This window comes from Saccharothrix sp. NRRL B-16314, from assembly GCF_000716595.1.
GTDB lineage: Bacteria > Actinomycetota > Actinomycetes > Mycobacteriales > Pseudonocardiaceae > Actinosynnema.
The window spans coordinates 56,604-114,274 of the sequence record NZ_JNXC01000001.1 but is presented as its reverse complement, the minus strand read 5'-3'; the positions used below and the strand labels follow the sequence as shown (position 1 = coordinate 114,274).

Genomic DNA, 57,671 nt, shown 5'->3' with positions numbered 1-57,671 from the left:
GCCGAGCAGCCCGGACGCCAGTTCGTCGGCCGTGATCGTGCCGTCGCCGAAGTGCCCCGCCAACGCCATGCCGCTGGTCACGACCGAGATCGCCTCGGCCGTCGACAGGCTGCCACTGGGCTTCTTCAACTGCGTGCGACCGTCCACAGTGGACCCGTTGCGCAGCTCGCGGAAGATCCGCACCACCCGGCGCACCTCCTCCAGCGCGGGCGGCTCGGCGGGCAGCTGCAACGCGCGGCCGAGTTGTGCGGAGCGGGCCGACACGATCTCCACCTCGGCGTCCTCCGTCGCGGGCGGCGGCAGCACGACCGTGTTGAACCGACGGGCCAGTGCCGACGACATCTGGTTCACGCCCCGGTCGCGGTCGTTCGCGGTGGCGATCACCGTGAACCCCGGCACGGCCTGCACCTGGATGCCCAGCTCCGGCACCGGCAGCGTCTTCTCGGACAGAATCGTGATGAACGAGTCCTGCACCTCGGCGGGCATCCGGGTCAGCTCCTCGATGCGGGCCACCGCGCCGGTGCGCATCGCCTTCATCACCGGGCTCGCCACCAACGCCGCCTCGGACGGGCCCTCGGCGATCAGCCGGGCGTAGTTCCAGCCGTAGCGGACCTGGTCCTCGCCCGTGCCGGCGGTGCCCTGCACGACCAGCGTCGAGTCGCCGCTCACCGCCGCCGCGATGTGCTCCGACAGCCACGACTTGGCCGTGCCCGGCACGCCGACCAGCAGCAACGCCCGGTCGGTGACGAGCGTGCCGACAGCCACCTCGACCAGCCGCCGGTCGCCGACGTACTTCGGCGTGATCACCGTGCCGTCCGCGAGCCTGCCGCCGAGCACGTACGTGACCACCGCCTGCGGCGACATCCGCCACTGCGGCGGGCGCGGTCGGTCGTCCGCCGCCGCCAGGGCCGCGAGTTCCGCGGCGTACTGCTGTTCCGCGGCGGGCCGCAGCACGGATTCGGTGGTCACTGGCTCTCCTCCTGGTGGTTGAACGCCTCGCGCAGCTGCATGCGCAGGCGCAGGACGTCGAGTTCGGCGGTGTGCTCGGGCCAGCGCTCGGTGATGCGGGCCCAGTTCGCGCCGAGCACCTCGGCGTCACCCCTGGCCAGCAGCACCGCGGGCGGCCGACCGGCGCGCCACCTCGGGTCGCGCATCCCGGCGTAGCGGTCGAGCAGGTCGGCGGTGGCGTCCGCGCTCCACGGTCCGGGCAGCTGCGAGCAGGCGTGGTCGAGCAGGTCGTAGTTCCACTGCCGGGACACCTCGACCACGGTGCGCGCGGCCAGTTCGGCGGGCAGGCCGCTGAGCATCTCCAGCTGCTCCATGCCCGTCAGCGACCGCGTCGCCGCGACCGCCCACGGCCGGGCGTCGTCGGCCAGCTTCAGGTTCTGCGCCACGCCGCGCAACAACGCGCTCGCCCACGGACCGCGGGCCAGTTCGGCGGCGGCGCCCTCGTCGTCGGTGTCGAGGCGGCTGGTCCAGTGCTGCGGGGCGACGCTCGCCGCCGCGCCCCGGATGCGACCCGCGACGCCCGCTTCGGAACCGTCTCTCAGCAGGTCGCGGGCCTCTTCCGGCTCCGGTGCGGCATCGGACCACAGCTCGTCGCTCTGCACGTCGAACCCGTCCGCGGTGAGCCACAGGCCCCGGTGCAGGCGTTCGGCGGCCCGTTCGGCGAGGGCGGAGGTGGGGAGGGTGCGGAGGAGGCGCAGCGCTTCGTCGTGGACGCCGATCGCGCGGTCGTCCAAGGCGCGTTCGAGGAGCGGTTCGTCGTCCGGGCCGAGGTTCGCCTCCAGGGCGCTGACCAGCACCTGGCGGTCGGTGGCACGGCGCTGCACGTCGAACTGGGCGGCCAGGAACTCCCGGGTCTTCACCGGGTCCTGGTTGCGGGCGCGGCGCAGGGCGGCGAGGCGGGACGTGCCGGGCAGGTCGAGCGCCTGGTCGAGGTCGACCTCGTCGGCGACGGCGCCGGTCGCGGCCCAGGACCAGGCGGGCCGGATCTTCGCCAGCCACCGGCCGCGAGTGCCGAGGACCGCGGTGACGGCGGGGCGCAGGCCGGGGTGCGCGGTGCCCAAGCCCAGCAGGGCGGGTAGTTCGCGGTGGTCCGCGACCACGCGCGCGGCCCTCGCCATGCCGCACCACTCCGTGAGCAGGATCTGGTCGTCGAGGGCGAGGACCTGGACGAGGACGGATCTGGCGGCGGGGTCGGCTCGCACGTCGTCGGATTCCGGAGCGGCGGGCAGCAGCGGCGCGTCGACGGTCGGTGGGAGCTGCGCGCCGTGTGCGGCCACGCCCAGCACTGCGATGCGGTCCAGCAGGTCGGTGGGGGTCGTGCCCGCCCGGTGCGCGCCGACCAGGGCGGCCTGCACGGCTTCGTCCCATTCGCGGTGGAGGGTCATCCGACGACCTCCGGGGCGCTGCCCGGTGCGGCGACGGCGCCGAGGCGCAGCTCACGGCCGTTCCACAGGCCCCACGCGTCGAACGGCGCACCGCCGGTCACCGCCAGCGCCTGGTCCAGTGCCAAGTCCGACCGGACCCGGACCGCGCGGCCCGTCGCGTCCGCCAGGTACGCGGTGTCCTCGGTGACCCGCACCGAAGCACAGCCCAACGGGTGCAGGCGCGCCCACGGATCGGCCTTCAAGAACTCCTCCAGCCCCGCCAACGCCGCGCGCCACGACTCCGGCGCGGGCACCGGTTCCGGCCGGCGCTCCACCAGCGGCTCGCCCACCGCCACCCGGTGCGGCGGCACGCCGGGGTACGGGTGCAACACCCCCTCCACCTGCACCCCGTGCGCCAGCGGGAGCACCGGCCGCGCCCCGCCACCGGCGTGCCGCACCGCCACGACCCAGCCGTGCGAACGCCCCCACGTCCACTGCCGCACGGTCCGCACCAAGCCGTCGTCGGACTCCAGCTTCAGCAGCGGCACCCAGTGGTCGGACCACCCCGAACCGGCCCGGACCTCTTCCTCGGCCACCGCGAAACCCAGCCGTCGGCGCACCACGGGCGAAGGCGACCCGGCCGACCGCGCCAACAGGTGCAGGCCGCCCAACCGGTCGGCCGCGTCGTGCGCCCACCGCGCACCGCCCCCCACGACGATGCCGCGCACCTCGTCCACCGCCGACGCCAGCCCCTTGGCCTGCGCGTCGACCATCCGCGCCCCGATCGAGTGCCACCACGCCGCGTCCCGAGCGGGCAGCCCGGCGAGACCGGCGCCGGCCACGTCGGCCAGCCAGTCGGTCAACCCCGCCACCCCGGCCCGCACCGCGTTCTCCCGGGCCAGGGCCGTCTTCTCCTTGGCCTTGGCCCGCCGCTCCACCGCTTCGGGCGAAGGCGCGTCACCGGCCACCGCGGCCCGGTTGCGGCGGGCCAGCCACTCGGTCACCCAGTCGGGTGTCGCGGAGGCGGGCAGCGGTTCGCGCACGTCGCGCAGTTGCAGCGCCAACGCGTGCTTGCAGGGGAACTTGCGCGACGGGCACGAGCACTTCGTCGCCCGGTCACCCAGGTCGACGCACACCTGGTACGGGTTCTTGCCGCTGCCCTTGCACAGCCCCCACAGGGCCGTGTCACTGCGACCCGTCCCCTGCCACCCGGAGGACCCCGCCAGCCGGGTGGCGCTGCTCGCCACCTGACCGTCCGGGGCCTGCTCCAGAAGCGCTTGTGCGTCCATGCCGGCAGACGTTAGAGGCACCCACCGACAACGAGTCGATCACGCCGGCCGAGAGCGGGGGTCAGTCCAGGTCAGGGCCGCGCCGTGCCCAGGACCAGGCGTACTTCGGGTCCTCCGACGCGACCGCCGCCTCGCCCAGCTCCAACGGCCGGAACGTGTCCACCATGACGGCCGTCTCGTCGAAGTAGTCCACCCCGAGCGACGCCTCGACCGCGCCGGGCTGCGGCCCGTGGGTGCAGCCGGCCGGGTGCAGGGACAGCGAGCCGATGCCGATGCCGGACCCCTTGCGCGCCTCGTAGTCACCGCCGACGTAGAACATCAGCTCATCGGAGTCCACGTTCGCGTGGTTGTACGGCACCGGGATCGACAGCGGGTGGTAGTCGACCTTGCGCGGCACGAACGAGCACACGACGAAGTTCGGCCCCTCGAACGTCTGGTGCACCGGCGGCGGCTGGTGCACGCGGCCCGTGATCGGCTCGAAGTCGCGGATGTTGAACGCCCACGGGTACAGGCAGCCGTCCCAGCCGACTACGTCGAACGGGTGGTTGGCGTAGGTGAACCGGGTGAGGCCGGCGCGGTGCCGCACGAGCACTTCCACGTCTTCGCCGTCCACGAGCAGCGGCTCCAGCGGCCCGCGGACGTCGCGCTCGCAGTACGGCGAGTGCTCCAGGAACTGACCCTTGCCGGACAGGTACCGCTTCGGTGGTCCGATGTGTCCGCCGGCCTCCAGCACGAGCAGGTTCATCGGCCGGCCCGGCACCACCCGGTAGGTGCACGACGTCGGCAGCACCACGTAGTCACCCTCGGCGACCGGCAGCGCGCCGTAGATCGTCTCCACGACCCCCTCACCCGACTGCACGTACAGCAGCTCGTCGCCGGCCGCGTTGCGGTACAGCGGACTGGGCGCGGTGGCGGTCACGAAGCCGATCACGACGTCCGCGTTCCCGAACAGGGTGCGGCGGCCCGTGACCGCGTCCACGTCCGGGGAGTCCCAGGTCAGGGCGGGTGTGCGGAAGTGCCGCGGCTTGAGCGGGAGGTTCGGCGCCAGCGCGCCGCGCGCCTCCTCGACGGTGACCGCGTCGACGATCGCGGTGGGCAGGTGGCGGTGGTAGAGCAGGGCCGAATCGGCGGAGAAGCCCTCCACTCCCATCAGCTCTTCCGCGTACAGCCCGCCGTCCGGCGTGCGGAACTGCGTGTGGCGCTTGCGGGGGATCTCACCCACCTGGCGGTAGTACGCCATGGCTCACTCCGGGCGTTCGATAGTCGGACATCTTTGTTCATTGACCGGTACGCCACTAGCGTGTCAGCCGTGTCAAGCGCCTTCGAACTCCGTGCGCCCGGTCCACGCGGCACTCCGCCCCTGCTCGCGCGGCTTGTCGACGACGCCGCGCTGTTCCCGCCGGGCAGCGCTGCCATGCCCGACGCGATCCGCGGCCACCTCGACGCACGTGCCGGTGAATGGGCGGGTGCGGTGGGGTTGTTCCTCTGCCCCGCGTCGCGGCTGGCCGAGCTGATCACCGAGTTGATCAAGGTCAAACCGGTGAAGCCGATCGCCCTGTCCCTGGTCATCGACACGGGCCTGGGCGGTGTGCCCAAGGCCGTGTCGATCGTCGAGTCCCGCAGCGAGCTGCTGGCGCTGCGGATGGTCGAGATGCCCGCGCCGTCCGACGTGGACGAGGTGTGGCTGGAACGCGTCTCCGAGTTCGTGCCCGAGGACGTCATCAGAGTGGTCGAGCCGAGGCGGGGTGGCGCCGAGTGGCTGGACGGCGTGCGCCGCGTCATCGAGCACGGCAGCTGGCCCAAGTTGCGGTGCGGAGGGGTCAGCAAGGAGAACTTCCCCAGCGTGGACGAGGTCGCCGACTTCCTGGCGGTGGTCAGCGGCGGCGGCGTGGCCTTCAAGGCGACGGCCGGGCTGCACCACGCCGTGCGGCGAACGGACGACCAGACCGGGTTCACCCACCACGGGTTCCTCAACCTGCTCGTCGCAACCGCGCGTTCGCTGTCCGGTGGTGACGTGCGCGAGGCGCTGTCCAGCACCGACGCGGTCGCGCTCGGCGAGGAGGCCAACGCGCTGTCCGACCAGGCCGCGCACGCCGTCCGCGGTGTGTTCGCCTCGTACGGGTCGTGCTCGCTGGACGAGCCGATCGCCGATCTCGAAGAGCTGGGTCTGCTGTGAGCTGGATCGACGACCCGGCGTTCACCGCCGACGCGCCGTTCGGGCCGCAGACGCTGCCGTACGGCGTGCTGCCCGGCGGTGTCGCCGTGCGGGTGGGCGACCGGGCCCTGTTGCTGCGCGGGCTGGCCCTGGGTGAGCGCCTGGAGCCCCTGGTGGCCACAGGCACCCTGGACGCCCTGCTGGCGGCCGGACGGCCCGCGTGGAGTGAACTGCGGGCGCGGCTGGTCGAGATCGCCTCGGCCTCCTCCGCGCCCCGCGGGGCGGAGCTGGTGGGGTTGGACGGCGCTTCGCTGCCGTTCACCGTGGCCGACTACGTGGACTTCTACTCGTCGCGGCACCACGCGGAGAACGTCGGGCGGATCTTCCGGCCCGACGGCGAGGCGTTGCTGCCGAACTGGACGCACCTGCCCATCGGCTACCACGGCCGGGCCGGGACGGTCGTCGTGTCCGGCACGCCCGTCGTCCGGCCGCACGGGCAGCGGCGGTCGTCGGCTGGACCGGTGTTCGGGCCTTCCGGCCGGCTCGACATCGAGGCCGAGGTCGGGTTCGTGTGCGGCGGGCCGGTCGCGTCGCGGCTGACCCCCTCGCAGGCGGCCGACCACGTGTTCGGCGTGGCGCTGGTCAACGACTGGTCCGCGCGGGACATCCAGGCCTGGGAGTACCAGCCGCTCGGTCCGTTCCTGGCGAAGTCCTTCGCCACGTCGATCTCGGCGTGGATCACGCCGCTGGAGGCGTTCGCGGTGGCCCGCGTGTCGCCGCCGCCGATGGGCCACGACCTGCTGCCGTACCTGGTCGAGGAACGGTCGTGGGGCCTGGACATCGACCTGCGGGTCGAGTGGAACGGGACGGTCGTGTCCCGGCCGCCGTTCCGCGAGATGTCGTGGACGTTCGCGCAGCAACTCGCGCACCTGTCGGTGAACGGCGCTACGGTTCGGCCGGGCGACCTGATCGCGTCGGGCACCGTGTCCGGTCCCGCCCGCGACCAGCGCGGCTCGTTCCTGGAGCTGAGCTGGGGCGGGAAGGAACCGGTGGCGCTCGGCGACGGCGAGCGGACGTTCCTGGAGGACGGCGACACGGTGCGGATCACCGCGACGGCTCCGGGTGAGAACGGTTCGGTCGTCGGGCTGGCCGAGGTGGTCGGCACGATCGCGCCCGCCGACGAGAGGTAGAGCGCGTGGTCAGACCTGATCCCCGCGGCCGGCTGCCGGCACCCGCTTCCAAGGAGAGCTCGCTGACCCTGGAGCGGGGCCTGGCGCTGCTCCAGGCGGTGGCGGACGCGGAGTCGGAAGCGCCGTCGATCAGCGAGCTGGCGGCGGCCATCGGCGCTTCACGGGCCGCGGTGTACCGGCTGCTGGTGCCGTTGCAGTCGCGCGGGCTCGTGCGGCGCGAGGGGTCGAAGGTGCGGCTCGGGCTCGGGGTGCTGCGGCTGGCCGCGAACGTGCTGCCGCAGCTGCGGATGGCCGCGCAGCCCGCGCTGCGGACGTTGGCGGAGGCGGTGGGCGCGACCGCGCACCTGACCGTGGCCGACGGGACCGAGGCGCAGGCGGTGGCGGTGGTCGAGCCGTCGTGGACGGCGTACCACGTGGCGTACCGGGTCGGGTCGCGTCATCCCGTGCACCGGGGTGCGGCGGGCAAGGCCATCGGGCTGCCGCCGGAGGGGCGCCAGTGGGTGCACTCGACGGGTGAGTTGCAGCCGGGGGCGTTCGGGGTGGCGGCGCCGGTGCGCGGGGTGCCCGGGTTGCGGGCCAGCGTGGGCGTGGTGGCCCTGGAGAAGCTGGACGGTGACGTCGTCGGGCCGCACGTGGTGCGGGCGGCTCAGGAGGTCGCTGACGCGTTGCGTTGACGCGCATGCAGTGGTGGTTGCGCTGACGCACACTCGCCCTGTGCCGGACCGGGGGGAGACGAAGGAGAGCGAAGCGACCGTTCTGCTCGGGGAGTCAGCCGGTCGGCCGCGCCTTTTCACCGTCGCCGACTACGCCGGGCTCGGAGAATTCGAGCGCGGCGACTACGCGGATGCCGGTGACGTGGTCGGCGAATTCACCACGTCCGTGCCGTTCCCGGTGACGTTGGACCTCGACGCGCTCGTCCGAGGCTAGCCCGCGACCGCCTGCCACAGCGCGAACGCGGCGAAAGCGGCGAAGACGCAGCCGCTCACCCGCTGGATCAGGTGCGTGGGAATGCGGGTGGCGAGCTTGCGACCCACCAGGACCGCGATGGCGGCGACGGTGGTCAGCGCCAGGAACGCGCCCAGGCCCACGAACACCGGGCTCGCGTACCGGGCGGACAGGGCGGCGGTGGCCAGCTGGGACGCGTCGCCCCACTCGGCCGCGAACAGCACGCCGAACGACGTCAGCGCGGCCCGCCAGAACGTGACCTGGCCCGGCCCGTTGGAGGCGCCGTCGACCTCGTCGGAGTCCTGGGAGAAACCTTCCTTCAACAGCAGGAACGCGCCGACGCCGAACAGGGCCGCCACGATGCCCGCGACCACGCGATCGGGGAGCAGCGTCAGCACGCCGCCGAACGTGGCGGCGACCACGCACTGGATCGCGAACGCCGCCGTGACGCCCGCGAACACCGGCCACGCCCGGTAGCGGGTGGTCAGCACGAGGGTGGCGACCATGGTCTTGTCCGGCAGCTCGGCCAGGAAGACGATGGCGAAAGCGGTCGCCAACGCGATGAGTTCAGGTGCCACGGAAACCTCCGACGTCCGATACGAACCCGGACGGAGGCAGCACGACCCCGACCGGGCGTGGTGCACTGCCCGGCCGGAGGTCTCGTTCGCCCGCTGGTGAAAGCGGGTGAGGGACCGGATCCGCGGTGAAGCGGATCAGTATGTCGATCCTCTCGCCCCGGTCGTCGTGACCCGGGGGAACTACTCCCCTCTGGCACGTCCATCGTACCCCGTGCCGCCGTTTGCGCTGGACGTGACGGTGCGCACCGGTGGGTGATCCGGGACCTTGGTCCTGGTGCGAGGGGGACCCTCGTACCTGAGGACGGGCCCCGCCCCGGACCTACGTTCGACCCGTGGACGTCCTAGACCTGGCGCGGTGGCAGTTCGGCATCACCACCGTCTACCACTTCCTGATGGTGCCGCTGACCATCGGGCTCTCCCTGCTCGTGGCCGGGATGCAGACCGCGTGGGTGCGCACGGGCGACCGCAAGTACCTGGCGATGACCAAGTTCTGGGGCAAGCTGCTGCTGATCAACTTCGCCATGGGCGTGGTGACCGGCATCGTCCAGGAGTTCCAGTTCGGCATGACGTGGAGCGCCTACTCCCGCTTCGTCGGCGACGTGTTCGGCGCGCCGCTCGCGATGGAGGGCCTGGTCGCGTTCTTCGTCGAGTCGACCTTCCTCGGCCTGTGGATCTTCGGCTGGGACCGGCTGCCGAAGAAGGTCCACCTGGCCTGCGTGTGGGCGTTCTCGCTGGCCACGATCGCGTCGGCGTACTTCATCCTGGCCGCGAACTCGTGGATGCAGCACCCCGTCGGCGTCGAACTGGTCGACGGACGGGCGCGGCTCACGTCGATCTGGGCGGTGCTGGGCAACAACACCGTGCTGGCCGCGTTCCCGCACACGATCTTCGGCGCGTTCGCGGTCGCCGCGTCGTTCCTGGTGGGCATCGCGGCGTGGCACCTGTGGCGGCACAGCGACGACGGGCCGGTGTGGCGCGCGTCGGTCAAGTTCGGCACGTGGGTGGGCGTTGTGGCGTTCGCCGGGCTCGCGATCAGCGGTGACCAGCAGGCGAAGCTGATGTTCGAGCAGCAGCCGATGAAGATGGCGGCGGCCGAGGCGCTGTGCCACACGGAGTCGCCCGCGGCGTTCTCGGTGTTCGCGATCGGCGACGTGGCGCGGCCCGACTGCGAGAACGTCAAGAGCGTCACGGTGCCGGCGCTGCTGTCTTTGTTGGCGCACAACGACTTCACCACCGAGGTCAAGGGCATCGAGGACCTCGTCCCGGAGTACCAGGCGAAGTACGGCGCCAACTACCCGGTGGACCCGCGGCTCGGCGAGCTGTCGGGGATGCCGATCGACTACGTGCCGAACCTGCCGGTGACGTACTGGGGTTTCCGGCTGATGATCGGGTTCGGCGCGGTCGCGGTCGGCGCGGGGTTGTTGATCCAGTGGCTGATCCGGGGCGGCCGGGTGCCGCGGGGGCGGTGGTTCGGCTGGCTGGCGCTGGGGAGCGTCGCGACGCCGTTCCTGGGCAACAGCTTCGGCTGGATCTTCACCGAGATGGGTCGGCAGCCGTTCGTGGTGGTGCCGAACCCGAGCGGGGTGGACGGGGTGTGGATGTTCACCGCGCGCGCAGTGTCGTCGTCGACACCGGGGGAGGTGTTGACGTCGCTGGTCGCCTTGACGCTGGTCTACGGGGTGCTGGCCTGCGTCGAGGTGTTCCTGATCCGGCGGTACGTCCGCGCGGGGATCGCGGGCGTGCTGCCGGGTGACGTGCCCGACGACGGGGACACCCGGCCCAAGACCGACGACGACGTCCTGTCGTTCGCTTACTGAGAGGGGGAGCCGTGGAGACGTTCTGGTTCTGCGTGATCGCCCTGCTGTGGCTGGGCTACCTGTTCCTGGAGGGCTTCGACTTCGGCGTCGGCATGCTGCTGCCCGTGCTCGGGCGGTCGGGCGCCGAACGGCGGGTGCTGATCAACACCATCGGACCGGTGTGGGACGGCAACGAGGTGTGGCTGCTGGTCGCGGTCGGCGCCACGTTCGCCGCGTTCCCCGCCTGGTACGCCGCGCTGCTCAGCTCGGTGTACCTGCCGCTGGTGCTGTTCCTGCTGGCGCTGATCGGGCGGGGGGTGGCGTTCGAGTACCGGGGGAAGGTCGACTCGGCCCGGTGGCGGCGGGCGTGGGACACCGTGATCGTCGCCGGGTCGTGGACGGCCGCGCTCGGCGTGGGGCTGCTGCTGTCGGCGACGGTGTTCGGGCTGCCGATCGACGCCGCCGGTGACCGGGTCGGCTCGCCGTTCGCCGCGATCCGGTGGGAGACGCTGCTCGGCGCGGTGGCGGTGGCCGGGTACGCGTTGGTGCACGGCGCGGTGTTCCTGTCGCTGAAGACCGAGGGCGAAGTGCGGGAACGGGCGCGGGCGCTGGCGTTGCGGGTCGCGCCGTTCGCGTTGCTGCCGCTGCTGGTCCTGCTGCTGACCGTGCAGCTGCGGTCCGGGTCGACGTGGACGTGGGGTGCGTCGATCGTGGTGGCGCTGGCGGCTCTCGGCGCCTACGGGCGGCTGGTGCTGCGCCGCGAGGGGCAGGCCTTCGCGTTGATGGGCTTGACGGTGGCGGCGGCGGTGGCGGCGTTGTTCGGCGCGCTGTACCCGGACGTGCTGCCGTCCACTTTGGACCCGGCGTGGTCGTTGACGGTGGCGGGCGCGGCTTCGAGCCCCTACACGCTGACCGTGATGACGTGGGTGGCCGCGTTCGGCACGCCCGCGGTGCTCGTCTACCAGGGGTGGACGTACTGGGTGTTCCGCAAGCGCGTGGGCACCCGGCACATCCCTCGGGTGCACGTGCCGTGAACTTCCCCGGAGCCCCTTCCGCCAAGAAGCCGGGGAACGGCCCGCTCGGCGCGCTGCCTGCGCTTTCGCGCTCGGCGCGCCGGGCGTTGGCCCTGTGCGCGGTGTCGGCGGCGCTGACGGCGGGCGCGCTGGTGTGGCAGGCCGTCGCGCTGGCGTCGGCGCTGGTGACCGGCGGGTCGTTGTGGGTCCTGGCGGGCGCGGTCGTGGTGCGGGCCGGGCTGGCCTGGGTGACCGAGTCGGTGGCGGCGCGGGCGACGGCGGGTGCGAAGGAGGAGCTGCGGGCGGCAATGCTGGACCGGGCGTTGGGCCTGGGGCCGGCGTGGATCGAGGCGCGCGGGCCGGCGTCGTTGGCGGTGGTCGCGACCAGGGGGCTGGACGCGCTGGACGCGTACTTCACCCGCTACCTGCCGGCTCTGGTGACGACGGCCGTGGTGCCGGTGGCGGTGGGCGCGTGGATCTTCGTGGCCGATCCGACGTCGGCGGTGCTGATCGCGGTGACGCTGCCGCTGATCCCGGTGTTCGCGATCCTGATCGGCCGGTTCACGTCGGCTCGGGTCGCCGCGGCGGCGTCGGCGTTGGAGCGGCTGTCGGGGCGGTTGGCGGAGCTGGTGCGGGCGCTGCCGGTGCTGACGGCGTTCGGGCGGGCGGCGGCACAGGCGTCGGCGGTGCGGGAGGTCGGTGAGCGGTACCGGCGGGCGACGATGGGGACGTTGCGGGTGGCGTTCCTGTCCGCGTTGGTGCTGGAGATCGTGGCGTCGCTGTCGGTGGCGCTGATCGCGGTGGGGATCGGGCTGCGGCTGGTGTCGGGGGAGATGACGCTGGTCACGGGGTTGGTCGTGTTGATCCTGGCGCCGGAGTGCTACCTGCCGCTGCGGGCGGCGGGTGCGGCGCACCACGCGTCGGAGGACGGTGTGGAGGCCGTGCGGCGGGTCGCGGAGATCCCGACGCCCTCCGCTCCCGCCCCTGGTCCGGTTCCGACGTCGGCGGGGGTGGAGGTTCGCGATCTGCGGGTGCGTCGGCGGGGGCGGTTCGCGCCGGACGGGGTGAGCTTCCGGGTGCGGCCCGGCGAGGTGCACCGGCTGGACGCGCCGAGCGGGGCGGGCAAGTCCACCCTGTTCGGGGTGCTGCTGGGGTTCGTGCCGGTGGACGGCGGGTCGGTCGTGGTGGACCGGTCGGCGGTCGCGTGGGTGCCGCAGCGGCCCGCGTTCGCCGGGCGGACGGTGGCCGACGAGCTGGAGCTGACCACCGGTCGGGTCGACCACGGCGTGCTGGCGTCGGTCGCGGCCGACCACCTGGTGGCGCGGCCGATCGCGGAGCTGTCGACCGGCGAGCGGCAGCGGGTCGCGGTGGCCCGTGCGCTGACGCGGGTCCGTGACGGCGCCTCCGTGCTGCTGCTGGACGAGCCGACCGCCCACCTCGACCCGGCGACGGCCGCCAAGGTCATGGCCGCCGTCCAGCAGGCCGCGGCCGGCGGTGCGGCGGTGGTGCTGGCGACCCACCGGCTGGTCGCCGAGTCGCCGTCGGAGGTGGCGGAGGGCCGTGCGGTCGCGCGGGTCGTCGACCGGCCGACCGCGCGCCGGTCGCCACGGCCGACCCGGCGGGTGCTGGCGGGGGCGTTGCTGGGCACGGCGGCGTCGTTGAGCGGTGTGGCGCTGACCGCGGTGGCGGCCTACCTGATCGCCAAGGCCGCGACCCAGCCGCCGATCCTCACGTTGTCGGTGCTGGTGGTGGGGGTACGGACGTTCGCGCTGGCCAAGGGGGTGCTGCGGTACCTGGAGCGGCTGGTGTCGCACGACGCCGCGTTCCGGTACGCCGAGTCGCTGCGGGTCCGGCTGTGGCGGAGCCTGCGACCGGGCCGGGTCGAGCTGACCCGGCTGGTGGACGACGTCGACACCGTCCGCGACCTGGTGCCGCGCGTCCTCCAGCCGCCGTTGGTGGCGTTCGGGGTGTCGGTCGCGGCGGTGGTGCTGTTCACGGTGGTCCAGCCGGTGGCCGGGTTGGCGCTGGCGGTGGCGCTGGTCGTCGGCGGCACGCTGGCGCCGGTGGTCGCGGTGCTGACCGAACGCCGGGCGACGGCGGTGCTCGCCCGAGGGCGGCGGCAGGTGTCGGAGCAGGTGTTGACGCTGCTCACGGCCGCGCCGGACCTGATCGCGTTCGGGGCGGACGACAAGGTGCGGGCCGAGTTGGCCCGGCAGGACGCCTCCCTCGCGCGGTCGGCCCGGCGGCAGGCGCTCGGTGCGGGTGCGGCGGTCTGCGTCGTGCACCTGACGACCGGGTTGGCGTCGGCGGTGTGCCTCGCCCTGGCCGGCGGCGTCGACCCGTTGCTGGTGCCGGTCCTCGGCCTGGTGCCGCTCGCGTTGGCCGAGGTGTTGAGCGCCCTGCCCACGGCCGCCCAGCACCGGGCCGCGCTGCGCGAGTCGTACGGGCGGATCACCGACCAGCCAGCCGCGGTGCCCGGGGGCCGGGTCGAGCGGGTCGCGGTCGGCGGCGCGGTCGGGCTCGAAGGGGTGACGGTGCGGTGGCCGGAGAGCGCGGAACCGGTGCTGGAACGGGTCTGCGTCGACCTGCCGGCCGGCGCCAAGGTGGCCGTGGTCGGACCGTCCGGCGCGGGCAAGTCGAGCTTGTTCGCACTGCTGCTGGGTTTCCTCGAACCGGAGCGCGGGATGGTGTGGCGGCCGGAGCGGGTGGCGTGGTGCCCGCAGGAGCCGATGCTGGTCACCACCACGGTCCGGGAGAACCTCCGACTGGGCGATCCCCGGGCGGACGACGCGCGGTTGCGGTGGGCGTTGGAGGTCGCCGGGCTGAAGATCAGCCTCGACACCGTGATCGGCCCGGCGCTGCTGTCGGGTGGCGAGGCCCAGCGGGTGGCGCTGGCGCGGGCGCTGCTGTTCGACGCGGACCTCGTGCTGCTGGACGAGCCGACCGCGCACCTGGACGAGCCGTCCGCCGGCGCGCTCCTGGCCAGGCTGGACGACGTGCTGCGGGACAAGACGGTCATCCACATCACCCACCGGCCCGCGGAGGCCGAGCGGGCGGACCTGGTGCTGGACGTCGGAGAGGGGCGGATGCGGGCGAGGGCCTACCGTTGACCACCGTGGACCCCGCCCGCGTGCTCGCCGCGTCGACCGAGATCACATCGGCCGCGCTGGCCGGTGACGACCCGGACGCCGTGCTGCCGCTGGTGGTGCGCAACGCCGTCGAACTCGCCGGCGCGGACCTCGGGTTGGCCATGGTCACGGCCGACGACGGCACGTTGACCGTCGAGGCGTCCTCCGGTGACGACGATCCGGTGGGCACCGTGCTGTCGAGCCGGTCGTCGGCCGCCCGCGCGGCGCGGACCGGTGTGCCGGTGGTCGCCGACGACTTCACCACCGACCCCCGCACGGCGCCGTTCGTGCCCAAGGCGCTGCGCGGCTACGGGCCGTTCGCCGTCGCGCCCTTCGGCACCGCGGAACGCAGGATCGGCGCGCTGGCCGTCTACCGGCGCAAGGGCGCGCGGCCGTTCAGCCCGGACACCGTCGAGGTCCTCGCCGCGTTCGCCGCGCAGGCCGGGCTGGCGGTGGTGCTGGCCGAGGGGTCGACGGCGCGCCAGCGGGTGGCGGTGTACCAGGAGCGGGAGCGGATCGCGCGCGACCTGCACGACGTGATCATCCAGCGGCTGTACGCGACGGGCGTGCAGCTGGACCTGCTCGACCGGCGGCTCAAGCTGGAGGGGCGGGAGGCGAAGCGGCTGGCGGACGCGGTCGACCAGCTCGACCAGACCATGGCGGAGGTCCGTGCGACCGTGCGGGCGCTGCGCAGCGCCGACCCCGGCAAGCCCGGTGACACCGACCTCAGGGGCTCGGTGCTGGCGGAGGCGCGGACGGCCGGTGAGCTGCTGGGCTTCGAGCCGGAGGTGCGGACCGAGGGCGACGTGGCGGACGTGCCGGGAGACCTGGCCGACCACGCCCGTGCGGCGCTCCGGGAGGCGTTGTCGAACGTGGTGCGGCACTCGGGGGCCCGGCACGTGGGCATCGCGCTGCGGCGGACACCCGGTCGGCTGGACCTGGAGGTCACCGACGACGGCTGCGGCATCCCGCGCGGAGTCGCCAAGCGGGGGCTGCGGCACCTGGAGGAGCGGGCGTTGGCGGCGGGCGGCGGCTGCGAGATCACCTCGTCACCGCGCACCGGCACGACGATCACCTGGCACGTGCCGCTGAGCCGGTGACCGGGAAGTTCTCGATCAGGTTCGGGTTCGGGGGAGAGGGGAGCCGGCAGGATGCCGTCCGTGACCGCACACCGAAAGGCCGATGCCGCGTAGCCGGCCTGGCGCGCTGCGCGCCGGACTACCCCGACCCCGGCTCTGGACGAGGCGGTTCCCCGTCAAGATCCCCGGGCTTTCCGCTCGCACCGGCCTCGCGGTCTACCGCGGGGAAGTGCTCGCCAACGACTACGACCTCTTCCCCGGCGCAACGAAGGACGCGTTGCTGCGGTACCGGGAGTTCCTGACGCCGGTGAGCCGTCGTCCTCGTCATCCCCAGCCGATCGTGTGCTCGTGCCGGCACTGCTCGTTCGACGACGTGACGCACGCCCGCGACGTCCTCGACCGGGTCCTTGGCCTGCTGCCCACCCGTGCGCGAGCCGAACTGGGACGTCGGGTCGCGCCCCTGGACGCCGCGTTCCTCAAGCGCACGCTGCCGGACCCGTTCGCCGACCGGCGCTCCGACGCCTGGTGGAACCGCCGCCTGCCCGGTGGCCCGGTGGCGTGAGGGACGACGTCAGCGCGAGCGGCGGGCCAGCCAGGCGGCGGCCTGGGTGCGGCGTTCCATGCCCAGCTTCGAGAGCACCGCCGTGACGTAGTTCTTCACCGTCTTCTCGGCAAGGAACAGGCGCTCGGCGATCTGGCGGTTGGTGAGGCCGTCCCCGATCAGGTCCAGCACCCGCCGTTCCTGCTCGGTCAACGCGTCCAGCACGTCCACCTCGACCGGCCGCCGCATGCGGTCGAGCACGCGGGCGGTGGTCTGCGGGTCCAGCAGCGACCGGCCGGCCGCCACCTCGCGGACCGCGGTCACCAGGTCCTGGCCGCGCACCTGCTTGAGCAGGTACCCCGACGCGCCGGCCATGATCGCGCCGACCAGGGCCTCCTCGTCGTCGAACGCGGTCAGCACCAGGCACCTCGGGCCGTCCGGCAGGGCGCGCAGCCCCCGGCACAGCTCCACCCCGCCGCCATCCGGCAGCCGCACGTCCACCACGGCCACGTCGGGGCGCGTCGCCGCCGCCCGGACCAGCGCCTCGTCCACGCCGCCCGCCTCGGCTACCACCGAGATGTCGTCCTCGTCCTCCAGCAGTTCGCGCAGTCCCCTGCGCACCACCTCGTGGTCGTCGACGAGCAACACTCGCACCGGCACGAACCAACCATAGGTCGAATGCCGGTACCCACCGCGCGCGGTCGCCAAGACAGTGCAGGAATGCTGATACGCGCGATCGAGGAGGCCGACCGGATCGTCGTCGGCAGGCTGGTGCTCGAACTGTGGGGCGCGCACACCGCGGTCGCCCACGGCGAGGTGTTCTTCCCGGCGAGCCTGCCCGGGTTCCTGGTCGAGCAGCAGGACCAGGTCGTCGGGCTGCTGACGTACGCCGCGGCCGACGGGCGCCTGGAGATCGTCACCATCGACGCCCTCCGAAGAGGCAGGGGCGTCGGCAGCTCGCTGGTCGAGGCGGCGGTGCACCGCGCCCGGCAGCTCGGCTGCTCACGCGTCCGGCTGACCACCACCAACGACAACCTCGACGCCCTGCGCTTCTACCAGCGACGCGGGTTCCGGCTCGCCGCCCTGCGCCCGGACGCGGTGCGGGAGGCCCGCCGCCTCAAGCCGGAGATCCCCAGCGTCGGCGACTACGGCATCCCCATGACCGACGAGCTGGACCTGGAACGTTGGGTCGGTCCGCGCTAGTTGTCCACAGGCGCCAGCCAGGCTGTCCACAAGTTGTGCACAACTTCCGCTAACGGCTGGGCAGCGGGCTGAACACCTCGTCCCACGCCGCCGCGACCTGACGCGCGCACGTGGCCGGCGCGACACCGCCGACCCCCGTGCCGAGCCCCGGCATGGCGATCGTGCGGATCACGTCGCGCAACGGGCGGCCGTCGTCCAGCCGCCCGCCCAGCCACAGCCGGAGCACGGCCCGCGCGGCCAGGTACGGGTGCACGGTGTCCTCGGGCAGCTGCTCGCCGGGCAGTCGCATGGTCGGCGCGCTGATCAGCCACTCGGGCTCGGGCTCGCCGGTCGGCACGACCAGCGCCTCGCCCACCGGCACCTCACCGCCGTGCAGGCCGAGCACGGCGCTGCGCACGTTCCCCTCGACCTGCGGGAACGCCCGCGCGTAGACCGCGTCGATGCCCCCGCGCATCCAGCCGGAGGAGTTCGCGGGGCTCACCACGGCCTCGGCGACGATGTCGAGCACCGAGCCCCGGTGCACTTCGACACCGATCCGACCCTCGGCCACCGCGAGCCAGGCACGGGCGAGCGGTTCGTCGACGGCACACAACACCAAACGGGGAACTGCTGCCGGAGCGTTGATCTCACCCTCCGTATCGGCGGACACGGACACCAGCATTCCAGGAGAACCGGTTGCTGCGGAACGGGGGAAGCCACCAGCCAGGCGGGTGATCCTCGCCTCAACGGCGATCACCGGACGTGTTCCTCGTATCGTTGCGGCCGTGCTCGCCTACTTCGGACCGCAGGGAACCTTCACCGAGCAGGCCGCACGCGGCTTCGCCTCTCCGCAGCAGGAGCTGGTGCCGTTCGACACGGTGCCCGCCGCCCTCACGGCCACCCGCCGCGGCGAAACCCAGTCGGCGTGCGTGCCGGTGGAGAGCTCGGTCGAGGGCGCGGTGCCCGCGACGATGGACGCGCTGACCGAGGGCGAGCCCCTGGTCGCGGTCGCCGAGGCGGTGCTGCCGGTGCGGTTCAGCGTGCTGGTGCGGCCCGGCGGCGGTCCGGTCCACACCGTCGCCAGCCACCCGCACGCGTTGGCGCAGGTCCGGCACTGGCTCGTCGAGCACCTGCCGGGCGCCACGGTGGTCGCCACGACGTCCACGGCCGCCGCGGCGCGCGCTGTGCTGGACGGCGAGTTCGACGCGGCGGTGAGCGCGCCGGTCGCCGTGCGGCACTACCCGCTGGAGGTGATGGCCGCCGACGTGGCCGACGTGCGGGACGCCAAGACCCGGTTCCTGCTGGTCCGCCGGCCGGGGGCGCTGCCCGAGCCGACCGGCCACGACCGGACGTCCGTGGTGTGCACGGTGCCGGACCGGGTGGGCGTGCTGTCGGACCTGCTGAGCGAACTCGCGCTGCGCCGCATCAACCTGACCCGGATCGAGTCGCGGCCCACCAAGGGCAGGCTCGGCGAGTACCGGTTCTACATCGACATGGACGGGCACGTGGCCGAGCCGCGGGTGGGCGACGCGCTCGCCGCGCTGCACCGGCACTGCCCGCAGACCCGGTTCCTCGGCTCGTACCCGAAGGCGGAACCGGGCGGCCCGGTGGCGGGCAACGAGGAGTTCGTGGCAGCGGTCGAATGGGTGAACGAGGTCCGGAGGGGGCACGGCGCGTGAGGTTGATCCTGGTCAGACACGGCGAGACGGCGGCGAACCTGAAGATGGCGCTGGACTCGCTGCCACCGGGCCCGCCGCTGACCGACGCGGGGGTCGCCCAGGCCGCCGCGCTGGCCGAGTCGCTGGCCGCCGAACCCGTGGCGGCCGTCTACGCCAGCACGGCGGTGCGCGCGCAGCAGACCGCGGCGCCGGTGGCGGCGGCGCACGGCCTGGAGGTGGAGGTCGTGGAGGGCGTGCAGGAGATCTTCTGCGGCGACCTCGAAGGACGGCACGACCGGGAGGCGTTCGAGATCTTCATCGCCACCGTGAAGCGGTGGGCGGAGGGCGACCTCGACGTGCCGCTGCCCGGCGGCGAGAGCGGACGCCAGACGCTGGACCGCTACCTGGCCGCGGTGGACAAGATCGCCGCGAAGCACGCGGACGACGAGGCGGTCGTCCTGGTCAGCCACGGTGCGTCGCTGCGGATGGCCGCCCTGGCACTGGCAGTCAACGTGGGGCCTGCGCTGGCCGAAGCGGGCCTGCTCCCCAACACCGGACGCGTGGTGCTGGAACGCGAGGCGGACGGCTGGCGCTGCACGTCGTGGACCGGCGTGGACGTCGACGCGGGCTAGACCACGAGCCGGCCGGTCCCGGCAGCCCGCCTCACGGACCGGCCGGCCCATCCGCTCGCGCGGGGCGGCCACCGGCCCCAGCCTGTCCAGCCCTGGCTCGTTCGGCCCCGATTACGTCCAGCCCGTGTCTAGCCCCAGCCCAGTTCGTGCAGCTTGTCGTCGTCGATGCCGAAGTGGTGGGCGATCTCGTGGACCACGGTCACCACGATCTCCTCCACCACCTCGTCCTCGTCGTGGCAGATGTCCAGGATCGCCTCGCGGTAGATGTCGATCCGGTCCGGCAGGACGCCGCCGTAGTCGGTGGTCCGGCTGGTCAGCGCGATCCCGTGGTAGAGCCCGAGCAGGCTCGGCTCCTGCGGGTTGCGGTCCTCGACCAGGACCACCACGTTGTTCATCGCCGCCGCGAACTCCGGTGGGATGAGGTCCAGGGCCTCGCCGACGAGTTCCTCGAACCGCTGTCGGGTCATCTCCACCGGCATGTCGTCACCTCGACGGTGTGGTCGTGATCGCGGTGGTCGACGGTTCGTCGTCGTCCGACTTCGGCGGCTTCGACTGCGACGACGACGGCGCGGAGGAGCTGGCGTTGGACTCCGAGTGCAGCGGCGCGCCGGTCGCGTCCGCCTGCTGGACGGCCGTCGTCTGCGGCGGGTTCGACGTGGTCAGCGGCGGTGCGTTCGGGTTGCGCACGCTGCCCTCCCACGCGGCCAGGACGTTGTCCACCGGTGTCGCGCCGATCTTGCAGTTCGCCAGCCGCGAGCCCGCGGCCCAGCTCTCCGGCGCCCTGGTGTCCCAGCTGACGATGAGGCCGCGGGCCTTGAGGTCGGCCCCACCGGTGTACTCGGCGGTGATCCGGTTGCACTCGGTAGCCATGAACTTGTCCTGCTGGTCCGGCGGCGGGAAGTCGCCCGGCGCCATCGCCACCACGCCGGTGATCTCGAACGTGTGCGGCTTCGCGCAGTCCACCGGGTCCGCCACCGACCTGGTCTCGGTGATGCCGAGGCACACGCCGGGGTCGTACACGTCCGACTGGTCCTTGGTCCGCGCGGTGCCGTACGCCGGGAGCAGGCCGCCCGCCGGACCGGCCACCTGGAGGCCGCAGCGCAGCGTGCGCTCACCCTCGCCCCACAGCCGCTCACCTGGGTTCAGCGGCCCGACGGTGTACTTGCCGAACGGGTCGAACTTGCCGCCCAGGTAGTCCAGCGACAGCTTCGCGCACTGCTCCGCGCTGATCTGCTGCCACTCCACGTCGTCCGGGAACGGCGCGCCCGGCCCGTGCGCGGCCGAGATGTCCGCCACCCCGGTGACCTCGAACAGGTGCTGCTGCTCGCAGTCGACCTTGGTGACGTCGGTCAGGTCCTTCTTCGTCCAGTTCAGGCAGTCACCCGCCTGAGCAGCCAGAACGGGGTTGACCGGCGCCTCGCTCGTGCCGCCGGCGACGGTCGAGCCCATCGGCCACGATGTGAAGGTGCTCAGCAGGAGGAGCAGGAACGCGCCAGCCGACGCGCCGAGCATGACCATGTGGTCACCCCGACGAAACCAGCGCGGGCTCGTGGACATCTACACCATGATGCCCGTGTCGGCCGGCGAACCGTTCGCGCGGGTGGCGTGTGTTGCTTTTGGGACACTCGTCACCCATTCGGCGGCCGATCTCTGTACCGTCCCCGCCGGGAGTGGCTGATGACTGAGAACGACAACACCGGGAACTCCGCGACGCCCGGGCCGAGCGGACCCAACGGACCCAACGGACCTGGGCAGCAGGGTGGTGGCGCGTCGCCGCCGCCCTACGTGCCGCAGGAACCGCAAGGACACCCGCAGGGACAACCGCCGGGCCAATCGCGGGGACGCGGCCAGATCCGTCGGCAGGAGCCGGGCGCGACCAAGCCCCGGCCGCCGACACTGGCCGAGCAGCGGGCGCGCGCCGCGGCGATCGAGCAGCAGCGCGAGCAGCAACTCGCGCTCGAAGCCGAGGAGGAGCGCCGCAAGAAGCTCCGCAAACGCCTGTTCATCGGCGGCGGCGTGGCCGTCGGCGTGGTCGGCGTGGTGGCCATCTGGTACGCCGTGTCCAGCCCCGACGACGTCGAGGCGCAGTGCACGCGGGACGACGTCGTGGTCGAGGACCAGTACTGCGACGACTCCTACGCGCGCTCGCACGGCGGGTACAGCAGCGGCGGCTTCATCTACATCGGCGGCAGCTCCTACCGCTACCACTACGGCGGCACGAGCACCCCGATCGGCCAGAAGGTCAGCGGCGGCAGCTACACCATGCCCAAGGGCGCGAACATCAGCACGAAGTCCGGCACCGTCGTCCAGCGCGGCGGGTTCGGGGTGTCCGGCGGAAGCAAGAGCGGGGGCAGCTGAGTGCGTCGGGAGTCCTCCACGCCCCGGCCGAACTGGCAGCGCACGGTCTCCGACCAGGGGCTCGTGTTCGGCGCGCCGGCCAAGGCCGCGGACGGCAGCCCTCGCCCGTACTGGGACGAGTCGGCGCACTACGTCTTCGACATGAGCGACGTGCTGTCGCTGGAGGCGGACGTCGAGCTGCTGCACAACATGTGCCTGGAGGCCGTCGACAACGTCGTGCTGACCGAGCGCTACCGGGACTTCGGCATCAACGAGTGGCTGTGGCCCGCGATCGCCGAGTCGTGGAAGCGCCGTGACCCGCACGTCTACGGGCGGTTCGACCTGCGCTACGACGCGCGCGGACCGGCCAAGCTGCTGGAGTACAACGCCGACACGCCCACGTCGCTGCTGGAGGCGTCGGTCGTCCAGTGGAACTGGAAGACCGACGTGTACCCCGACGACGACCAGTGGAACTCGATCCACGAGAAGCTGGTCGAGCGCTGGGCCGAGATCGGCGACCGGCTGCCGTCCAACGAGCTGCACTTCACCTGGTCCGGCGCGGACCCCTCCGGTGAGGACCACGTCACCGTGGCCTACCTCCAGGAGACCGCGGCCGAGGCGGGGATGAACACCGTCGGCCTGGCCATCGAGGAGATCGGCTGGGACGCGCTGCTGAAGCGCTTCGTCGACCTCGAAGACGCGCCCATGGGCACCGTGGTGAAGCTCTACCCGTGGGAATGGGTGGTGGACGAGCAGTTCGGCCGGTTCGCGGTGGAAAGCCTGCCCGGCACCCTGTGGGTCGAGCCGCTGTGGAAGATGCTGCTGTCCAACAAGGCGCTGCTGGCCGTGCTGTGGGAGATGTACCCGGGCCACCCGAACCTGCTGCCCGCGTTCCTCGACGACCCCGGCCTGCTCACCGAGTACGTGCGCAAGCCGCGGCTCGGCCGTGAAGGCGCGAACATCCAGATCGTCGCCCCCGGCTACGAGACCCAGACCGGTGGGGTCTACGGCAAGGAGGGCTTCGTCTACCAGCTGTTCGACCCGCTGCCCGAGTTCGACGGCTACCGGCCGGCGCTCGGCGCGTGGGTCGTCGGCGACACCGCCGCGGGTCTCGGCATCAGGGAGACCGTCGGCCTGGTGACCGACGACGGCGCGGCGTTCGTGCCGCACAGGATCGTCGAATGAGCTCCCCGGCACCCGAGAACGCACCGCACCCGTCGTCACCGGCTCCTTCACCGGCGGCACAACCGATCACATTGCACACCATGGAGGGTCAGTGATCTCCCAACTCGCGTTGGACCCCGGCTTCGGCGCCGCCATCGGCAGCGGCGTCGGCGCGATCGCGCTGTACGCCATCGTCGGCCTCGTGCTGATGGTCTTCGGCTTCTACGCCATCGACTGGACCACCCCCGGCAAGCTGAGCACGCTCGTCCGCGGCGGCGCGCCGAACGCGGTCATCGTGACCTCGGCGGGCCTCGTGAGCATGGCGCTGATCGTCGTCGTGGCGATCTGGAGCGCGGCGGGCAAGCTGGACGAGGGCCTGCTGTCGGCCCTGATCTTCGGCTTCGTCGGCATCATCGTCCAGGTGCTCGCGGTCCGGCTGCTGGAGTGGGTGACCAGGCTCGACATCGGCTCGCTGATCGAGTCCGACCGGTTCGCCCCGGCCAGCGTCGTCGTCGCCGCGGCGCACGTCGCGCTCGGCCTCGTGGTCGCCGTCGCCATCTCCTGACCGCACCACCCACCGGGCCGCCGGCGGGACGGACCACTCCGTCCCGCCGGCGTCACCCCGCCCACGGGTATGGTTGGCCGCCAGGTCGGCAGGAGCTTCCGTGGGCGTTCGCGACGCGGCGCCGCCCCCGGATTTTGGCGTGCACAACGGAACTGGACTACAGATGGGGGTCGCCGCGATGACCGAGGCCGAGGGCAAGCGCACTCACGCGCTGCTGGAGGACGTCCACCGGATAGTGGCGGACCGGTCGTGCGCGGTGCTGTCGTTCGACATCTTCGACACGATCCTCTGGCGCAGGACACCCCGCCCGGCGGACGTGTTCGGCATCCTCGGCAACAGACTCCGCGCGGCCGGGCTGGCGCCGTCCTGGATGACCGACGCCACGTTCCGGCGGATGCGGATCGAGGCAGAGGTGAAGGCCCGCAAGGACCGCGGCGACCTCGGTCCCGAGGTGTCGCTGTTCGACATCTGGCGCGCGATGCCGTCCGCCACGTTCGACCGCGGCCTGCTGGACAAGCTGGTCAAGGCCGAGGTCGAGGTGGAACGCGAGTTCACCGTCGTCGACCTGGACATGGCCGAGGTGATCCGCGAGGCGGACCGCAACGACATCCGGATCCTGCTCGTCTCGGACACGTACTTCACCGAGGACCAGCTGGCCTACCTGCTCGACCGGCCCGAGCTGGACGGGCTGCGCAAGGCGACCGTGTTCCGCTCGCACCAGCACGGCACGGACAAGACCAACGGTCTCTTCGAGATCGTCTTCAACGAGCTGAACCTCGCCCCCGAGCAGATCGTCCACATCGGGGACAACGAGGTGGCCGACATCGAGGTGCCCGCCGAGCTGGGCGTGCGGGTGGTGCACTACCGCCGCGTCGACCAGCCGCTGGCCGTGGTGCTGGAGCGCGAGGGCGAGCCGGTCGACCCGTTCGGCCCGTACGCGCCGCACCTGGACGAGCAGAACGGCGACTTCGGCATCACCAGCCTGCGCGCCAAGGTGCTCCAGGCGCACGGCGCGAACAGCGAGTCCGGCCGCGACACCGCCTGGCGCTACGGCGCCGCCGTCCTCGGCCCGGTGATGACCGGCTTCGCCGAGTGGGTCGCCTGGCGGGCGCACGAGTCCGGCACCCCCGTGCTGTGGTGCCCGATGCGCGAGGGCGAGCTGCTGTCCACGCTCGTCAACAACGCCGCGCGGGAACGCGGGTGGAACGTCGAGGCCAAGCCGATCTGGCTGTCCCGGCACGTCACCTCGGTCGCCGCGCTGGACCGCTTCGACGTCGACTCGGTGCACGAGTTCATCCGCCGCAGCTACAAGCTGTCCATCCGCGAGCTGCTGTCCGTGCTGCACCTGCGCGCGGGCGAGGTGCCCAGCCTGGCCAACGAGCTGGACACCGTGGTCGACAACGGCGACATCGCCGAGCGGGTCGGCATCGCGCTCACCGAGTCGCCGCACCTCCAGAACCGGCTCAAGGCCACCGTCACGGCGGCCCGCGAGCGGCTGATCCGGCACCTGCGCGACGTGGGCGCGCTGGAGAGCGCCGACCTGACCCTGGTCGACCTCGGTTGGGGCGGCACCATCCAGCGCCAGCTCGCCCAGGTGCTGAAGGTCGCCGACATCGACATCAAGCCCGCCGGCCTGTACCTGGCCACCGACGACCGGTCCTCGCGCGCCTACCTGGCCGGTCTGCGCGCCGAGGGCTACCTGGCGCAGGCGGGCCACCCGTTCGACATCGCCGCCACCATCGTGCGCAGCCCCGAGGTGCTGGAGCAGTGCGTCAACGCGCTGTGCGGTTCGCTGGTCGGCTTCTCCGAGGACGGCTCGCCGGTGCTGGGCCGCGTCACCGAGTCGATCACGCAGAACGCCGAGCGGCTGGCCGCGCAGGAGGGCATGCTCGCGTTCCAGAGCATGTGGAACAGCTACGTCCGGGCGTCCGGCGGCACGTGGGCCGACCTGGCCCGCCCGCAGGCCGCGAAGGACCGGCTGGCGAACATCCTGGTGTCCGCGCTGAAGGCGCCCACCCCCGGCGAGGCCGCGGTGTTCGGCAACTGGGCGCACGAGGACAACTTCGGTTCCACCATGGTCACCAAGGTGGTGCCGGACGACCTGGTGGCGGCCCTGCCGTACCTGTCCCCGCTCGACCTGGAAGACCTGGGCATGCGCGACTCGTTCTGGCCCGCGCTGCTCGCCTCGTCCGACACCGGCCTGGCCGCCGCGAGCACGGCGCTGACCACCGGGCAGCTCGACCGGAACGTGTTCGAGCCGTCCGGTGAGCCGTTCGAGACGGCCCTGCACTTCCGCACCGGGGCCGACGAGTGGGAGAGCGGCGGCAGCCGGCGCGTCCGGATCAACCGCAACGGCCTGTCGTTCGCGCGGCTCGACTTCGAGCACCACGACATCATCGACCTGTCGCTGTCCATCCCCGGCCGGCCCGCGATCGTGCGGGTCGACTGGATCGAGGTCAAGGGCAACGCCGGTCGCCGGCCGCTGGCCGAGCCGCTGCGCTGGGAGACGCCGGAGGACTTCGCCGGCCTCACCTACGCGGGCTGCCGCTGGCTCGGCGGGAACATGATCGAGTTCGGCGGCCCGGATTCGCTGATGGTGCTGCGGGTCGCCGGGCGCGCCGGCGCGCCCATGTCGTCCGGGCAGGTCACCGTCGCGTTCGCGCTGTTGCCGCAGTCGCTGTCGAACCTGTCGACCCGACCGCCTTCGGCGGCTTCCCGGGTGGCCCGGATCAGCGGCAGACTGCGCGAGGAGTACCGGGCCCGCGGGGCCACGGGTGTGGCCGCGGGCGCCGCACGGGTGGCGATCCGCAAGCTGGGAGGAACTTCGTGAACCAAGGTGTAGACGTCGTCGGCAGTCGGGAAGACCCGCACGCCCAGATCAGGGCGGCCCGCACGCTCCCGGCGATGTTGCACTCCCTGTCGGCGCTGCGCGAGCAGTTCGCGATCGTCTTCGCCAACCGGAAGATCGACACGGTGGTGGAGGTCGGCGTCGAGTCCGGCCAGGTCAGCTCCATCTACACCGAGCTGGGCGCGTCGGCCGTGCACTGCGTCGACCCGTTCCCGTCGGACGAGCTGCGCGCCACCCTGGCGAAGAACCCGGCGTTGCACCTGGTCGAGGGTCACTCCCCGGCCGTGCTCGCCGAGCTGCCGATCGCGGACCTGTACGTGCTCGACGGCGACCACAACTACGCGGTGGTGCACGCCGAGGTCACGTGGATCATGGAGAACGCGCCGGACGCCGTCGTCGTGCTCAACGACGTGCTGTGGCCGTGCGCGCGGCGTGACCTGTACTACGAGCCCTCGCCGCTGACCGGTGACGACAAGCACGAGTCGTCGGCCGACGGGCCCACGGTCTGGCACGACGAGCTGACGCCGGCGGGCCTGGTCGGGCTCGGTGCGTTCACGTGGGCGGTCAAGGCCGGTGGCGAGCGCAACGGCGTGCTGACGGCGGTCGAGGACGCGGTTGCCGAGCACAGCGACGCCGGGTGGCTGCTCGAGGTCGTGCCGGCGGTGTTCGGCATCGGGTTCCTGCTGCGCAAGACGTCGCCGGGCGCGAAGAAGATCATGGACCAGCTGCGGCCGTTCACCTCGTCGAAGCTGATCGCGACGCTGGAGGGCAACCGGATCGCGCTGTACACGCGGGTGCTCCAGATGCAGTTCGAGGCCGTCGCGCACGCCGACGACGCGGACCGCTTGGCCGAGCAGATCGCCGCGCAGCGGCACGAGATCGAGCGCCTGCGGGCCGACCTGGACCACCGGGTGGCCGAGGTAGGCGAGCTGCGGCGGTCCAACCAGCTGCTGGAGCAGCAGCTGCGCGACCCGCTCTCGGTGGCCCCGCCGAACCTGGGTTCGGCCGTCAACCACCTCGGCCGAGCCGCCGCCGCCCGACTCCGCAAGTCCCGCCGCTGACCGACGGCTGTCCGGAGGCCCGGCCCACCACCCGGGCCTCCACCACTCCGTGAGTCCTACGTTCGGAACGCGTGAGTCCTACGTTCGGAACGCGTGAGTCCTACGTTCAGAACGCCTGAATTCAACGCTCAGGATCGGCCGATGCCCGCCGGCACCGGCTCCTCCGCCACCTGAGCCCGTGCCTCCGACCCCGCGTCCGACTCCGGCACGTCCTCCGGCGCCTTCGGCAGCCGGGACGCCGTCCAGTACATGGCCAGCAGCACGACCACGGCCACCGCACCCAGCACCAGCGGCAGGACCGAGCCGTACGGCGGCTCCCAGCTGCCCTTCAACGGGTTGAGGATCGCCAGCCCCGACTGCCAGCGGGTCATCGTGTACGCCAGGCACAGCAGGTGGATCGGCACCAGCAGGAACGCCAGCAGCCGCGTCATCGACCGGAAGTGCTCGGCGGTCAGCGCCCGGTGCGCCAGGATGTGCGCGGCCAGCAGCGGGATGCCGACGGCGCCGGGCAGGAAGTACCGACCCTGGTTGAACCAGCTCGTCTGGTTGATCAGCAGGATCTCCATGCTGATGTACGGGACGAACGTACCGATGAACAGCGCCGTCATCCGCCACCGCTGCGACCGCTTGCCGACCACCAGCGCGCCGAGCACCAGCAGCCCCAGCGCGGAGAACCAGACGACGTAGACCAGGCGCGGCATGAGCGTCTCGGCCCAGCCCATCACGCCGACCATCTGGTTGGCGACGTTCGGCCACACGTCCAGGAACGCGATCTTGAGCACGTCCTTCATGGCGTACCCGTAGTCGAGCTTCGCGACCTCCGCCGCGTTGGTGTACAGCGTCCAGAACGCCGACGCGATCGTGGCCAGCACCACCACGCCGATCCAGACGCGCACGACCCGCTGCTTGACCAGGTACTTCAGCCGCTGCCACGACACCGGCACCAGCATCACGCCGAGGATCACGAACAACCACATGACGCCGCTGAACCGCGGCGTCACCAGCACGCTCGCCGACACACCCGCCAACGCCACGGCGGCCCGGTTCACGTCTTCGCGCTTCTCGTGCAGCAAGGCGATCAACGCGACCGCCAACGCGACGCCCGACGTGATCTCGATGCCGTTCGGGTTGATCGCGCCGCCCAGGTGCGCGGTCATCGGCGTCACCGCCGCGACCAGGCCCGCGAGGACCGCCCGGTGACGGGTCCAGCGGACCGCCGCCACCACCGCGAACGCCAGCATCGCGGCCATCAGCGCACCGTTGATCAGGCGCGCGAGCACGATGCCCTTCCACTCCGGCCAGAGGCCGATCGGCCAGCCGACCGTCGCGTAGTAGACCGGGTTGTACAGGGCGGCGGTGACGTACCGGCGCATGGTCGAGGTGTCGCCGCCGGGCTGCTCCGCGCAGCTCGCGGGCACCGTGACCTGCATCGGGAAGCAGCTCCGGTTGGCGCCGGTCGCGTCGTTGTTCTTGTCGAGGCTCCGGGGCACGGTGTGTCCCCGGTTCTCGGCGACGATCTCGCCGTACATGACGCCGGCCGCGCGCAGCGCGTGCTGTTCCTCGTCCGGGGGGCCGTCGAAGGGCGCGGCGAAGGCCCAGGCGGCGTGCAGCAGGCAAAAGCCGATGAAGGCGACCAGCCAAAGCCGTGCACCCGAACGTCGGTTCGTCACGGCCGCGTATCTTATGCGACTGTGGTGGACCCTCTTGCGCCAGTGTCCGGTCTCGACCTCGACGGAGCGCAGGACTGAGCCCCCGATCCCCATGTGAACGGCCCTGTCCCGACCCTACGGCCGAAAGTCGGTTGAACGTTTCGATGGGTTACCACGAGTGGCACGCCAAACCCGGCACTTACAACGATGTCGTCCGGCACTTCACGCCGGGCTCCCGGATCCTCGACGTCGGCTGCGGCACGGCCTGGGTCTCCGAGTTCTTCCCCGACTACGTCGGGCTGGACAACTTCGAGTCCACCGTGCTCAAGGCCAAGGAGCAGGGCATCGACGTCCGCCTGGCCGACCTTGAGCAGAAGCTCCCGCTGGAGGACGCCGAGTTCGACGGGGTGGTCCTGAAGGACGTCCTGGAGCACCTGCTCGACCCGGTCACCCTGGTGCGCGAGGTGCGCCGCGTGCTCAAGCCCGGCGGCCGGGTGTTCGCCTCCTCGCCGGACGCTCAGCGATGGGTGTGGAACGACTACACGCACCGCCGCCCGTGGACCCGCGCGTCGATGCGCCGGCTGTTCGAGGACCAGGGCTTCGACGTCCGCACGGTGTCCTACGAGTCCGTCATGCCCGGCACCGGCATCGTGTCCGGCATGCTGCCGGGCAAGCGCCGTCCCGCGCTGCTCCAGGCCGCCGCGTGGCTGCCCGGCTGGCGCCGCAACGTGTACGCGCTCGCGCTTCGGCCGAGGGACTGACCCGATCGCACACCGGCGTGCGTCGACAGGTGCCCCCGCCGAACGCGAACGGCGGGGGCGGCAGGTCAGCCGACCGGCGCCTGCCGGGACTTGCCGGTGCGCAGCAGCATCCGGAGCGAGCCTGACCTCGAACCGGCCTCCACGACCACCAGCGCGGTGCCGATCGCGATGCCCGAGGCCAGGATGATCTGCCACGGCGAGCCGTGGAACAGGGCCAGCAGCACCCAGTGCGCGACCGCGACGCCGACCAGGCCGACGATCATCCGCATGCTCTTGCGCGCGATGGCGAACGTCAGGTGCACCCACAGCACCGCCGCCGCCGTCATGACCAGCGCGAGTGCCGGCAGCAACGGCTTGGACGCGGCGTAGGACGGGCCGAACGTCACGGTCAGCACCCACGTCGGCATGACCCACAGGACCAGCGCCACGGCGAGCCCGGCGGCACCCGTCAGCGCCAGCGTCTTGAGCACCGCGCTCTCGGCCGACTCACCCCGCTCCAACGCCGCCGCGGCCCGTGGCAGCAGCACCATGGCCAACGCGGCGGGAGCGAACAGCGCGACCTTGCCGAGCAGCACCGCGCCCGCGTACACGGCCCGGTCGGCTTCCGCCAGCATCGCCTGCCCGACCAGCAGGTCCACGTTCGTCAGCGACGAGAACGCGAGCAGCCCGACCATCGTGGCCAGGGTGTTCGTCGCGGCGGGCGGTGTCGTGGGCGTGGGCTTCGCGGCCCGCACCACCGGCGGGAACATCACCACGAGACCGATGACGGTCGCGAGGATCATCGCCCACATGCTGCCCGACATGCCGGCGGCGAGCATGCACAGCGGCAGCAGCAGGGGCCGCAGCGCGCCCAGCGGCCCGGCCAGCGCGAACGCCACGTAGCCGAACCGCTCCATGCCCTGTGTGGCGCCGGTGAGGACGAGCAGCATGCACGTCATCCCGATCCACAGCGCCGCCAGGACCACCGGCTGCGGCGAGCCGAGGTGCAGCCGGTCGGCCAGCACCGGGCTCAAGCCCGCGATCACCGCCGCGATGACCAGGCACGCGACGCCCATCCGGCGGCCTTGCTGCCGCAGGTAGGCGGACAGCTCACCGGGGGTGCCGGACGTGCGCAGGACCGCCACGTTCCGGGTCACGGACATCTGCACGCCGTTCACCGGCATCCACGTGATCGTGCCGACCGCGATCAGCGCCGAGATCGCGGCGAAGTCCGCCGGCGTCGACACCAGGCGGGCGGCGAGCACGTAGAACAGGTAGTTGCCGCCGTGCCCGGCGAAGCTCGCGATCAGCACCAGCAGCCCGGCGCGCTTGCCGCCGTCACTCATCGCGGACACACGAGCGCACGCAAGCGCACGTCCGTGCCGGCGTGCGGCGACGGCCAGGCTCGGCTGCGCGTCAGGAACAGCAGGTCGACAGCATCGCGGGTGGGCACGCCGCTCATCGTAGGGCGGCGGCCTGGACCAGCCGTTCCAGGATCTGCCTGGCCGAGGCCCGCACGGTGTTGGTCTTGCTCACCCGCGCGTACCAGTCGTGGGTCGACTTGCGCAGCGGCTCGCCCTGCTTGACGACGTCCACGATCGCCGCGCCGATGCCCGCGGTCGTCTTGGCCACCTGCCCGTTGACGCCCGGCTCGACCAGCTCGACGGCAGCGTTGTCATCGCCCTCGACCAGGACGACCGGCGTGCCCACCGCGCACGACTCGACCACGACCAGGCCGTAGCCCTCCCGCTGGGACGGGTTGACCAGCACGGCGGCCGTGCGGATGCCCTCGTCCAGCTCCTCCTGGCTGACGAAACCGGGGGTGCGGACGACGTCGCGCAGGCCGAGGCGGTCGATCTCGGCGAGCACGGCGGCCCGGCTGGTGCCCTCGCCGAAGATCGTCGCTTCGAGGTCGGGGATGGACTCGCGGGCCTCCGCGATGGCCGCCGGCAGCGTCTCGACCCGCTTGTCCGCGATGTGCCGGCCGACGTAGACGACCCGGGGCGGTGACGTGACGGCCGGGTTCGGCACCACGTCCTCCCGCGGGTCGATCAGACCGTGGCTGACGATCGCCTTGCCGCGCAGGCCACCGGCCTCGAGGCGACGGGCGTGCAGCTGCGAGTGGCACGAGGCGAGCGGGCTGAGCTTCGCGGCGACCCACTGGAGCAGGCCGGCCACCCGGCCGACGACCGGGCCCGAGTAGGCGAGCCACTGGTCCGGGCGCCACACCTCCAGCCAGTCGACGTCGACGGCGACCTTCGAGCCGACCAGCGCGGCGCGCACGGCCAGCACGTTCGTGCTCGGCACGGCGGAGACCAGCACGGCGTCGTAGTTGCGGCGGTTCGCGCGCAGGTGCTTCGCCAAGCCGTAGGCGTACCGCAGGGCGGGACCGATGGTGCGCACGCCGTTCGCGTCGTACAGGTCGCGGTCCTGGCTCACCGCGACGATCTTGATCCCCTCGATCACCGGCTCCTCGTCCCACTGGAGGCGGGTCAGGTAGGTGACCTCGTGCCCGGCGGCGACGAATTCCTCGGCGAACTGTCGGTACAGCCGCTCGCCACCGCCTTTGGTCCACGGGAACAGGCAGTCGAAGGCAATGGCGATGCGCACTAGCGCTCCTCTGTCTGACACTCGGAGTGGTGGTTATCGTATCGGCCAGCCGTTCGACGGTCAGGCCCGGGGAATCACCCGGTTGCGGCACCCTACACAGCTACCGCAACGCCTGGGAGGCCCTGGTTACGCGGGTGGGTCGGGCAGTTATCCACAGGTGGATCCCGACGGTCGGAGCCTGTCGGTCGCGGCCGGCAGAATCAAATCAAGGGATCCCCTTGGCGGGGACCTGCGCGTGAGCACGGGTTCCGAAGGACGTCGGTCGGGATGCCGGTCGGGATGCCGAACATAACTCCGGTCACCGAGGTTTGACGGCGTGGGTCGTGGGGTGCGGCGGGGCGCGCACCACCACGAAAACGGCTGGGTGCCGGGTACTACCCTGACCTCGTGATTGACCTCAAGGCACTGCGTGAAAACCCGGAAGCCGTCCGTGCGTCGCAACGCGCCCGTGGCGAGGACGAGACCGTGGTCGACGCGCTGCTGTCCGCCGACGAGCGCCGCCGGGCCGCCATCGCCCGCGCCGACACGCTCCGCGGCGAGCAGAAGGCGTTCGGCAAGCAGGTCGGCCGGGCCAAGGGCGAGGAGCGCGACGCGCTGCTGGCCAAGGGCAAGGAGTTGGCCGCCGAGGTCAAGGCCGCCGAGGCCGAGCAGTCCGCCGCCGAGGCCGAGCTGACCGAGCTGCACCGCGCCGTCCCGAACGTCGTCCACACCGACGCCCCCGCGGGTGGCGAGGACGACTACGTCGTGCTCAAGCACGTCGGCGAGAAGCGCGAGTTCGACTTCGAGCCGGTCGACCACCTCGACCTGGGCACGAAGCTCGGCGCGATCGACATGGAACGCGGCGCGAAGGTGTCCGGCTCGCGCTTCTACTTCCTCACCGGCGTGGGCGCCCAGCTGGAACTCGCCCTGCTGAACATGGCCGTCGCCCAGGCCACCGCGGCCGGCTTCAAGCTGATGATCACGCCGACCCTGGTCCGGCCGGAGATCATGGCCGGCACCGGCTTCCTCGGCGCGCACGCGAGCGAGATCTACCGCCTCGAAGCGGACGACCTGTACCTGGTCGGCACGTCGGAGGTGCCACTCGCGGGCTACCACTCCGACGAGATCCTGGACGGGCCGAAGCGCTACGCGGGCTGGTCGTCGTGCTACCGCCGTGAAGCCGGCTCGTACGGCAAGGACACCCGCGGCATCATCCGGGTGCACCAGTTCAACAAGGTCGAGATGTTCTCCTACGTCAAGCCGGAGGACGCCGAGGCCGAGCACGCCAGGCTGCTGGCCTGGGAAGAGGAGATGCTGGCCAAGATCGAGGTCCCGTACCGGGTCATCGACACGGCGGCGGGCGACCTCGGCACGTCCGCGGCCCGCAAGTTCGACTGCGAGGCGTGGATCCCGAGCCAGCAGGCGTACCGGGAGCTGACCTCCACCTCGAACTGCACCACGTTCCAGGCCCGCCGGCTGAACGTGCGCTACCGCGACGAGAACGGCAAGCCGCAGATCGCCGCCACGCTCAACGGCACCCTGGCCACCACCCGCTGGATCGTGGCCATCCTGGAGAACCACCAGCAGGCCGACGGCTCGGTCGTCGTCCCGCAGGCGCTGCGGCCGTTCCTCGGCGTGGACGTGCTCAAGCCCAGCTGAGTCAGGCCCAGCTGAGTCAGGCCCGGCTGAATCAAGCCCGGCTGGGTCAGGCCCAGCTGAGTTCGGCTTCGCCGGCCACGTGCCGGCCGATCTCCAACGCCGACGTCGCGGCAGGTGAGGGTGCGTTGAGCACGTGCACCTGCCGCGGCGCGGTGTCGATCAGGAAGTCGTCGACCAGCGTCCCGTCGGCCCGCATCGCCTGTGCCCGGACGCCCGCCGCCGCGCGCACCAGGTCGTCCTCCCGGATCGCCGGCACCAGCCGGGCCAGGCTCGCCGCGAACCGCCGGCGGGACAACGACCGCAGCACCTCCTCGGCCCCGGTCCGCGCGAACCGCCGGGCCAGCCGCCACGTGCCGGGGAACCGCGCCACGTCGACCACGTCCGCCACCGAGAAGTCACGCCACCGGTAGCCCTCGCGGCGCAGCGCGAGCACCGCGTTCGGCCCCGCGTGCACGCTCCCGTCCAGCATCCGGGTCAGGTGCACGCCCAGGAACGGCAGTTCCGGGTCCGGCACCGGGTAGATCAACCCCCGCACCAGGTGCCGCCGGTCGCGTCGCAGCTCGAAGTACTCACCCCGGAACGGCACGATCGCCGCCGACGGCGTCACGCCCGCCAGCCGCGCGATCCGGTCGCTGTGCAGGCCCGCGCAGTTCACCAGCGCGTCCGCCCGCACCACACCGCTCGGCGTGGCCACCTCGACACCACCGCCGCTGAGGGCGCGCCGGATCGCCAACGCAGGCGTGTGCAAGCGCAAATCGTGGCCGTTCAGCTCGCGGACCATCGCCGCGCACACGGCCGGGAAGTCGATGATCCCGGTGCTCTCCACCCGCAGCGCGGCCACCGCCGCCACCTCGGGCTCGTACTCCCGGGCCTCGTCCACGCCGATCCGTCGCGCCCGCACGCCGTTCGCCGCGGCCCGCTCCGCCAACGCGTCCAGCCTGGGCAACTCGTCCGGCGAGGTGGCCACGACGAGCTTGCCGCACACCTCCACCGGCACGCCGTGCTCGCGCGCGTAGGCGACGATCGACGCGTTGCCCGCGACCGACATCCGCGCCTTCAACGACCCAGGCTTGTAGTACAAGCCGGCGTGCACCACGTTGCTGTTGTGGCCGGTCTGGTGCGCCGCCCACTGCGGCTCCTTCTCCAGCACCACCACGTCGTGCCCGCGCCGCGCCAACTCCCGCGCGGTTGCCAGCCCGACGATCCCGCCACCGATGACCACGACTCGTCGCACAGCCGCAGACACTAGTGCGGCATCACGCCGCGTACATCCACTCCAGGGTCTCCGCGAACGGGATCACCGGCTCGTCGCCGAGGGTGTCGACGAGCCGCTGCCGGCTGCCGACCAGCCGGACCACCTCGTTCGCCCGGACGAACGCCGGGTTCACCTCGACCTCGATCTCGTACCCGGCGATGCCCGCCATCATGTCCAGCACTTCGGCCAGCGAGTGCGCGACCCCCGAGCACAGGTTGAGCGTGCTGCCCGCCGGCGCGGCCTCGACCAGCCGGCGGTAGTAGCGGGCCACGTTCCGGACGTCGCCGAAGTCGCGCCAGACCTTCGTGTTGCCCAGCTCGATCTTCCGGTCGCCCCGGCGGAAGTGGTCGACGATCTTCGGGATCAGGAACTTCGGGTCCTGGCCCGCACCCGTGTAGTTGAACGGCCGGGTGATCGCGATCGGCAGCCGGTCCGCCCACAGCTTCGCCATGTGCTCCATGGCCAGCTTGCTCACCGCGTAGTCGTTCACCGGCGCGGGCGGCACGTCCTCGTGGATGGGCTCGACGGTCGTGTTGCCGTAGATGTTGGCGCTGCTCGCCAACGCCACGATCCGCGGCTGCCGCTCCGCCTCGCTCAGCGCTTCGAGCAGGTTGCGGGTGCCGACCACGTTCGACCGGTACAGGTCGTCCGCGTCGCCGTGCGCGACGAACGCGACGGCGGCCAGGTGCACCACGGCGTCCGGCCGGACCTCGGCGACCACGGCCCGCAGGCCGTCCCGGTCGAGCAGGTCGGCCCGGTGCACGACGACCCCGGGCACCGGTGCGCCCGAGCCGGTGACGTGCGCCAGGCCGACGACCTCGTGGCCGCCGCCGATCAGCTCGGCGGCGACGTGCCGACCGGTGAAGCCGGAGACGCCGGTGACCAGGACCCGCGTCGGCTCAGAAGGAGAACCCACGCCCGTTCCTCTCGATGTCGGCCTCCACCATCATCCGGGACAGGTCCTCGAGGGAGGTCTTCGCTTCCCAGCCGAGCACTTCCTTGGCCTTCGACGCGTCACCGATCAGCAGGTCGACCTCGGCCGGGCGGTAGAACTTGGGGTTGACCCGGACCAGCTCGCGGCCGGTCTCCGAGTCGAGGCCGCGCTCGGACTCGCCGGAGCCCTCCCAGCGCAGCTCGATGCCGGCGGCGGCGAACGACAGCGAGACGAAGTCGCGGACCGTCACCGTGCGGTTGGTGGAGAGCACGAACGTGTCCGGCTCGTCGGCCTGCAGCATCCGCCACATTCCGTCCACGTACTCCTTGGCGTAACCCCAGTCGCGCTTCGCGTCGAGGTTGCCGAGCTCCAGCGCGTCCAGCTTGCCGAGCTTGATCTTCGCCACCGAGTCGGTGACCTTGCGGGTCACGAACTCCTGGCCGCGCAGCGGCGACTCGTGGTTGAAGAGGATGCCGCTGGAGCCGAACAGGTTGTAAGACTCGCGGTAGTTCACCGTCGTCCAGTGCGCGAACAGCTTGGCCACGCCGTACGGGCTGCGCGGGTAGAACGACGTCGTCTCGGTCTGCGGCACCGCCTGGACCTTGCCGAACATCTCCGACGTCGACGCCTGGTAGAACCGCGCGTCCGGGCGGACCGTGCGCATCGCCTCCAGCAGGTTCAGCGCCCCGATGCCGGTGATCTGCGCGGTCGTCGTCGGCTGGTCGAAGGAGACGCTGACGAAGCTCTGCGCGGCCAGGTTGTAGATCTCGTCCGCGCCGGTGGTCTCCAGCAGCCGGATGCTGTTGCCCAGGTCGGTGAGGTCGTACTCGACCAGGTGCAGGTTCGGGTGCTGCTCGATGCCGAGCTCGGCGATCCGCCAGAAGTTGATCGAGCTCGTGCGCCGGTACGCGCCGTAGACCTGGTAGTCCTTCTCCAGCAGCAGCTGGGCGAGATAGGCGCCGTCCTGCCCGGAGATGCCGGTGACGAGTGCGGTCCGCATGACGGTGGTTGGCTCCTTGCTCTCAAATGCATCAGGCGACGCACACAAATGTTGTCCGAACATCGCGTTCGCGGGAGTGTAGTGCGGTGTGGCCGGGCCTTCATCTCGCCCGGGACATCGCCCGGTAGACGTCGGCGGTCGCGTCCGCGGTGCGCTGCCAGGTGAAGGTCTCGGCGCGCTTGCGCCCGGCGGCGGCCATCGCGGCCTGGGCGTCGGGGTCGCCGACGACCTCGCGGACGGCGGTGGCGATCGCGGCCGGGTCGCGCGGGTCGAAGTAGGCCATGTCGTCGCCGCCGACCTCGTGCAGCACCGGGATGTCCGAGCCGATCACCGGGCAGCCGCGCGCCATCGCTTCGAGCACCGGCAGCCCGAAACCCTCGAACAGGGTCGGGAACGCGTACGCGCTCGCACCGTCGTAGAGGGCGGCAAGTTCCTCGGCGGAGACCCACTCGCGCAGCTCGACGTCCCCGCCGAGCGCGAGGCGTTCCACCACCGGGCGCAACGGGTCGTCGCCGTGGCTGCCGGTGATGACGAGCTTCGGGCGTTCGGCGGCCGGGATGAGCGCCCACGCCTCGAGCAGGCCGTCGAAGTTCTTGTGCCGCATGCGGTTGCCGCCCGCCAGCACGTACGGCCGCCCGATCGGAGCGCCGGAGCGGGCCGTCACGTCGACCGGCTTGACCCCGAGGTGGATGACGTCGATGTCGGCCACCGGCCGGCCGAGCAGCTGGTGCACGTCGTCGGCGGAGGCCTGGCTGTCGGTGATGATCCGGTCGGCCGCGCGCACCGTCGCCTTGGTCAGCGCCTGCACACCGCGCGCCAGCCGGCCACCCACCCACTCGGGGTGCCGGGTGCCCAGGATGTCGTGCACCGTCACGACGGTCGGCAGCAGCCGGACGGCCGGCCCGAAGTTCGACGGGCAGTGCAGGAGGTCCGCGCCGAGGGAACGGGCCCGCGGCGCGACGGCGAGCGCCACCGCCGCCGCCCACGCCGCGCGGTTCTCGCCGGACACCGGCAGCGACACGATCTCGCCGGGGAACCAGTCCGGCGGCTGCTCGGCCAGCTCGCGGTTGCCGATGCCGACGAACCTGAAGTCGTCGTGCGCGGCGGCGAGGGCGGGGAACAGCCCGCGTGCGTAACTCTCGGTGCCGCCCTTGCGCCCCGTGTAAAAGACCAGGTCGACCGCGATGCGAAGAGGCACGGCACTCATCGTAGGCCGGCGGCCGGTACCGCCCGACGGCGTCCCCTGGCCGTGCGGAGGGCTTACCGGGGGTCGCTGCCGACCAGCTCCGGCAGCACGTCGGTCACGACCTGCTCCAGCACGGCCTCGCTGCCCGCGTACACGCCGTCCGCGCGCGGCCAGTGCACGATCAGGTCCGTGAAGCCGAGCGACCGCGCCTTGGCCGCCACGTCCCGGAAGTGCTCCACGCTGGTCAGCGAGTACACCGGGCACGAGTCGGCGTTCAGGTGGAAGTCGATCGACTCCTTGGTCCGGCCGATCCCGGCCAGCACCTCCCGGAACGTCTCCGCCATCCGGGCCACGCCCCGCCACCACTCGGTCTCGTCGTCGGTCTCCGGCCCGGTGGTGACCCAGCCGGTGCCGTACCGCGCGGCGACCGCCATCGACTTCGGCCCGTTCGCCGCCACCACGAACGGCAGCCGTGGCCGCTGCACGCAGCCCGGCGCGCTGCGGGCGTCGCGGATCTCGTAGTACTCGCCGCTGAACGTGGTGCGCTCCTGGGCCAGCAGCATGTCCAGCGAGGCGACGAACTCCTCGAACCGCCGCTGCCGGCTGCGCGGTGGGGTGGTGCCCATCACCTCTGTGTCATAACCCACACCACCGGCGCCGACGCCGAGCGTGAACCGGCCGTCGGTGAGGTCGTCCAGGGCCAGCAACTCGCGCGCGAACGGCACCGGCAGGCGGAAGTTCGGGGACGCGACGAGCGTGCCGAGCCTGATCTTCCGGGTCACCGCCGCCGCTGCTGCCAGCGTCGGAACGGCGCCGAACCACGGTCCGTCGACCAGCGAGCGCCACCCCATGTGGTCGTAGGTCCACGCGTGGTGGAAGCCGTACTCCTCGGCGGCCTTCCACTTGTGTTCGGCCATCCACCAGCGGTGTTCGGGCAGGATCACGATGCCAGTGCGCACCCGGCGACGTTAGCCGACGGGGCACGATGGGGGAGTGCAGAGACCTTCCCTTGTGGCATCCGACGTCGACGGCACCCTGCTCACCACCCTGGGCCGGGTCAGCCCGCGCACGGCGGACACGGTGCGCCGGGTGCTGGCCGCCGACGTGCCGTTCGTGCTGGCCACCGGCCGTCCGCCCCGCTGGGTGCCCGAGGTGGCGGACGCGGCCGGCCTCACCGGGTACGCGGTGTGCTCCAACGGGGCGGTGGTCTACGACATCGGCGCGGACCGGGTGCTGTCGGCCGAGCTGCTGACCCCGGTTCAGCTCGGCGACCTGGCCTCGGTGCTCGACGAGGTGCTGCCGGGCTGCTCGATGGCCTCCGAGAGCGTGGCGGAGACGGCCCGCGACAGCGGCCCGATGAACTCCGACTTCGTCGCCGACGAGTCCTACGACCACCCGTGGGACGACGGGGAGCAGCCGCTGCCCGGACACAAGCGGGCGCACGTGCTCGCCCGTCCGTCCGTGAAACTGCTGGTCAGGCACCCGAGCATGGCGTCGGCCGACATGGCGGCGGCGGTGGGGCCGCTGATCGACGGCCAGGTGGCGATGACGTACTCGACCAACGCGGGCCTGTTGGAGTTCGCCGCGCCCGGCGTGACCAAGGCGACCGGTCTGGCGGCCGTCGCGGAACGCTTCGGCGTGCCCGCGAGCGGCGTGCTGGCGTTCGGCGACATGCCCAACGACGTGCCGATGCTGCGGTGGGCCGGTCACGGCGTGGCCATGGGCAACGCGCACGCGGACGCCCTGGAGGCGGCCGACGAGGTGACCGCCGCCAACTCGGAGGACGGGGTGGCGCTGGTGCTCGAGCGCTGGTTCTAGGCTGCCGGTGACCCGCTTGTCTTGTTTGAGAGGAACGCTCTCGTGCGCGCACTAGTGACCGGCGGCGCCGGTTTCATCGGCTCCACCCTGGTCGACCGGCTGCTGAGGGACGGGCACGAGGTGCACGTCGTGGACGACCTGAGCCGCGGCAAGCGGACCGCGCCGGCGGACCCGGCCACCGCGGACCGGTTCACGATCTCGCAGGTGGACATCACGTCGCCGGAGCTGGCCGACGTGGTCGCCGGTTTCGGGCCCGAGGTGGTGTTCCACCTCGCCGCGCAGATCGACGTGCGGGTGTCGGTGGCGGAACCGCTGCTCGACGCCGACAAGAACGTGCTCGGCACGGTGAACCTCGCCGAGGCCGCCCGTCGGGCCGGCGCGCGGAAGGTCGTGTTCGCCTCGTCCGGCGGGTCGATCTACGGCACGCCCGACGTGCTGCCGGTGTCGGAGACGGTGCCGATCAACCCCAAGTCGCCGTACGCGGCGTCCAAGGTGTCGGGCGAGGTGTACCTGAACACGTACCGGCAGCTGTACGGGCTGGAGTGCACGCACCTGGCGCTGGCGAACGTGTACGGGCCGCGGCAGGACCCGCACGGCGAGGCGGGCGTGGTGGCGATCTTCGCGTCGGCGCTGCTGGCAGGGCGTCCGACCAAGGTGTTCGGCGACGGCGGCAACACGCGCGACTACGTGTTCGTGGAGGACGTCGTGGCCGCGTTCGTGGCCGCGTCCGGTGAGGCGGGCGGTGGCCGCCGGTACAACATCGGCACGGCGCACCAGGTCTCGGACCGCGAGCTGCACACGCTCGTCGCCCAGGCCGCCGGCGTGCCCGACGCACCGGAGTTCGCGCCCGCCCGCTTGGGCGACCTGCGCGCGTCGGCGATCGACGCGTCCCTGGCCCGTGCGGAGCTCGGCTGGAAGCCCGAAGTGGACATCGCCACCGGCGTCCGCCTGACCGTCGACTACTTCCGGTCGCTCCAGGGCTGAGCACACGACCGCCCGGCGCCTGCCTCGGAACCCACGGTTCGAGGCAGGCGCCGGGCGGTGACCGTTCAGGCGCTGTGGGCCTGGTCCTTGGCCTCGGCGTTCACGACCGCGTTGTCCACCGCCGCGTTGTCCACGACGGCGGTGTTGGCGACCGGCTTGTCCACCGCCGTGTTGCCCACCGCGGCGGCGTCCTCGTGCCTGGGCGCCTCGGCGTTGCGCAACGCGATGGCCCGCGCGAGCCGCGCGTACCGCAGCTCCAACTCCTTGAACCGCAGGTACGTGTTGATCGTGGCGAACCCGAACGCCACCACCAGCGCGTACAGCACCAGGTCGGTACCGCGCCCGACGCCGACGAACTCGGCCAGCATCGACACGTCCGCCGGCCGCAGCACGGCTACCGCCGCCAGCACCATGAAGAGGGCGAAACCGATCTTCACCCCGGCCGCCGTCTTCGTGGTGCCGTGGTGGCGCAGGAAGAACACCAGCAGGACGATGACCCCGCCGATGAGCAGGAACTGGATCAGCATGTCAGCGCTTGGACCCCGTCTTGAGAGCCGTGTCGAACAGGATGTTCACGCCGTTGATGAGCGACTGGCCCTTGGCCATCGAGTACTCCGTGTACAGGATCTCGACCTGCTCCTCGGTGACCCGCCAACCCCGCTGCGAGATCATGTCGACGATCTGCGACGCGTGGCCCATGCCGTTCAGCGTGATGTGGAGCTCGTCGGCCACCTTCTTGTTGAACACCCGCAGCCCGTTGTGCGCGTCCGACAGCTTCAGCTTCCGCAGCCGCGGGCTGATCGCGACCACGGTCTTCAGCACCACGCGCTTGATCAGCGGGATGTGCGAGTCGTCGCCCTTGAACCGGGTGCCGACGATGATGTCGACCGGCTCGGCGCGCAGCCGCTCCAACATCCGCAGCACGTCCGTGACCTGGTGCTGGCCGTCGGCGTCGAACGTGACGAAGTACTCGGCGCCGGGCCGTGACCGGGCGTACTCGACACCGGTCTGGATGGCCGCGCCCTGACCGAGGTTGACCGGGTGCTGCACGAGGTGCGCCCCGGTCGTGCGGATCGCGTCGGCCGAGCCGTCCCGGCTACCGTCGTCGACGCACACGATGTTCGGGAACGTCTCCAGCGCGTTGCGCACGACGTCGGCGATCACCTGTGCCTCGTTGTAGACGGGCACGACCAGCCACACGTCAGACTGGTCCGCCACAGCGGCCTCCTCGCCGAACTTGCCGAAGAAAATGGGGGTGTCTGCCGAACAAGGCTAGCGTGCCCGCCGGTCAGGGTCGTGGCCGACCAGCATCGCCGTGAACGCCGCGACGCTGCGGTCCCACGAGAAGCGCTCCCGGGTCACCTCGCCGAGCTTGTGCGCCCGCGCCTCGCGCTCGGGATCGGTGACGGCGGCTTCGAGGGCCGCGGCGAGCGCTTCCGGGTCACGGGCGGGCACGAGGCTCCCGGTGACCCCGTCGTCGACGATCTCGGCCGTGCCGCCGACGTCGGTGGCCACGATCGCGCGGCCGATGGCCGCCGCCTCCAGCACCGTCGTGGGCAGGCCTTCGGTCCAGCTCGGGTTCACGAACACCGTGCACGCGGCCATCTCGCGCAACGCCGTGTCGTGGTCCACCGCGCCCAGGAACGCGACGTGGTCGGTCAGCCCGAGCCGCGCCGCCTGCGTCCGCAGGTCGGCCGCCGCCGGCCCGTCGCCGCACAGCCGCAGCCTCAGCCGCACGCCGCGCCGCCGCAGGTCCGCCGTGGCGGTGAGCAGGTCCCCGACGCCCTTGCCGTTGATGAGCCGGCCGACGTAGCAGACCACCGGCTCGCCGTCGGGCACGGACGCCACCACGTCGGACGGCAGTTCGATGCCCCGGTACAGCACCTGCGCCTCACGTCCGGCCAGGTCGCGGACGAACCGCGCGGCCGACCGGGACACCGCCACCACGTGGTCCGCCCAGCGCAGCACCGGCTGGCTGGTGATGCGGTCGACCACGTCCGCGACGAACCGGATGAACCGGTTCCCGCTCTGCACCGGGCTCGACCCGTGCTCCACGTGCACCCGGCGCAGCCGCGCCCGCTTGGCGAACAGCGCCGCCCACAGGTGCGGCCAGTAGAACCGGGTGTGCGTCATCAGCACGGTGTCCGGGCCGCACAGGGCGCGCAGCCGCCGGGTGAAGCCCGGGTACGGCACGGGGTAGTGGGAGACCACCTCCCGACCGGGCCAGCGCACCACGCTCCACCGCTCGCCGAGTCGTTGCACACCGGCCGGCGCGCCGACCGCCGACGTGAACACGGTGATCCGCAGGTTCGGATCGGCTTCCAGCAAGCGCCGGTGCAGTTCGTGCGCGTACGCCTCGACACCGCCCTTGTGCGGCGGGTAGTAGACCGGCATGTCGACCAGGTGCACGGCGACGAATCTAGGCCCTGGCCCGCTGTCCCAGCAGGCCACCCCAGGCGAGAGCGGCGGCGGTGAGCCACGCCACGGCCATCCCCAGGGCTACCCCGATGACACCCAGCCAAACGCCGAGCAGCGCCACGAGGGCCACTTCGGTGACGAATTGCACGGTGCGCACGCGCGGTCCGAGCCACGCCCGGCCGCTCGCCTTGCCCGCGACCAACGCGGTCTGGGCCGTGGCGAGCAGGAACGCGTAAGCCAGCAGCACGAGCACGATCGGCCGCAGGCCCTCCCACGGCGTGCCCAGCGCGGCCGTGAGCAGGTCGGCCGGCGCGATCAGGGCCAGGCCCGCGAACACCAGGCTGACCACCGCCGCCAGCCCGGAGACCAGCATCGGCGCGCGCACCACCTCGCGTGCCGTGCGGCCCGCCAGGTGCGCCAGCAGCGCGTTGCTGATGCCGATGAACAGCACGGTCAGCGCGGTCACCGGGACCAGCGCCTTGCGCAGCAGGCCCAGCCCGTCGAGGCCGACGACCCACGCGGTGACGCCGAACGTGGCCCACGTGCCCGCGGTCAGGTAGACGGCGTCGATCAGGAAACCGGGCAGCAGCGACCGCCGGTCGCGCAGCCAGCCGCGCACCGCGCCGAACCCGAACGGCCCGCCGGTCAGCCACGCGCACGCCGCCGCGACCGGCACCGCGCTCAACGCCCACAGCAAGTAGGTGGACGACGCGTCCAGCTCACCGACCAGCACGGTCACCCCGACCGCGCCGAGGAACAGCACCAGCCAGGCGCCGTCCAGCGCCAGCGCCCGGAACGGCCGCTGCCGCGCGTACGAGACGTACCGGCCGTGGTCCAGCACCGCGGTGAACGGCGAGGCGAGCGCCTGGATCAGCAGCAACGTCCGCGCCGGCCCGTCCAGCAGCAGCCCGACCACCAGGCACACCAGGCCGATCGCCACACCCAGCAGCAACGACGTCGCCGCCGCGCCGCGCACCCCGCGCGCGTCGCCGTTCGCGACGGCCTTCGACACCAGCAGGGGTTCCGCCGCGATCGCCCGTCCGAGGTACCACTGGCCGATCTGCACGATCGCGACCAGCGAGAACACCCCGAACTCGGCGTCCGTCGACACCGGCGCCGCGACCAGCTGCACGGCGAAGGTGATGGCGCTGAAGACGAGTTGGTCGATGGTGACCGCGGACTGCCGCACGGCCGTGCCGGCCAACGCGCGCAGACCGTCGAGCCGTGATCCGTTCGCCGCCGACACGGGTGTCCTCTGCTAAGGGGAGCGTGAGCGGGCCTTACTGTACGGCGTCGGCCGATCCCTCCCCGCAGCAGGAGAACCCCATGCCATCGCCGGTGTCCGTGGTGATCCCGTGCGCGCCCAAGGCGGATTTCCTCGCCGAGACGCTCCGCTCGGTCGCCGAGCAGACCCACCAGGACTGGGAGGTCGTGCTGGTCCTCGACGGCGAGTGCGAGCAGAACCGGGCCGCAGCCCGCACCCTCCCCGACGACCGCGTGCAGGTGCACCTGACGCCCGAGCCGCGCAGCGGACCGGCCGTCGGCCGCAACATCGGGCTGGACGCGGCGAAGCACGACCTGGTCGCGTTCCTGGACGCGGACGACCTGTGCATGCCCGACCGCCTGGCGCACCAGGTCGCCGTGCTGGAGCAGCGGCCCGGCCTCGGCCTGGTCGGCTCGTGGGCGAACAAGATCGACCCGGCCGGGCAGCTCGTCGGCGAGATGCACTCGGTGATCGGCCCCGAGGTCGCGCGCACGATGCTCCTGTTCAACTGCCTGATCACGTCCACCGTGGTGGTCCGCAAGGAGCTGGCGGCCGAGGCGGGCGGGTTCGACCCGCGGTGCGTGCGGCTGGAGGACTACGACCTGTGGCTGCGGATCATGGCCCGCGCCGACGGCGACGTGGTGCCCGAGGACCTGGTCGCCTACCGCGTGCACCCCGACCAGTACAGCCGGGGCGCGTTGATGGGGCCGCAGACGAAGTTGCTGCGCCGGAGCAAGCAGGCGCTGGCCAAGCGCATCGGCGTGAGCGGGCTGGGCGTGGCGGCCCGGCACGCGGCGTGGCTGGGCGTGCAGGTCGTGAACCGGCGCTGGTGACGGCCACGAGGTCGGGCGCGAAGGGTGGGCGCAGCGGGGTCGGGCGTGGCTGGGTCGGGCGTGGCCGGGCGAGGCACCGGTAGTCTCGCCGTCGCGGCGGCAGGGGAACCGCCATCGGAGCCGACTGACGGGTTGCTATCGCGATGAGTGCTGCTCTGCTGGTCCTGCTGCTGCTCTGGGTCCCGGGCCTGATCGCGGGCGCGGCGATCAGGCTGCGCGGCTGGACCCTCGCCGCCGCGGCGCCCGCGCTCACGTACGGCCTGGTCTCGATCGGCGGACTGCTGCTCGGCGAGCTCGGCTTCTCCTGGACGCTGGTCACGTTCGGCGTCTGGGCGCTGCTCGCGTCGGCGGTGTTGCTGCTGGTCACGACCCTCGTCCAGCGCCGGTGGCCCGCGCAGGTCGAAGACGACCACAGGATTTCCCGCAACGGTCACCTGGTCGTCGGGGCGGGCCTGGCCGTCGGCCTCGCGGTCGGTGCGGTCACGTTCATGCGCGGCATCGGCACGATGAACCGGCTAGCCCAGGACTGGGACGCGCCGCACCACGGCAACCTGGTGCGCTGGTTCGCCGAGCACCAGTCGTCCCTCGTGTCGACCGCGGGCACCATCTCCAACCAGCCCGAGAACACCTCCTACTTCTACCCCGGCACGTACCACCAGCTGCTCTCGCTGCTGCTGGACAAGGTGGGCATCACGCTGCCGGAGGTCCTCAACGCCGGCGCGCTGAGCACCGTGCTGATCTGGCCGGTCGGCATCGCCGCGATGGGCCTGGCCTGGAAGCTGCCCGCCCGCGTGGTGGCGTTCGCCGCCGCCGTGTCCACCTGGTTCTCGCCGTTCCCGTACGACTCGCTGTGGCGCGGCCCGCTGTGGCCGTACGTCGCGGGCATCGCCCTGCTGCCCGCGATCCTCGCGCTGGCCACCTACCTGGTCCGGCCGCGCGGCATCACCGGGCCGCTGGCGTTCGCGCTGGCCGGCGCGGCGGTCGTGGGGCTCCAGCCGAGCGTCGTGTTCATCGTCGCCGGCCTGCTCGGCATCCTGTTCGTGGCCTGCGCGTTCCGCCTGGTCCCGATCGACTGGAAGCGGGCGTGGCCGACGCTGGTCGGGACGGTCGTGCTGGGCGGGCTGGTCGCCGTGCCGCTGATGCTGCCGTCGATGGGCGCGGCGTCCGGCGTGGCCGCCATGGTGTGGCCTTCCGAGGCGACGCCCGCGGGCGCGTTCGGGCAGATGCTCACGTTCTCCGGCGTGGCCGCGTTCCCGCAGTGGTGGATCGGCCTGCCCGCGCTGCTCGGCATGGTCGTGATGGTCAAGCGCGGGCAGATGCTGTGGATGGTCGGCGTGTGGCTGGCGTTCGGCGGCCTGTACGCGGCGACGGTGTCGCTGGAGGGCCGGGTCGTCCAGAAGCTGACCGGCGTCTTCTACAACGACCACTGGCGGCTGGCCGTGCTGCTGCCGCTGCCCGGTGCGATCGGGTTCGGCGTGGCCGTGGTGGCGGTCGGCACGTGGCTGGTCAACCGGTACCGCGACCGCGCTCCCGCCCTGGCCGGCAAGCCGTGGGCGCCGGTGGCCGTGAGCGTGGCGTTCTTCCTGCTGGTCACGCTGCTCAGCGGCGCGTACGTGGACCGCAACAGCGCCCGGCTCGCGCAGGCCTACAACGACGGGCCGGTGGTCAGCGAGGCCGAGCAGGCCGCGTACCGGTGGCTCGGCGAACGCGTGAAGCCCGGCGAGCGGGTGCTGAACGACGTGTTCGACGGCAGCGCCTGGCTGTACGCGGTGGCCGAGGTCGAGCCGGTCGAGTGGACGTTCTACGGCACCCCCGAGGGCTCGCCGAACAACTACGTCGTGCGGAACCTCAACAAGATCAACACCGACCCCGAGGTGCGGGAGGACCTGACCGAGCTGAAGGTCCGCTACGTGATCATCGGCAAGGGGTACGTGCGGCTGGAGAAGTCGCTCACGCCCGGCCTGGCGAACCTGGACGCGATCCGCGGTTTCCGCCAGGTATTCAAGAACGAAGGCGCCACGATCTACGAGATCGAAGGCCAGGAGCACGTCGCGGACAGTGCCGGGGCGGCCGGGGACCGGTGAGCGTATCCACCCGGTCGGGGCTTGTGCGCACCCACAGGGTGTGGGCGGTCACAGGTCGTCACTACCGTACCCTCAGGTGCTGTGAGCTTCGCTGGATTTGACCTGATCGTCGTCGGTTCCGGGTTCTTCGGCCTGACGGTCGCCGAACGCACCGCCTCCCAGCTCGGCAAGCGCGTGCTGGTCCTGGAACGGCGCGAGCACATCGGCGGCAACGCCTACTCCGAGCCGGAACCCGAGACGGGGATCGAGGTCCACCGCTACGGCGCGCACCTGTTCCACACGTCCAACAAGCGGGTCTGGGACTACGTCAACCAGTTCACCGACTTCACCGGCTACCAGCACCGCGTGTTCGCGATGCACGCCGGCCAGGCCTACCAGTTCCCGATGGGCCTCGGCCTGATCTCGCAGTTCGTCGGCCGGTACCTCAGCCCGGAGGAAGCACGGGCGTGGGTCGCCGAGCAGGCCGCCGAGATCGACTCCAAGGACGCGCAGAACCTCGAGGAGAAGGCGATCTCGCTGATCGGCCGCCCGCTGTACGAGGCGTTCGTCCGCGACTACACCGCCAAGCAGTGGCAGACCGACCCGAAGGAGCTGCCCGCGGCGGTCATCAGCCGCCTGCCGGTGCGCTACACCTTCGACAACCGGTACTTCAACGACACCTACGAGGGCCTGCCCGTCGACGGGTACACCGCGTGGCTGCAGAAGATGGCCGACCACCCGAACGTCGAGGTCCGGCTCGGCACGGACTTCTTCGACGTCCGCGACGAGATCCCGGCCGGCACCCCGATCGTCTACACCGGACCGGTGGACCGCTACTTCGACTACAGCGAGGGCTGGCTCGGCTGGCGCACGCTGGACTTCGAGCAGGAGGTCCTGCCCGTCGGCGACTTCCAGGGCACCCCGGTGATGAACTACAACGACGCGGACGTGCCCTACACCCGCATCCACGAGTTCCGGCACTTCCACCCGGAGCGCGAGTACCCGTCGGACAAGACCGTCATCGTGCGCGAGTTCTCCCGCGCGGCCGAGAAGGACGACGAGCCGTACTACCCGATCAACACCGCCGAGGACCGGGCCAAGCTGGAGCGGTACCGCGAGCTGGCACGGCGTGAGGCGGCCGAGCGCAACGTCCTGTTCGGCGGGCGCCTCGGCACGTACAAGTACCTGGACATGCACATGGCGATCGGTTCGGCGCTGAGCGTGTTCGACAACAAGATCGCCCCGCACCTGACCGCCGGTCAGGCGCTGGACGGTTCGCTGGAGGACTGAGTCGGAATGTCGGGCAACTCCCAGCTCGTCGAGCACGAGGCGCAGGAACTGCTGACCCAGCGGGGCCTGTTCGCCGGGCCGTCGCCGATCGTCTCGGCAGACCTCTACGCCGAGGTCTCCCGCGGCATCGCGGACCGCGAGCGCGACCGCGTCGTCATGCACCCGCACACGACCGTCACGATGAACACCTACTTCGGGCGCTTCCCCGCCACCTACTGGCAGCGGTGGTGCGTGAGCCCGGAGGTGGAGCTGAGCCTGGAGCTGACCGGCTCCGGCCAGGTGTCGATCGTCGCGTCGGACTCGGAGGGCGAGACCCGCGTGATCGCGGCGGAATCCGTCGCCGACGCGAAGTCGCAGGTCGTGCGCCTGTCCGCGAAGATCGACAAGTTCGCCGACGGCGGCGGCCTGTGGTTCGACGTGGTCACCGGTGACGAGCGGCTCGTCGTCGAGCACGTCCGCTGGACCGTGGCACCGCCGAAGCGGGTCCGGCCGACCGCCGTGGTCATCTGCACGTTCAACCGGGTCGAGGACTGCCTCAACACGCTGGCGTCGCTCGCCTCCGACGCGGAGCCGCTGGCCCTGGTCGACGCGATCTACGTGGTGGACCAGGGCACCGACCCGGTCGAGTCGCGGCCCCGGTTCGCCGAGATCGCGGCGAAGCTCGGCGAGAAGCTGCGCTACATCCGGCAGCCCAACCTCGGCGGCGCGGGCGGCTTCACCCGAGGCCTGTACGAGGTGACCGAACTCGGCGCGGCCGAGCACGCCAACGTCCTGTTCATGGACGACGACGTGCTGTGCGAGCCGGAGATCGTGGTCCGGACGACCGCGTTCGCGAACCGCACCGCGCAGCCGGTCATCGTCGGCGGCCAGATGCTGTACCTGCTGCACCCGAACCACCTGCACGTGGGCGCGGAGTACGCGAACCTCGACACGCTGGCCCCCGGCCAGATCGTCCGCGGCGCCCTGCACGACGTCGACCTCACCGCGTACGACGAGGAGACCGGCAAGAAGAACATGCAGGAACGCCGGGTCGACGCGGGCTACAACGGCTGGTGGTCCTGCCTCATCCCGTCGGAGATCGTGAAGGCCGTCGGCTACCCGCTGCCGATGTTCTTCCAGTGGGACGACATCGAGTACGGCTACCGCGCGCGGGCCAACGGCTTCGCCACGGTGACCCTGCCCGGCGCCGGCGTGTGGCACGCCGACTTCCACTGGAAGGACTGGGACGACTGGCACCGGTACTTCAACCTGCGCAACGCCCTCATCACGTCGGCGCTGCACGGCCGGTTCGAGCCGAAGCGCATCTGCCGGTCCATGGCCGCGCAGCTCGCCACCTACCTGGTCGCCATGCAGTACGGCCTGGCGGCGACCCAGCTGAAGGCCATCGAGGACTTCCTCAAGGGACCGTCGATCCTGCGTGACGGCGGTGTCGAGGCGGCGTCGGAGATCCGCAAGCTGCGCGCCGAGTTCCCGGAGACCATCAGGCACCCGGCGTCCGAGGTGCCCGGCATCTCGTCCGGCGACCTGCCGATGATCCCGTCGCCGGGCGCGCCCCGGAAGCACATCGCGGTGCTGGCCAAGCGGCTCGTCGGCCAGTTCCTCGGCAAGTCGACGCACGACGTGGGCGCGATCCCCGCGGGCGACGCCGCCTGGTGGCACGTGTCCACCTTCAACACCGCGGTGGTGACCGACGCGTCCCAGGAGGGCGTGCGGGTGCGCCGCCGCGACCGCGAGCTGGCCATCCGGCTCGGCAAGCAGGGCACCAGGCTGCTCAAGGAGCTGTACCAGCGCGCTCCCGAGATGCAGCACGCCTACCGCGAGGCGATGGACGACCTGACCAGCCGGGACAACTGGAAGCGGTTGTACGACCTGTGATCCCGCAGCGGGGCGGCCGAACCCGGTCCGCCCCGCTTCTCACCGGAGGGCCCCTCGTGGACGCAGTGCACCGGATCATCCTGCCGAGAGACGACGACCCGCTCGACGTCCGGCCGATGTACCTGGACGAACCGGAGAACGTGCACTGCCAGGTCGGTTCCCGCCGGTGGCTCACCGTGCCCGAGCACGCGAAGGTGTCGTTCGCGACGTACTTCAACGCGTTCCCGGCCAGCTACTGGAAGCGCTGGACGGTCGTCGACGAGGTCGTGCTCCGGATGCGGGTGCGCGGCTCCGGCCGGGTCGACGTGTACCGCTCCAAGCCGAGCGGTGACATCGTGCACCTGGAAGGTTCGTTCGTCCGGGACGCGGCGGACTGGACGACGCTCGAGTTCCCGGTGTCGCTGAAGCCGTTCGAGGACGGCGGGCTGATCTGGTTCGACGCGTTCACGCACGAGGCCGTGCTGGAGATCGACGAAGCCGAGTGGGCGGTGCGCGAGCCGCTGCCCGCGAAGACCGTCGCGGTCAGCATGGCCAGCATGAGGCCGGACGACGCGGTCGAGGCGTTGCGCGCGCTGGGCAGCGACCCGGCCGTGCTCGACGTGCTGGGCAAGGTGTTCATCGCCGACCAGAGCACCGCGAAGGTCCGGTCCGTGCCGGGCTTCGCCGAGGCGGCGGCCGGTCTCGGCGACCGGCTCGAGGTCATCGAGCAGGACAACCTCGGCGGCTCCGGCGGGTTCACCCGGGGCATGTTCGAGGCGGTCGAGAACACCGACGTCGACCAGGTCATGCTGATGGACGACGACATCCGGCTGGAGCCGGAGGCGGTGCTGCGGTCCAACGCGTTCGCGCGGGCGGCGGCGTCACCGGTCATCGTCGGCAGCCACATGCTGAACCTCCAGGCCCGGACCCGGCTGCACAGCTCGGCGGAGATCGTGGACCTGGGCACGTGCTTCTGGCGGGCCGCGCCGGGTGCGGTCAACGACCACGACTTCGGCACGTCGCCGCTGCGCGAGACGCCCGCCCTGCACCCGCGCGTCGACGCCACGTACAACGGCTGGTGGATGTGCCTGGTCCCGCGCGAGGTCGTGCGGCAGATCGGCTACCCGCTGCCCCTGTTCATCAAGTGGGACGACGCCGAGTACTCGCTGCGGGCGCTGGAGCACGGCTTCCCCACGGTGTCGCTGCCGGGTTCTGCGGTGTGGCACATGCCGTGGACGGACAAGAACGACTCGACGGACTGGCAGGCGTACTTCCACACCCGCAACCGGCTCGTCCTGGCGGCGCTGCACAGCCCGTACGACGTGCGGTCGGGGATCGTGAAGCACGGGTTGAAGCTGTCGCTGCGGCACCTGCTGTCGATGGAGTACTCGACGGTGGCGTTGCAGCAGAAGGCCCTGGAGGACTTCCTGGCCGGGCCGGCGGGGCTGTTCGACTCGCTGCGGACGGCGTTGCCGATGGTGCGCGCCCTGCGCTCCGAGTACGGCGACGCCCAGCGCCTGGAATCGGCCCGCGAGTTCCCGCCGCCGACGTTCGACATGGTGCGCGCCGAGGCGCTGCTCCAGCCGTCGAAGGGCAAGGCGACCATCGCGGTGCGGGCGGCGAAGTCCGTGCTGCACAACCTGCGGCCCCCGCAGCCGTCCGCCGGTGACCGGCCCCAGCTCAACGTGCCGGCGCTGAACGCCCGGTGGTTCCTGCTGGGCAACCTGGACAGCGCCACCGTCTCCACCGCCGACGGCACCGGGGTCGCGTTCTACAAGCGCGACCCGGAGCAGTTCCGCACCCTGATGGCCCGCGCGGTCCGCAACTACCGCCGGCTCGGCCGGGAGTGGCCGCGGCTGCGCAGGCTCTACCGGGACGCCCTGCCCGACCTCACGTCGGCCGAGCAGTGGCGCAAGGTGTTCGAGAACCGCTGACCACCTGACGGGGTGGCGTCCCCTCGCCACCCCTTTACCCGGTGCGCGCGGGCGGTCCATACTCCATTCGGACCACCACGCGCTCGTGGTGTCGCGAGCGCCACTGCTCCGGAAGGAGCCGGCATGCGATTCCCGGCCCTGGTGTGGGCGACCCTCGTGGCCAACGCGCTGTTCCTGGTCTGGGTCGTCGCCGGTGGCGGTCCCCTGGCGGTCGTCCTCTGGGTCGCGGCGGACGTCGTGCTCGGCGCCCTGTGGCTGGTCAGCCCGCACCGGACCCGTGACTGCCCGTCCTGCGGCCGTGCGGTGGGGCACGACGCGGCGGTGTGCACGGGCTGCGGCTACAACCTCGCACTGGCCTCCGCGCACGACACCCGCGCGCACCACTACCCGACGAACCCCGGGATCAAGCCGTAGAACCGGCTCACGTCACCGTCCGCGATCCCGCCTCACGCCGAGCGTGGAGCGTGGAGCTGAACGCGTCGAGCTGGACACGACCGCCGGGTCACTTGCGGAAGAAGCGCTCCCGCTGCCCGAGCCGCACCAGCTTCAGCCACTCCACGAACGCCTTCGGGTCGCGCCGCACCCCGAGGAAGTACAGCCCGAACCGGAACGCCTCCAGCAGACCCAGCTTCCGCATCCCCGGCTGCGACAGCAGGTAACCCCGGTTGCGGTAGGTGTAGTAGCGCTTGACGGCGTTCTCCGGGTCCTGCGCGTGGAACCGCCCGCCGAGCATCGGCTTGAACTCGTCCGACCCGTCCGGGTGCAGGTAGGTGACCTTCAACGACGTCCCGAACGGCAGCCCGGTGCGCACCAGCCGGCGGTGGATCTCCACCTCGTCACCGCGGAAGAACAGCCGGTAGTCCGGCACGCCGATGACGTCGACCGTGGACGCCTTGAACAGCGCCCCGTTGAACAGCGACGCGATCCCGGGCAGGAAGTCCGTGCCCAGCTCGGCCGCGTTCCGCTTCCACGTCAGCCCGCGCCGCAGCGGGAACGCCAGCTTCTCCGGCCGGTCGATGTTCGCCACCACCGGCGAGATGGCGGCCAGCTGACGCCGGTTCGCCTCCTCCAGCAGCACGGCGAGCACCGTCTCGTCCGCCGGCCGCCCGTCGTCGTCGGCCAGCCACAGCCAGTCCGCGCCCAACGACAGGGCGTGCAGCATCCCCAACGCGAACCCGCCCGCGCCACCGAGGTTGCGGTGCGAGGCCAGGTAGGTGGTCGGGATCGGGCACTGCGCGACCAGGTCGTCCACCGGCTGGTCCGGCCCGTTGTCCACCACCACCAGGTGGTCGAGCGCTCTGGTCTGCGACGCGAGGACCTTCAAGGAGTCGGCCAGCAGCTCCCGGCGGTGCCGGGTCACCACCACACCGACGACGGAGCCCTTCGGCAGTGCGCTCACCAAGCTCACCTACTCGCCACCGTTCCCGCTCAGCACCCGCGGTTGACCGATCCGCTCCAGCGTCGCCTCGCTCAGGTGCTCGTACGGGTCACGCCCCTTGTAGGAGGTGACCACGTCGCGCAGCGAGCCGTGCATCTTGACCTGGCCCTCGTCCATCCAGATGGCCGTGGTGCACAGCTCGACCAGGAAGTCGTCCGAGTGCGAGGCGAACACCAGGATGCCGGACCGCTTCACGAGGTCGTTCAGCCGGTCCCGGGCCTTCTCCAGGAACGCCGCGTCGACCGCGCCGATGCCCTCGTCCAGGAGCAGGATCTCCGGGTCGATCGACGTGACCACGCCCAGCGCCAGCCGCACCCGCATACCCGTGGAGTAGGTGCGCAGCGGCATCGAGAGGTAGTCGCCGAGTTCGGTGAACTCCGCGATGTCGTCGACCCGCTTCTCCATCTCCTTGCGGCTCATGCCGAGGAAGAGGCCGCGGATCATGATGTTCTCGAAGCCCGAGATCTCCGGGTCCATGCCGACGCCGAGGTCGAACACCGGCGCGACCTTGCCGACGATGCGCGAACTGCCCCGCGTGGGCTCGTAGATGCCCGCGAGCAGTCGCAGCAGCGTGGACTTGCCCGCGCCGTTGTGCCCGACGAGGCCGACCCGGTCACCGTGCCGCAGCGAGATGTTGATGTCGTGCAGCGCTTCGATTATCGGGACGCGGCCCTCGGAGCCGATCTTGCCGCCCACCTTGCCCAGCGCGAGCTTCTTCAGCGACCTCGACTTGGCGTCGAAGATCGGGAAGTCGACCGAGGCGTTCCAAACGTCGATGCCAACCATGTGTTGCGGCCTCACTCAGACCCAGTAGGAGACGCGGGCACGGTAGTTGCGCATGGCGATCAACGCCAGTGCCCAGCCCACGATGGTGAACCCGCCGACGACGACCCAGTGGTGCCAGTCCTGCGTGTGCCCGAGCAAGGGCGCGCGGACGATCTCCACGAAGTGGTAGAGCGGGTTCAGTTCGGCGATCAGCACTTTCCAGTTGCCCTCGCCGCTGCCGCCGGTGACCTTGTTCAGCACACCGACGTGCCAGACGATCGGCGTCATGAAGAAGATCAGGTTGATGAAGCTGTGGATCACCGGCGGGATGTCCCGGAACCGGGTGCTGATGATGCCGAACAGCAGCGCCACCCACACCGCGTTGACCACGATCAGCGCGAACGCCGGGATGGCCAGGACCATGGTCCACGAGATGCCGGGGTGGCTGTTGAGCTCGTCGCCGACCATCGAGTACGGCTGCGTGAGCGCCGGGTAGAAGACGGCGAGCACGATGAAGTAGACGACCAGGTTGTGCCCGAAGAACAACACCTGCCGCCACACCATGCGCAGCACGTGCACCGTCACCGGCGCCGGAAGGTGCTTGATCAGCCCTTCGTTGGCGATGAACACGTCGGTGCCCTCGGAGACCACGCCGAGGATGAAGTTCCAGATGATGAAGCCGGCCGTCACGTAGGGCAGGAACGTGTCCAGCTCCTGCCCGAAGAGCTGCGAGTACAGCAGACCGAGCGCGAGCGCCGTGGTGCCCATCGAGATGGTGATCCAGAGGGGGCCGATCACCGAGCGGCGGTAGCGCTGCTTGATGTCCTGCCAGCCCAGGTGGGCCCAGAGCTCGCGATGGTGCCAGGCGTCGCGCACATCGGCGAACGCACGCGCGAACGTGCGCGAGTTTGGTGCGAGGGGAGCCTCTGGTCGGTCGACCGTACTCGTGGGTTGCACGAGGATTGAGACTACCGGCGACGGGGTGGTGCGGCTGTCGCCGGGCTGTCACGGTGAGGTCACCCCCACTGTCGGGGCCCCGACCCTTACTGTCCGCACGGCCACCTGATGGTGATCGCACGCCTACTGTTGGTAGTCACCGCTGGTCGGCCGCTCGCCGGATACCTGCGAAGCCGGTCGATCCACCGCGCCGGCTGCCGATCAGACCCGTTGTCAGTCGGGTCAACCGTTGATCGGGCGGTCGGTCGGTCGGGCCGATCACTGAGCGGGCCGGCTGTGGGTCGGGCCGGCTGTGGGTCGGGCTGGCCGTGGGTCGGGCCGGCGGTGGGTCGAGCCGATTACTGAGCGGGCCGGCTGTGGGTCGGGCCGACCACTGAGCGGGCCGGCTGTGGGTCGAGCGGTTATCCATCAGGCTCGCCGTCGAGCCGGCCGGTTGTCCGTCGGGTCGGGTCGGTTGCCGGTCGGGCCGGTTATCCATCAGGCCGGGCGTCGAGCGGACCGGCGCAGGTCGGGTCGGTTGCGGGTCGGGCCGGTTGTCGAGCGAGTCGGTTGCCACCAGGCCGACCATCCCAGCCCCAGCCCCCAGCCATCCCGGCCGTCTCGGCCATCCCGGCTGCCTAGCTTCCCCAGATGCCCAGCGGTCCCGCCGGCCGCACAGGCCGGCGGTCCGGGCTCAGCGGTCCGGGCTCAGAGGTACTGGCCGGTGCCCCGGATGTGCGGCGTCTCCGAACCGTGGTCCCCGGCGCCCGTGCCGGCCGGCAGCGCCCGCCCGCGCATCTGCTCCAGCTGCACCCGAGCCGCCATCTGCTGCGCGAACAACGCGGTCTGGATGCCGTGGAACAGGCCCTCCAGCCAGCCGACCAGCTGGGCCTGCGCGATCCGCAGCTCCGCGTCCGAGGGCGTCCCCTCCTCCGTGAACGGCAGCGACAGCCGCTCCAGCTCGTCGCGCAGCTCCGGCGCCAGCCCGTCCTCCAGCTCGTCGATCGACCGCTTGTGGATCTCCTTGAGCCGGTTCCGGCTGGCCTCGTCCAGCGGTGCCGCGCGCACCTCCTCCAGCAACTGCTTGATCATCGTGCCGATGCGCATGACCTTCGCCGGCTGCTCGACCAGGTCCGTCACGTCCTGGCCGCCCGCGTCGTCACCCGCCGGCACCCGCGCGGCGCCCACGGGCGTGCCGTCCGGGCCTACCACCACCACGTGCCGCTCGTTCTCCACCTGATCACCTCGGGCTGCCTCACTCATGGCTCCCATCCTGGCCCGATCGGGTGGCGAACGCCGAACCGGGTCGCGGATCGCGCCCCAAACCCCCGGCCCTGCTGTCGCTCGTGCCGGACTCCTCCGTACGGTGTGCGGCATGGCGTTCGACGTCGCCCGGGTCCGTGGGCTCTTCCCCGCGCTCGGCGACGGCTGGGTTCATCTGGACGCTCCTGCGGGAATGCAAGTACCCGAACAGGTGGCCACGGCCGTCTCCACCGCGCTGCGCGCACCCGTCTCCGGGCCGGGTGGCA

53 protein-coding genes (2 of these 53 cut by a window edge) are annotated in these 57,671 nt (G+C 71.7%); 28 read left to right on the top strand and 25 right to left on the bottom strand.

The window, feature by feature from the left end:
- The 4 genes from OQ02_RS00545 to OQ02_RS00530 form a co-directional block, all read right to left on the bottom strand.
- Positions 1-969: the 5' portion of an ATP-binding protein gene (locus OQ02_RS00545; protein WP_033436196.1), read on the bottom strand. 120 nt of this gene lie to the left of the window's left edge; only the first 969 of its 1,089 coding nucleotides appear in the window; the start codon lies at positions 967-969; its stop codon lies beyond the left edge, outside the window.
- Complete coding sequence (locus OQ02_RS40675; protein ID WP_051771427.1) at positions 966-2,393, bottom strand: DUF5691 domain-containing protein; 1,428 nt, start codon at positions 2,391-2,393, stop codon at positions 966-968. Before OQ02_RS40675 ends, OQ02_RS00545 begins: the two co-directional genes overlap by 4 nt.
- Positions 2,390-3,661, bottom strand: a complete 1,272-nt coding sequence (locus OQ02_RS40670) for an SWIM zinc finger family protein (protein WP_051771424.1) — start codon at positions 3,659-3,661, stop codon at positions 2,390-2,392. Before OQ02_RS40670 ends, OQ02_RS40675 begins: the two co-directional genes overlap by 4 nt.
- A gap of 61 nt (positions 3,662-3,722) precedes the next feature.
- On the bottom strand, positions 3,723-4,901 hold the full coding sequence (locus tag OQ02_RS00530) for a homogentisate 1,2-dioxygenase (protein WP_033436195.1): 1,179 nt from the start codon (positions 4,899-4,901) through the stop codon (positions 3,723-3,725).
- Positions 4,902-4,970: 69 nt separating this feature from the next.
- On the opposite strand from OQ02_RS00530, the gene OQ02_RS00525 reads away from it, so the two are divergent.
- The 4 genes from OQ02_RS00525 to OQ02_RS45515 are packed head-to-tail and all read left to right on the top strand — an operon-like array spanning position 4,971 to position 7,933.
- Positions 4,971-5,837, top strand: coding sequence for a hypothetical protein (locus OQ02_RS00525; protein WP_269321581.1), 867 nt, complete (start codon positions 4,971-4,973; stop codon positions 5,835-5,837).
- The gene (locus OQ02_RS00520) at positions 5,834-7,006 is read left to right on the top strand and encodes a fumarylacetoacetate hydrolase family protein (protein WP_033436193.1); all 1,173 of its coding nucleotides are present in this window, start codon (positions 5,834-5,836) and stop codon (positions 7,004-7,006) included. Before OQ02_RS00525 ends, OQ02_RS00520 begins: the two co-directional genes overlap by 4 nt.
- Before the next feature lie 5 nt (positions 7,007-7,011).
- On the top strand, positions 7,012-7,680 hold the full coding sequence (locus OQ02_RS00515) for an IclR family transcriptional regulator (RefSeq protein ID WP_051771421.1): 669 nt from the start codon (positions 7,012-7,014) through the stop codon (positions 7,678-7,680).
- Positions 7,681-7,720: 40 nt separating this feature from the next.
- Complete coding sequence (locus OQ02_RS45515) at positions 7,721-7,933, top strand: hypothetical protein (RefSeq protein ID WP_033436192.1); 213 nt, start codon at positions 7,721-7,723, stop codon at positions 7,931-7,933.
- Here OQ02_RS45515 and OQ02_RS00505 read toward each other — a convergent pair.
- Entirely contained in the window at positions 7,930-8,529 is a 600-nt protein-coding gene (locus OQ02_RS00505; RefSeq protein WP_033436191.1) for a TMEM165/GDT1 family protein, read from the bottom strand. The genes OQ02_RS45515 and OQ02_RS00505 overlap by 4 nt on opposite strands.
- 332 nt (positions 8,530-8,861) lie before the next feature.
- On the opposite strand from OQ02_RS00505, the gene OQ02_RS00500 reads away from it, so the two are divergent.
- The 5 genes from OQ02_RS00500 (at position 8,862) to OQ02_RS00480 (ending at position 16,107) form a co-directional block, all read left to right on the top strand.
- A complete protein-coding gene (locus tag OQ02_RS00500) occupies positions 8,862-10,346 on the top strand; it encodes a cytochrome ubiquinol oxidase subunit I (protein ID WP_033436190.1) in 1,485 nt (494 codons plus the stop codon).
- A gap of 11 nt (positions 10,347-10,357) precedes the next feature.
- A complete protein-coding gene (cydB, locus tag OQ02_RS00495) occupies positions 10,358-11,359 on the top strand; it encodes a cytochrome d ubiquinol oxidase subunit II (protein ID WP_033436189.1) in 1,002 nt (333 codons plus the stop codon).
- Positions 11,356-14,448, top strand: a complete 3,093-nt coding sequence (cydD, locus tag OQ02_RS00490) for a thiol reductant ABC exporter subunit CydD (protein ID WP_033436188.1) — start codon at positions 11,356-11,358, stop codon at positions 14,446-14,448. The genes cydB and cydD overlap by 4 nt, the downstream gene beginning before the upstream one ends.
- Positions 14,445-15,566, top strand: a complete 1,122-nt coding sequence (locus OQ02_RS00485) for a sensor histidine kinase (protein WP_033436187.1) — start codon at positions 14,445-14,447, stop codon at positions 15,564-15,566. The genes cydD and OQ02_RS00485 overlap by 4 nt, the downstream gene beginning before the upstream one ends.
- A gap of 82 nt (positions 15,567-15,648) precedes the next feature.
- Positions 15,649-16,107: a hypothetical protein gene (locus OQ02_RS00480; RefSeq protein WP_033436186.1), complete on the top strand. Its 459-nt coding sequence runs from the start codon at positions 15,649-15,651 to the stop codon at positions 16,105-16,107.
- A 9-nt stretch (positions 16,108-16,116) separates the two neighbouring features.
- On the opposite strand, the gene OQ02_RS00475 is transcribed toward OQ02_RS00480, so the two are convergent.
- Entirely contained in the window at positions 16,117-16,746 is a 630-nt protein-coding gene (locus tag OQ02_RS00475) for a response regulator (RefSeq protein WP_197043181.1), read from the bottom strand.
- A 60-nt stretch (positions 16,747-16,806) separates the two neighbouring features.
- Between OQ02_RS00475 and OQ02_RS00470 the strand changes: the two genes are divergently transcribed.
- Positions 16,807-17,289: a GNAT family N-acetyltransferase gene (locus tag OQ02_RS00470; RefSeq protein ID WP_033436185.1), complete on the top strand. Its 483-nt coding sequence runs from the start codon at positions 16,807-16,809 to the stop codon at positions 17,287-17,289.
- Between the two features lie 49 nt (positions 17,290-17,338).
- Here OQ02_RS00470 and OQ02_RS00465 read toward each other — a convergent pair whose 3' ends face one another.
- Positions 17,339-17,950 carry a macro domain-containing protein gene (locus tag OQ02_RS00465; protein ID WP_051771418.1) on the bottom strand — a complete coding sequence of 204 codons (612 nt, stop codon included), beginning with the start codon at positions 17,948-17,950 and terminating at the stop codon, positions 17,339-17,341.
- Between the two features lie 103 nt (positions 17,951-18,053).
- Here OQ02_RS00465 and pheA point away from each other — a divergent pair, with 103 nt between their 5' ends.
- Complete coding sequence (pheA, locus tag OQ02_RS00460; protein WP_156076820.1) at positions 18,054-18,947, top strand: prephenate dehydratase; 894 nt, start codon at positions 18,054-18,056, stop codon at positions 18,945-18,947.
- The gene (locus tag OQ02_RS00455) at positions 18,944-19,558 is read left to right on the top strand and encodes a histidine phosphatase family protein (RefSeq protein ID WP_033436184.1); all 615 of its coding nucleotides are present in this window, start codon (positions 18,944-18,946) and stop codon (positions 19,556-19,558) included. Before pheA ends, OQ02_RS00455 begins: the two co-directional genes overlap by 4 nt.
- Before the next feature lie 128 nt (positions 19,559-19,686).
- Here the strand turns inward: OQ02_RS00455 and OQ02_RS00450 are convergent, their stop codons facing one another.
- Both OQ02_RS00450 and OQ02_RS00445 read right to left on the bottom strand, forming a co-directional pair.
- Positions 19,687-20,037 carry a metallopeptidase family protein gene (locus tag OQ02_RS00450; protein ID WP_033436183.1) on the bottom strand — a complete coding sequence of 117 codons (351 nt, stop codon included), beginning with the start codon at positions 20,035-20,037 and terminating at the stop codon, positions 19,687-19,689.
- Positions 20,038-20,041: 4 nt separating this feature from the next.
- A complete protein-coding gene (locus OQ02_RS00445; protein WP_231499813.1) occupies positions 20,042-21,115 on the bottom strand; it encodes a septum formation family protein in 1,074 nt (357 codons plus the stop codon).
- A 120-nt stretch (positions 21,116-21,235) separates the two neighbouring features.
- On the opposite strand from OQ02_RS00445, the gene OQ02_RS00440 reads away from it, so the two are divergent.
- The 5 genes from OQ02_RS00440 to OQ02_RS00420 all read left to right on the top strand — a co-directional run bounded on the left by OQ02_RS00440 (position 21,236) and on the right by OQ02_RS00420 (position 27,533).
- On the top strand, positions 21,236-21,916 hold the full coding sequence (locus OQ02_RS00440) for a cell envelope integrity protein TolA (RefSeq protein ID WP_331281517.1): 681 nt from the start codon (positions 21,236-21,238) through the stop codon (positions 21,914-21,916).
- Entirely contained in the window at positions 21,917-23,080 is a 1,164-nt protein-coding gene (locus tag OQ02_RS00435; RefSeq protein ID WP_033436182.1) for a glutathionylspermidine synthase family protein, read from the top strand.
- Between the two features lie 91 nt (positions 23,081-23,171).
- A complete protein-coding gene (locus OQ02_RS00430; RefSeq protein WP_033436181.1) occupies positions 23,172-23,624 on the top strand; it encodes a DUF350 domain-containing protein in 453 nt (150 codons plus the stop codon).
- Between the two features lie 178 nt (positions 23,625-23,802).
- Complete coding sequence (locus tag OQ02_RS00425; RefSeq protein ID WP_033436862.1) at positions 23,803-26,454, top strand: haloacid dehalogenase; 2,652 nt, start codon at positions 23,803-23,805, stop codon at positions 26,452-26,454.
- Positions 26,451-27,533, top strand: a complete 1,083-nt coding sequence (locus OQ02_RS00420; protein WP_063746988.1) for a class I SAM-dependent methyltransferase — start codon at positions 26,451-26,453, stop codon at positions 27,531-27,533. The genes OQ02_RS00425 and OQ02_RS00420 overlap by 4 nt, the downstream gene beginning before the upstream one ends.
- Before the next feature lie 128 nt (positions 27,534-27,661).
- Here the strand turns inward: OQ02_RS00420 and OQ02_RS00415 are convergent, their stop codons facing one another.
- Positions 27,662-29,203, bottom strand: a complete 1,542-nt coding sequence (locus OQ02_RS00415; protein ID WP_033436180.1) for a DUF2142 domain-containing protein — start codon at positions 29,201-29,203, stop codon at positions 27,662-27,664.
- Between the two features lie 143 nt (positions 29,204-29,346).
- Here OQ02_RS00415 and OQ02_RS00410 point away from each other — a divergent pair, with 143 nt between their 5' ends.
- Positions 29,347-29,943, top strand: a complete 597-nt coding sequence (locus OQ02_RS00410; protein ID WP_033436179.1) for a class I SAM-dependent methyltransferase — start codon at positions 29,347-29,349, stop codon at positions 29,941-29,943.
- Between the two features lie 65 nt (positions 29,944-30,008).
- Here the strand turns inward: OQ02_RS00410 and OQ02_RS00405 are convergent, their stop codons facing one another.
- Complete coding sequence (locus tag OQ02_RS00405; RefSeq protein WP_156076819.1) at positions 30,009-31,277, bottom strand: hypothetical protein; 1,269 nt, start codon at positions 31,275-31,277, stop codon at positions 30,009-30,011.
- Positions 31,278-31,380: 103 nt separating this feature from the next.
- Entirely contained in the window at positions 31,381-32,532 is a 1,152-nt protein-coding gene (locus OQ02_RS00400; RefSeq protein WP_033436177.1) for a glycosyltransferase family 4 protein, read from the bottom strand.
- Positions 32,533-32,919: 387 nt separating this feature from the next.
- On the opposite strand from OQ02_RS00400, the gene serS reads away from it, so the two are divergent.
- Entirely contained in the window at positions 32,920-34,170 is a 1,251-nt protein-coding gene (gene serS, locus OQ02_RS00395) for a serine--tRNA ligase (RefSeq protein WP_033436176.1), read from the top strand.
- Between the two features lie 46 nt (positions 34,171-34,216).
- Here the strand turns inward: serS and lhgO are convergent, their stop codons facing one another.
- The 5 genes from lhgO to OQ02_RS00370 all read right to left on the bottom strand — a co-directional run bounded on the left by lhgO (position 34,217) and on the right by OQ02_RS00370 (position 39,504).
- On the bottom strand, positions 34,217-35,404 hold the full coding sequence (gene lhgO / locus OQ02_RS00390; protein ID WP_033436175.1) for an L-2-hydroxyglutarate oxidase: 1,188 nt from the start codon (positions 35,402-35,404) through the stop codon (positions 34,217-34,219).
- A gap of 22 nt (positions 35,405-35,426) precedes the next feature.
- Positions 35,427-36,341 carry an NAD-dependent epimerase/dehydratase family protein gene (locus OQ02_RS00385; RefSeq protein ID WP_033436174.1) on the bottom strand — a complete coding sequence of 305 codons (915 nt, stop codon included), beginning with the start codon at positions 36,339-36,341 and terminating at the stop codon, positions 35,427-35,429.
- The gene (gene gmd / locus OQ02_RS00380; protein ID WP_033436173.1) at positions 36,325-37,359 is read right to left on the bottom strand and encodes a GDP-mannose 4,6-dehydratase; all 1,035 of its coding nucleotides are present in this window, start codon (positions 37,357-37,359) and stop codon (positions 36,325-36,327) included. The genes OQ02_RS00385 and gmd overlap by 17 nt, the downstream gene beginning before the upstream one ends.
- Before the next feature lie 100 nt (positions 37,360-37,459).
- Positions 37,460-38,557: a glycosyltransferase family 4 protein gene (locus tag OQ02_RS00375; protein WP_033436172.1), complete on the bottom strand. Its 1,098-nt coding sequence runs from the start codon at positions 38,555-38,557 to the stop codon at positions 37,460-37,462.
- A 62-nt stretch (positions 38,558-38,619) separates the two neighbouring features.
- A complete protein-coding gene (locus tag OQ02_RS00370; protein WP_033436171.1) occupies positions 38,620-39,504 on the bottom strand; it encodes an LLM class flavin-dependent oxidoreductase in 885 nt (294 codons plus the stop codon).
- 34 nt (positions 39,505-39,538) lie between these two features.
- On the opposite strand from OQ02_RS00370, the gene OQ02_RS00365 reads away from it, so the two are divergent.
- Together OQ02_RS00365 and OQ02_RS00360 are read left to right on the top strand one after the other, a co-directional pair.
- Complete coding sequence (locus OQ02_RS00365; RefSeq protein WP_033436170.1) at positions 39,539-40,363, top strand: HAD family hydrolase; 825 nt, start codon at positions 39,539-39,541, stop codon at positions 40,361-40,363.
- 42 nt (positions 40,364-40,405) lie between these two features.
- Positions 40,406-41,347, top strand: a complete 942-nt coding sequence (locus tag OQ02_RS00360) for an NAD-dependent epimerase/dehydratase family protein (RefSeq protein WP_033436169.1) — start codon at positions 40,406-40,408, stop codon at positions 41,345-41,347.
- Between the two features lie 65 nt (positions 41,348-41,412).
- Here OQ02_RS00360 and OQ02_RS00355 read toward each other — a convergent pair whose 3' ends face one another.
- The 4 genes from OQ02_RS00355 to OQ02_RS43500 are packed head-to-tail and all read right to left on the bottom strand — an operon-like array spanning position 41,413 to position 45,011.
- Positions 41,413-41,874 carry a DUF2304 domain-containing protein gene (locus OQ02_RS00355; RefSeq protein ID WP_063746987.1) on the bottom strand — a complete coding sequence of 154 codons (462 nt, stop codon included), beginning with the start codon at positions 41,872-41,874 and terminating at the stop codon, positions 41,413-41,415.
- Position 41,875: 1 nt separating this feature from the next.
- A complete protein-coding gene (locus tag OQ02_RS00350) occupies positions 41,876-42,565 on the bottom strand; it encodes a glycosyltransferase family 2 protein (protein ID WP_033436168.1) in 690 nt (229 codons plus the stop codon).
- Positions 42,566-42,619: 54 nt separating this feature from the next.
- The gene (locus OQ02_RS00345) at positions 42,620-43,756 is read right to left on the bottom strand and encodes a glycosyltransferase family 4 protein (protein WP_033436167.1); all 1,137 of its coding nucleotides are present in this window, start codon (positions 43,754-43,756) and stop codon (positions 42,620-42,622) included.
- 10 nt (positions 43,757-43,766) lie between these two features.
- Positions 43,767-45,011, bottom strand: coding sequence for a hypothetical protein (locus tag OQ02_RS43500; RefSeq protein WP_033436166.1), 1,245 nt, complete (start codon positions 45,009-45,011; stop codon positions 43,767-43,769).
- Between the two features lie 80 nt (positions 45,012-45,091).
- Here OQ02_RS43500 and OQ02_RS00335 point away from each other — a divergent pair, with 80 nt between their 5' ends.
- From OQ02_RS00335 to OQ02_RS00310, 6 genes are all read left to right on the top strand, one after another.
- Entirely contained in the window at positions 45,092-45,862 is a 771-nt protein-coding gene (locus OQ02_RS00335; RefSeq protein WP_081915305.1) for a glycosyltransferase family A protein, read from the top strand.
- Positions 45,863-46,005: 143 nt separating this feature from the next.
- Complete coding sequence (locus OQ02_RS00330; protein WP_033436164.1) at positions 46,006-47,946, top strand: DUF6541 family protein; 1,941 nt, start codon at positions 46,006-46,008, stop codon at positions 47,944-47,946.
- Between the two features lie 81 nt (positions 47,947-48,027).
- Positions 48,028-49,215: a UDP-galactopyranose mutase gene (gene glf, locus OQ02_RS00325; protein WP_033436163.1), complete on the top strand. Its 1,188-nt coding sequence runs from the start codon at positions 48,028-48,030 to the stop codon at positions 49,213-49,215.
- Between the two features lie 6 nt (positions 49,216-49,221).
- The gene (locus OQ02_RS00320; protein ID WP_033436162.1) at positions 49,222-51,090 is read left to right on the top strand and encodes a glycosyltransferase; all 1,869 of its coding nucleotides are present in this window, start codon (positions 49,222-49,224) and stop codon (positions 51,088-51,090) included.
- 56 nt (positions 51,091-51,146) lie between these two features.
- Positions 51,147-53,003: a glycosyltransferase gene (locus OQ02_RS00315; RefSeq protein ID WP_231499812.1), complete on the top strand. Its 1,857-nt coding sequence runs from the start codon at positions 51,147-51,149 to the stop codon at positions 53,001-53,003.
- Positions 53,004-53,126: 123 nt separating this feature from the next.
- A complete protein-coding gene (locus OQ02_RS00310; protein ID WP_033436161.1) occupies positions 53,127-53,417 on the top strand; it encodes a zinc ribbon domain-containing protein in 291 nt (96 codons plus the stop codon).
- 88 nt (positions 53,418-53,505) lie between these two features.
- Here OQ02_RS00310 and glfT1 read toward each other — a convergent pair whose 3' ends face one another.
- The 4 genes from glfT1 to OQ02_RS00290 form a co-directional block, all read right to left on the bottom strand.
- A complete protein-coding gene (gene glfT1, locus OQ02_RS00305; protein WP_051771724.1) occupies positions 53,506-54,402 on the bottom strand; it encodes a galactofuranosyltransferase GlfT1 in 897 nt (298 codons plus the stop codon).
- Positions 54,403-54,411: 9 nt separating this feature from the next.
- Positions 54,412-55,227, bottom strand: a complete 816-nt coding sequence (gene wzt, locus OQ02_RS00300; RefSeq protein ID WP_033436159.1) for a galactan export ABC transporter ATP-binding subunit Wzt/RfbE — start codon at positions 55,225-55,227, stop codon at positions 54,412-54,414.
- A 15-nt stretch (positions 55,228-55,242) separates the two neighbouring features.
- Positions 55,243-56,163 (bottom strand): galactan export ABC transporter permease subunit Wzm/RfbD, encoded by a 921-nt coding sequence (gene wzm, locus OQ02_RS00295; RefSeq protein ID WP_033436158.1) that lies wholly within the window; start codon positions 56,161-56,163, stop codon positions 55,243-55,245.
- Between the two features lie 687 nt (positions 56,164-56,850).
- Entirely contained in the window at positions 56,851-57,405 is a 555-nt protein-coding gene (locus tag OQ02_RS00290; protein WP_081915304.1) for a bacterial proteasome activator family protein, read from the bottom strand.
- 112 nt (positions 57,406-57,517) lie between these two features.
- Here OQ02_RS00290 and OQ02_RS00285 point away from each other — a divergent pair, with 112 nt between their 5' ends.
- On the top strand, positions 57,518-57,671 hold the start of the coding sequence (locus OQ02_RS00285; RefSeq protein ID WP_033436156.1) for a cysteine desulfurase-like protein. The gene runs 1,046 nt beyond the window's last position; only the first 154 of its 1,200 coding nucleotides appear in the window; the start codon lies at positions 57,518-57,520; its stop codon lies off the right edge, out of view.

What these genes read in the sequence shown, in the direction of transcription:
- OQ02_RS40675 (WP_051771427.1), bottom strand. Translation starts at nt 2,393, where the DNA reads ATGACCCTCCACCGCGAATGGGACGAAGCCGTGCAGGCCGCCCTGGTC.
- OQ02_RS40670 (WP_051771424.1), bottom strand. Translation starts at nt 3,661, where the DNA reads ATGGACGCACAAGCGCTTCTGGAGCAGGCCCCGGACGGTCAGGTGGCG.
- OQ02_RS00530 (WP_033436195.1), bottom strand. Translation starts at nt 4,901, where the DNA reads ATGGCGTACTACCGCCAGGTGGGTGAGATCCCCCGCAAGCGCCACACG.
- OQ02_RS00480 (WP_033436186.1), top strand. Translation starts at nt 15,649, where the DNA reads ATGCCGCGTAGCCGGCCTGGCGCGCTGCGCGCCGGACTACCCCGACCC.
- OQ02_RS00470 (WP_033436185.1), top strand. Translation starts at nt 16,807, where the DNA reads ATGCTGATACGCGCGATCGAGGAGGCCGACCGGATCGTCGTCGGCAGG.
- OQ02_RS00465 (WP_051771418.1), bottom strand. Translation starts at nt 17,950, where the DNA reads ATGCTGGTGTCCGTGTCCGCCGATACGGAGGGTGAGATCAACGCTCCG.
- OQ02_RS00450 (WP_033436183.1), bottom strand. Translation starts at nt 20,037, where the DNA reads ATGCCGGTGGAGATGACCCGACAGCGGTTCGAGGAACTCGTCGGCGAG.
- OQ02_RS00445 (WP_231499813.1), bottom strand. Translation starts at nt 21,115, where the DNA reads ATGTCCACGAGCCCGCGCTGGTTTCGTCGGGGTGACCACATGGTCATG.
- OQ02_RS00440 (WP_331281517.1), top strand. Translation starts at nt 21,236, where the DNA reads ATGACTGAGAACGACAACACCGGGAACTCCGCGACGCCCGGGCCGAGC.
- OQ02_RS00425 (WP_033436862.1), top strand. Translation starts at nt 23,803, where the DNA reads ATGACCGAGGCCGAGGGCAAGCGCACTCACGCGCTGCTGGAGGACGTC.
- OQ02_RS00410 (WP_033436179.1), top strand. Translation starts at nt 29,347, where the DNA reads ATGGGTTACCACGAGTGGCACGCCAAACCCGGCACTTACAACGATGTC.
- gmd (WP_033436173.1), bottom strand. Translation starts at nt 37,359, where the DNA reads ATGCGGACCGCACTCGTCACCGGCATCTCCGGGCAGGACGGCGCCTAT.
- OQ02_RS00355 (WP_063746987.1), bottom strand. Translation starts at nt 41,874, where the DNA reads ATGCTGATCCAGTTCCTGCTCATCGGCGGGGTCATCGTCCTGCTGGTG.
- OQ02_RS00335 (WP_081915305.1), top strand. Translation starts at nt 45,092, where the DNA reads ATGCCATCGCCGGTGTCCGTGGTGATCCCGTGCGCGCCCAAGGCGGAT.
- OQ02_RS00330 (WP_033436164.1), top strand. Translation starts at nt 46,006, where the DNA reads ATGAGTGCTGCTCTGCTGGTCCTGCTGCTGCTCTGGGTCCCGGGCCTG.
- OQ02_RS00320 (WP_033436162.1), top strand. Translation starts at nt 49,222, where the DNA reads ATGTCGGGCAACTCCCAGCTCGTCGAGCACGAGGCGCAGGAACTGCTG.
- OQ02_RS00310 (WP_033436161.1), top strand. Translation starts at nt 53,127, where the DNA reads ATGCGATTCCCGGCCCTGGTGTGGGCGACCCTCGTGGCCAACGCGCTG.
- wzt (WP_033436159.1), bottom strand. Translation starts at nt 55,227, where the DNA reads ATGGTTGGCATCGACGTTTGGAACGCCTCGGTCGACTTCCCGATCTTC.
- OQ02_RS00290 (WP_081915304.1), bottom strand. Translation starts at nt 57,405, where the DNA reads ATGAGTGAGGCAGCCCGAGGTGATCAGGTGGAGAACGAGCGGCACGTG.